This window comes from Pseudovibrio sp. Ad5 (assembly GCF_001623095.1).
In the GTDB taxonomy this organism is placed as follows: domain Bacteria; phylum Pseudomonadota; class Alphaproteobacteria; order Rhizobiales; family Stappiaceae; genus Pseudovibrio.
The window spans coordinates 1-54,340 of the sequence record NZ_LMCH01000055.1 but is presented as its reverse complement, the minus strand read 5'-3'; the positions used below and the strand labels follow the sequence as shown (position 1 = coordinate 54,340).

Sequence of the window (54,340 nt, the reverse complement as noted above, 5' to 3'; positions counted from 1 at the left end):
GGGACGTGCGTATTACCATCAAGGCCACGGCCCGCGTGCCGATAAACAGGTCGGATACATAGTAGCGACTTCAAGGTTCCAAGTAAAAACTCTCTTGCGAAATGCAGGCGGTCCATACATATGGCCCACCACGTCAGCAGTGGCTTGGATGTTGACCCAGATTTCTTCGCTGCTGCGAAGGTCGGCTTAGTCGCGCGTTGCCGAAACCACTGATACTCAGGCAAGCGCCTAGCTTGTCGGCTACGCTTACTAATGAAAGTCCAATTGAGCATCAGCACTGCGCGTACAAATTATGCATCTCACAACAAAATTAAAATTGGCATCTTGTTACAGAGCATTAGAAGAATCCAATGTCATTTCCCAGCCACATCTACTGAGTAAGCTGCTGGCGAACATGTTTTTTGTTGACGTTGTGTTGACGCGAACGCAAAAAGCCCCGAGCTTTTGGCTCGGGGCTTTTGTTATGTGTTTGATCTATTGATCGAATTTTGGTTGCGGGGGTAAGATTTGAACTTACGACCTTCAGGTTATGAGCCTCTAATGTAGTAAATTATACTATAATTTACTTTTCAAGTATTTAGCCCACAACCGCTTAATACCGCTTAGCAACTTTCACAAACCGTTAAGGAAGTGTACGACATCAAACGACGTCATGTACAGCTCAAAATGCGTACGACGGTTGACGTGGTGTTGACGCGAAACTTTGCGGCGCCTCTACATTCCCGTACGCAAGTCCTCGGGACGTTTTCCTGGGATCGCGTAAACTTTCAGCGCTATCGCGGTAACATCATTTTTGTTAGCGGATAGGATACAATCAAGTTACAACATGCTGGAGATCATTCACGCTCACCTCTTGGCTGGGTTTGGAAACTGAAAACTACCAAGCTGATGCTCTGCAAAACTTGGGTTGTTAGGTTGATCTAGCTCATTTGGAAAGGTGCGGGTGCATGAAGAAAACTGAAACAAATCGCGACGTAAGAACGTGACTTCCAGAACAGGCGGAACTGCATAGCCACCTATAATACGCAACGCAGTATTATTATTACCATGAACATGTACTGCCTGATGGGTTTTGAAGAGTTTATTCAGTCCTGCTAAAGCCGTTCGGTACCAAAATAGCTTATAAACTTTGTGCAAGTCATGGAACTCGACAAGTATCTGAGAAAATTTCTGCAACTCATTCATTTCAAGATCTGCAAAAACTCCCCATTCGTCACCTTCAATGTCCATCTTCAATAAGATGCTGTTTGTGTCTTGGTGCCCATTATTTCGAAGCTCATGCTTGAGGCAGGTCATTCGCTCATCTATTTGGTGTGAGGTCGTAATGCCCTTTTTTTTGTAGTTAAAGCCTTCATGATGATGGGGGAGACCATCAATTGTATGGTCATATTGGTAAACTTTACAGCCGTGACGGGCCACCTCTAAATCCCAAGAAACGTCGCGATTAATGCCCAAGGAATAGGCAACTTTCTCGTCAGGCCCTGGCGGAGCCATAATGTAACCTCCGTCAAACGCACGTCCTATGCGGGTAAGGTTACAGCTATCTACGTCCATTGGACTTAACCGGGAAAAAAGTGTCTCCACCATTTCCTGAGCAGCTTTTGACATTTCAGGTTTTTCGATCAGGCGGGCTTTTTTGCCTTCAATGATAGTTATTCTCTTTTCCAGATGCGTAAGGCGTTTGTTAAGACGTGCAATTTCTTGCTTGTGATTATCTGTTGCAGACGGCTCTCTAGTCAAAGCCTCTTTAAGATCAAAATTTGACATGCAATGAGCTTTCGTATGGTTGCGCAGCTATTTCAATGGATTGAAGAAGTGTGTCTGCAATGCTGATTAGAAGGCTAAAAGAGGCGAATATTCTTATGTGCTGGCAAAACACAATTGATGACGTAGTTTCGTTCTCTTTGAGGATTATGACGATATCTTCCGGTTGCCTCCAACAAGCTCAATCCTTTCCGAACAATATGCCGGGACTGATTGAAGTCAAAACCAACCAGCGAAAGTTCTGCAAGGTTCGCTTGGCGTAAAAATTCAATCCAAATAATACCTGATGTAGGTTCCGCAGAAAGTTTCATCTGTAACTTTTTCGTATAGATCCTAGGCAGGCGTTGCACCTTGTGAGCTAAAATGAACTTTGAGGACAAATGATGCAGGCTTGGATGGGGCGCAACGTTTTGAGTATTGAAAACTGGAGCAAAGAATAGTTGTCTTGCGCGGTCTGCAGTCGAACATGACCAAATGTCTGATTTAATTCCAATCGCCGGAACTGCAGTATATTCATTTAGAATTGCCACCGGTGTGTTGGGATCTAAAACAGTGTACTCCTCTGCTTGACTGGAGCGACCATCTGTAAATATCCCATAAATATACTTTTCATAGTCCGGTTGAAGCGTCATGCCTTTTTTAACGATATAAGGACATCCAAGATTCATCCTGATAACGATATCATGGCTATCAATAAAATCTGCAGCTTCGCTTTCAAGTAATTTTCCTGCATTTCCGACAAGACATACTCGCTTACCGGCTAGCAATTCCGTATTAAAGTACGGCATAAACAGACCTTTTGAGTGATTAACAGCCTCATGGTAATATTTTTTTTTGATGGACTTCTTTGCCTTCTTCAAAGATTTTTGAGACTTATCGAAAATATCAGAAAAAGAGAGGCCGGATGACTTGGACTTCTTGAACTCAACTTTTTTGGCCCGCTGGGAGGTTAGTTTCATTTCATTTTGATAGAAGTGATAGACTGGATTCTCTATTGGCTGAGCTGCGCCATCATCTACAGGGAGCTTATCAAAAGAAGTTTCATCCAGCTTGAAACTGGTACGATACAGAAACCATGAAAGGAATTGGTCGTACCGTTTGGTACGTAAATCAGAATTTTCAGAGATAGCGTGTTGATAGGAAGTCAGAATGCCTTTCTCTGAAACCAGTGAGACCGCTTGATCGTAAATAGCCCGCCCAAATGCAAGTACAGGCTTGCCCATTAACATTGCCTCGAAGCCGACACCACTATTGATGACAGCTATACATTGAGCCTCCAGCAGGACATCGTGAATATGTCCTGAGTTTGTAAATAGCAGGTGTTCATTCTGCCACGTTTTCCTGGCTTTCTCATAAAAGTCAGTTTGATCCAGAGGGTGCTTACGAAACAGTACTTTAAGGCTCTCTTTTTCAGAAAGTTTCACCATGTCTTCGATAAAGTCATCTAATGTACACTTTGCGTGTAACGTTAGTGCTTCGTCTTCTGGAACTTGTAGGACAGCAAGAACATCAAACTCAGGTAAACTCTGTTGCTTTTGATTTTTTTGAGGTGCTTTGGTTTTCTTCTGGGCTTTTAGCTCGGCTTTAAACTCCTCTAGCCGTGGATCAATCGGGAAATTTTTAAAAGCATCAGAACTTGACCAGCTTGCTGAAGGCCCCCAACCCGTTGATGAGCAGGTAAATATCTCAGACAAATATTCCTGCATATAGAATGTGGCATTATCAATTGGGAGTTGCTTATAGGTTTTGTGCGGAATAAAAAGTTGCTCAGCAAAGTCGAGCCGATCAATTAGCTCTTGTGTTACTTCCCATTGTGCAACAGGTAAAATTCTTGTAAAGACGCCAGCTGACTGTGCGGATTGCGATATCAGTCGAGCCATCACACGCCATCCAACTCTCCCAGGACGGGATAATCGAGAAATGCGAGTTTGATAGCCGTTGTCGTCTAATGGCTGCTTTGTTCCAATATCCTGCAGCGGAAATAGTACTAAATTCTTTGGAGTATTTCTCGTAAACTCAATCTTTTGCGCAAGTTCGGAAAGGCGCTTTGCATCGCCTTTCACCTGACTAAGGGGACGACGTAAAATATATGAGTTCTCGCAGAGTTTCTTATCGCGGTAGAATTCTGGGATACATCCGGTTTTGAGTTTACTGCTCTCTTTAAGGATTACCTTCTTGATTAGCTCAACTTCAGAAACAGGACCCGGAGCAGTTGTAGAATTGATGTGTTTTTTTATAAATTCTAAAAGCCGGAAGGTTTTAGGTGTGTGCTTTAGCCAAAGAGGCTGAGAATAAGCAATACGGTGTCCCCCCTCGTTGATCCGGATTGTGTGTGCACCCAAATCACAGTTTTGCAACACCGCAGGCAATAGGGTCAGATCTTCAACAACGGTAAACTCAACACTCAAAATCAGAAGGGCGTGTTTTGAATGTCCAAATAACCAACTAGCAGTGCTATACAAAGCTACTTCATTGCTGCTGGCTTGAAAATCAGAAGCAAACTCAAACTCGTAAACTGTTGTAGCATAAAGCTGTTGGCTTACGTTTTGCAAAAGCTCTTGGGCTTTTTCGTCTTTGTCCGAAATTCCGACCACAACACGAAGACCAGGTGAGCACGCTTCGCAACTACGCAAGAACTGTTCACCGTATACAAGAAAGTCTTTTCCGCTGCAAACAATCAATATCTGCCAGAAACTATGATCTGGTTTATCAAAACCAAGGCGTTGAATAGAGTGTAACACATGTAACTCCTGGGTGTGCAGCCGAGGGGGGGGGTAAACCTCATTCATTTTACTGAAAATGCTATCGAGAAAAACTTTGTTGTAGAAAATGAGGAAGTTTATACGCAAAAGCTAGTGCATCACGTTCTCTGCTTCGGCCCTTAATCTTACGATCGCCTTTCAAGTGATCAACGTATTTACCCAATGCGCTTTGAATAAAAATGTGTCCTGAACGCCATCTGCTGCCCAGCTCTTTGAAAGATGCAGTGCGGCCCCGTTCCATTTCCTGGACAATTTCCCAGAAAATGTAGCTGTCGTGATTTTCTTTGAATGTAAGAAATTCACTAGAAAGGTAAATCTGCTCAAACCTATCGGCAAAGCTCAAAATCTCGGGGTGCTTCAGATTGTAGCCCACCCAACCACATTCAGGATATCCTCGCCGGTTGAGATATGCAGCCAACTGCCCCCTCTTAGGAGCTATCTTGTCGAGAAATTTTTCTGGTATCTGCGTGTGTGTAACGGTATCAGCGTCCAGCCATATCAGTTGATCAAAGGCTCCCCTGCAGCGACGGATTGCATCCGTCACTGCGAAGACTTTGTTCGAAAATCGGTAAGCATCCCACCGAAAATTCTCTGTTTGTTTGGGGATGATTGGATTGGTGCCGTTGGCAAAAGGGTTATCACGATAGCAAGCTTTAAATTGCTGCAGTTTTGGTAGAACCACCAAAGGGTCTAACAATTGCAATCTTGCCTCAGATAAGCCGACGGACGTCATTTCTGGGTATACCATCATCGAAACTGTATCAGGCCACTTTTTTAAGAAGCTCTCAATACATCGTTTGCCATACTGCTGATATCCAGATTCGTGAAAAGTAGTAACGACACAATGTTTCATAGCTATCTTTACGCTGGAACTGGCTTGGATTTCTCAATCTGTTGTGCAGAAAGCATGCGCTTCTTGTAGTGTTCTCAATCTTGGGAGTAATCGCAATCCTTGAAATCATCGAAGTAGGGACCACCAATTGTGTAATGTACGATTGCAGCATTAAGGTCATACTCATACACACCAACCAGATGGTTCCACACTAATGGGAGTGACCCGATCTCTTCATCAGTTGCTAGCCATTTAAATTGGTGGAGCTCCAAACCGCTACGAGTGTTTACATATTCAGGTGTCAGTGATTTACAACGTGCATTATTGAACAGCATGAGGCTGGACCAGTTTTTTCTCTCGTACTTAGTCTGAGGATTTCCAAGGAACTTGGTAGTTTCCTCCGGTTGGTATTCATGCTTACAACACATAACAGCATAACGATCATCTCGGAGAGCCCAAAGTTCTGCGAGATCTCTGCGGAAAATCATGTCACAGTCCATAAACAGGCTCCATCCCTCATAATTGGAGAGATAGGGAGTGAGAAAACGACTGAAAGAAAATTCCGTTGATTGAAGAGGATGTGACGTACGGTGAAAAATTGCTTCTAGCGAAGATTTCGCGATCGGACAAAGTTGAACTGGGATCGATGTGTTATCAATGATGCTTTGACAAAGTGTATGATAAGCAACGTTCTCGCGACTGTCGTAGCCAATGAAGATACGAGGAATAGACATAACCATGAAACTCGACTCCGCTGATAAAATGTTACCTTGCGCAAACCAACGTGTACGATCTATTTTGAAACTTAAACATCAAGATTTATTAGTCGCAGTTTTTGTCTCGTTCATCATTATTACGTTTAACTGCGGAAGACCCGGTAATCCCTCAATTATGGAGAATTACTGTTAAACGAACTGGTGAATACTTCACTTCTTAAGGTGTTATATTTTGTATAATAAATTTTACAGTCACATAAAATAATATTCAGGGTGTAAATTATGATAATTATAATTATAGGAGAGTTATTTATTTATAGGCCACATGTAAACACGTAGAACATCCGCAATCACAGCGTAACAGTGATTTTTTGTGCGCCTTTTATTTTACGTTGCTATCGATTTAGTTATCAAGATTACATACAAGCCTCATGGATTGTTGATTAATCGGTAGTTTAAGGCCCGGATTCAACCCTATACCTAGTTCGCTTGGGAGTCTAAGATGGTTGACCTTAAAGTGTTGGAAGAACAGCATAAAGCCTATCCAGGACGAACTCAGCGATGCGTAAAGCTCGCTAAGAAATATGTCCGTAAGCATCTCCGCGACGGGCAGTTATTGGAAATTGGTGCTCAGCACAAACCAGTTGCAAAATACTTCCCTGAGTTCGAATATAAAAAATTGGATATTCGAGAAGTGTCAAGTAACACGATTATAGGAGACATTATCAATTGCCCGCATATACCAAACAATACATTCGACCTGGTATTTAGTGTTGACGTATTTGAGCATTTAACAAAACCTTGGAAAGCGGCCGATGAAATTTGTCGTATTCTGAAGCCGGGTGGTATCGTCTTTATCTCTACAGTATTCAGTTGGCGTTATCATCCTAGCCCTATAGATTATTGGCGGTTTAGTCCTTATGGCTTGGAATCTCTGTTTGAAGGGCTGGAGACCTTGGAAGTTGGTTGGGATTACACGGAAAGAAGACGTAAATCAAAAATTGAAGGTGCAATCGAACCGATTGATGAATTGGGCGGATGGAGAGAAAATGTCCGTGTAAACTACGTTGGCTACAATAGTATTCGTCCTTAAGGCAGTGCTGCATTAAGCAAATTTTTTCGCAACTCGCCCTCGGCTTTATTATGATAGGATTAGCTACAGTTTGATGCTGTAGTAGGGCGCATATGACCTCCTGTCTTGAGATTTACGGTGAAGCTGCAGCTACACTTTTTTGAGAATCCCATTGGCCTCAACTGCGTACCGGAGAAAATTTTCATAGTTAAGAGTGTAGCTAACTGCACCGGCTGACCAACATCATCTACTATTTTTCCTGGTGGATTCTTGGCGATCTTTCATTGATATTCTTCGGGCCAAGTTACACACCAATATCATCAAGCAGACCATCGTTTTATTAAGCGGCTAGTAAGGCCGACGGTAGGATTTAAGGCCTTCCAATCAGTCGCCGCCACACTCGATGAAATTAAAACTGCTCACGTGAGCAGAAAGTGTTAACACAGGCAGGAGAGCGTACCAACCTTCGCCTGTTCATTACCCTCGCAGAAAAATCCTGTCAAGACGATAGGCATTTTCCGTGCACCTGCCTGAGCTTATGACAAATCGGTTTAACTACACCCACTTATCCTAGCTCGAACGTGATGCACAACCGATTAAATTGTCACTTTCTGGGGATTTTGGAAGATCCCTTCCGCTGCTAGATCTAAAAAGAAACCTTAGCAGAGGACGGCATGACAAAACCAACCATTAGGTTTTTACCAAATGACTTACGCAATGAACGATCCGTTTGGTTGCAGAAGCATAGAAATAATGTTGTCACGAAATATGGTGAAGACGGAATTATCGAGAAAATCTTCGACGTTATTGGTACTAAGAACAAAACCCTTTGCGATATCGGAGCAGCAGATGGCAAGCACCACAGCAACTCCTACAACTTAATCACCAATAATGGTTGGCGGGGCATTCTCTTTGAGCCTGCTCGGGACCGTTACAAGCGACTAAATAAACTCTATCAAAGCAACCGGAAAGTGGAGATCATCCATAACTATGTTGGCTTAGACAAGGAAAGCAATCTAGACTACCATCTGAAGCAGCTGAAAGTGCCTGTCCCTAAGAATTTTGACTTTCTCTCCATCGATATTGACGGGTGCGACGTTCATGTTTGGAACGATATCCAACAACACCGCCCACGCGTTGTTTGTATTGAGTTTAACCCACTTGTTCCGTTGGATGTATATTTGCTTCAAGCAAGAAATCTCGCAGTCAATAATGGCAATTCACTACTCGCTACCTATTTGGAAGCACAAAAAAACGGATACGAGCTCGTTGCGACCACAAAGCTAAATGCCTTGTTTGTTGATCGACCTTACTTTAGTGAGTTCAACATTCCAGACAACTCCCCGTTAGCAATGCATTTTTTGGGTGATTTAGAAACAAAAATAGCCATGAGTTATGACGGTCATTTGTTCCTTGCTGGGAATTCTTCACACCCTTGGAAACGATATGAGATCAGTGAGGAGCAAATTCAAATCCTGCCTCCTGAATATCAAAAATTCAAAAATGAAGCTCAAGTTTCCTTGCCTTTGGAAAAGGAAGCAGCCCAAAAGCCTAAGAAACCAGGTAAAGCTAAACACCCAGTTAAGTTTGGCCTCAAAAGCTTTAAGAACTTTTTGCAGACAATGATATGAGGTTAGTCACGCAAGCTTGCCGCGCTGAAAGATATTACCGCAAAGGTGTGCTCCAGTTTACTGAACGGGTAAATTTAAATTTTGATTTAGGCAGCCACCGAAGCCCTACGGGGAATACCCAATGTAAAGCTGACAAGTCATGGCGACATGATCACTCGCGTCGACATATAGGAGAATATGTAGTTTACGCTTAATCACCCACCGTTTCCTACTCAAAACATATCCGACACATTTCAATTAGGATTTTTGTGAAAGTGTTCCCAAAGTTACAACATATCAATAATCCTCTTTACCCCAATCAAAATGCTTTTCCTTACTATCCGTGAAATGTAGCTTCTGACCGACAAGTTTTGGCGTTCCAGTAAATGCTCTCCTAGCTTCAATTCTTTGGCACCGTCTCATCTTCTGTGCGCTTTTTCAGTTTCCAACGCCTTTGAACGCCTATACGCCTAGAGATGACTGCCTCTAGACTCTCCTTCTGTGTGCTCGCACTTGGCACCCTAAGACTTTGATCTTGCAAGAGCTGGCACACTACGCATCACTTGGATGGTATGTGAGGGGGGAGTGTATTGTGCCTAGTCGTCAACGCCTTACAGAAAAGATAGCACGCGCTGCAAAGCCCACCGTGCGCCAGTATCAATTGTTTGACACTGAAGTCCTGGGCTTTGCCTTGGTGATCTATAAATCCGGCTCCAAGGCGTTTAATCTTTCCTACCGTGTCAATGGTCGCCAGCGCCGCTATACCATTGGTATGTGGCCCGCTTGGAGCGTGGTAGCAGCCCGAGAACGTGCCAAAACCATCCGCCGCGAGATTGAGATGGAGTGCGACCCGCTGGGCAACCGAGAAGCAGAACGTGTTGTGCCGCGCATGAGCGATTTGGTTGAGCGCTACATTGACGAGCATTTACCCAAGCTTGCCGCCCGTAACCGCTCTGACCAAATTTCTATGCTGACCAAACTGGTACTGCCGCAGTGGCGCAACCGACTGGTGCGTGAGATTTCTCCAGCCGATGTCAACAAGCTCTTGCGTGAAATGGCTGCTGAGCGTCATCGTCTTGCTAAGAAGCTTTTGCGCCGATCTGTCCCCTGCCCGACACCAATCCGTGCCAATCGGCTCGGTGAGGTCCTGCGCAAAATGTTCAATCTGTCAGTGCAGTGGAAGATGCGTTCAGACAACCCTGCTCAAGGGTTTCATAAGCGCCCTGAAAACGCCCGCGAACGCTTTCTGTCCTTTGATGAGATCAACCGTCTCTCGGAAGCGCTAGAAAACAGTGAAGACAGACGCGGAGCCGATGTAATCCGCCTGTGCTTGCTAACTGGTGCACGCCTTGGAGAAGTGCGTCATGCTCGATTTGAGCACTTTAATCTTGAACTACTCACGTGGTTTAAACCGGCAACGACCACCAAACAGAAGCGCACCCATCGCCTGCCTATTTCCGCAGAAGTGGCTGATCTAGTGAGATGGCGGTTAGAACTTGTACCAGAGGACTGTCCCTGGCTGTTTCCGGGAGATGGGACTGGCAGACCCGTTCATGAAATGCGCCGTTATTGGCAGAGCATTTTGAAGCAAGCAGAAATCTCCGATGTCCGCATTCATGACTTGCGTCACACCTTTGCTTCTCTCTTGGTTTCGGGCGGCGCTTCCCTTGAAATCATTGCTCGTCTTTTAGGTCACACTCAGATGAGCACTACACAGCGCTATGCCCATCTAATGGAATCTCCTTTGCGTGAGAGCGTCAATGCCATAGCCGAGTATGTGAAGCAAAAACCATCCCAACAGGCGCAGCAGATTGCTGCATCGCCTCCTCCCAACACGCCTACACCTTCATCTAATTCTCCTGCTCCTTCTTCAGTGCCTCCCAAATGGGGCGAATACGGCGGCGGATGGTACTCATATCAGGCGCCTCTCCGGTTGGAGACGTCTCAATAAACCAAACCTGCACTCCATTCGCCAACTCCTGCATGGTTTTGGGAACGCCTTCTGCAAAAATATGCACGCAGAGCGGTGCCCACATTCCCTCCCAATCATATTTCGGCTCACGACCACCTTTGCCTGCGCGCTGGGCAAGGCCGTACTTCTCTTCAAAGCGATAAAGATCGATGGCTGGAATCCAGAGTTCATCAGGCTGGACCCTTAAACCTTGTTCTGGCTTGGTCACATAAAGCAGCTCAGTACAGTCTTGATGAAACGGGATCACACGCTGGACCAAACAACAACGGGAGCGTTTTCCTGTCGTAGTCAGCATCTTGAACAAGTCTGCTCCAAACAGCACCACCATGCCAAAAACGCGCCGATCACCGCAGGCTATATGCGGCGTACTGGTGACAATGCGAAACCGACCAACTTCTGCCCAACCTGCAATGGTGCCTAATGGAGCTCCCCAGCGGACGCCAGCTTCAATTAAAGTGAAATACTCTTTTGATGGCAGCGGCATTGGTTTCCCTCCCCTCTCGCAACCCAGACATCATGAAGAAGAAAAGTTGAGGCGCGAGGCAAATCACCTGCGTCAAAGATCTGCTGTTTGAGTACTGCCTTGTGGCATCCAGCTTCTATTGGGCCTCATCAAAGAACACGCCGCCGCATGTAGTTCGCATTCAGCCTGCCGTTTAGGTCAGGCTATTTCCAGCAAGACTTAAGACCTTTACCGGCTAACAACAGGCCAATCTCTCAATTGTGTTGTTTCAACAAAGTTGATTTGATCAATGCGTCAACCATTTGAAATACTAGGAGGTTTGGCGGCAACCGAAACTCTAAAACTACCCATTGATATCTATAGGATATTCCAAACCCTCATGATTTAAACGAGATGAGTTTTGCGTCTCATTACAGATGTCGAGCTGCGTTACTCAGAAGTTTATTTCGCCTCAATAGGCAATGCCCAGGCGTTTGAACGCCTATGAACGCCCATCAACGCCTACGCGCCTATTGACCTTCTATGCTTAGCTCTTCTGCAAACCGTTTGAGCCCGAGCGGTTCTGCTTTGGAGGAGCACATGGAAGACAAAGTCCCTATCCCGGGACTTGAACAAACAGAACCTAAGGCCATTCTTGATGGCTGGATGACAAGGGCTGAACTTGCCAAAGAGCTTGGCGTTTGTGTTGATACGCTGGGCCGCTGGCAGACCATGCGCATTGGTCCACCATGTGTGCGCACTGGACGGCGGGTGTTTTATCGCCGAGAAGCTGTACTCGACTGGCTCAGGCAAAAGGAAATCCGCGAGAACAGGATTTCGAACCTATGAGCGTTCAAGCGATCACCTGGGCTTATGGGTGTTCTCAAGTTTCCGATCCGATCGAGAAGTTTGTGCTCATCACCATTGCCAACTTTGCAGATGAGTACAGCCTGTGCTGGCCATCGCAAGTCACGCTGCAGGAGGCGTGCTGCTGCTCGGAGCGCAAGCTGCTTAACTCATCTGGAAGCACTGCACCTCATCACCCGCTACCAGCGTCGCCGTGCCAATGGCTCTCGACGGTCCGATATTTTTGTCCTCACGGGCTTTGCAGGCCGCAAGGCCATCACAGATCCAAATGGTCACCCTGCTCTTGAAAATCTGGAGACGACCAAACCGAGAACACACAAGCGGTATGGTGTGCCGGAAGGCCCTGCCAGCAACCGGCACGTGGTGCCCCCCTTGAACCGTCATTTAGAACCATCAAAAGAACCTTTTCCCTCTTACCCCCAAAACTAGGCCTGTGAGCAACATCGGGTAGAACCTCCAGCACAGGCGGTCCTTCAATCCGAGGAGAAATCCCATGAACCCTCCAAACGCAAAAAATCCATTTCCCATGTTTGGCAGAGAGCCTGGGATGAGGCTGTTACAGCAGCTGATAGTCTCCCGGCCAGAACGACGACTAGCACCAAGAACGGCTCAAGAGATTGAGGAACTGGAGCAACTGCTCAGCACACTCACACAGGCCAACGCACCTGGTGGGTCAAAACCAGTGAGCCTGGCTGTTGGTCAGCTTCTCAACCACTATCCGCAAAAACGGCTCTCCCCAGAGGCCATCACACAACTGATTGAGGATTGGATCCAGGATCTAAGCAGCTATCCAACCGATGTGATCTTTGCCACCTGTCAGGCCTGGAGGCGCAGCAGCAAGACTATCGCGCCCACCCCCGGTCAACTGATCACTCTGGCTGAACCCATCATGGCAGCCCGCAACTTCCATATCCGTGTGCTGCACAGCGTACTGGACGCGCAAGTCACCTCAAAAGCATCTACCTAGAGGATCGTATGGCGCTCACCACCACACAGATCGTCGACCGGCTTGAGCTTGCAGCCAGCACCCTGCGGCGGCTTCCAAATCCGCCAAGATCTACACCAAGGCGGGACGGCAACACCTGGCCGCAAGTCATCCATGATGTTCATGAGGCCTATGGCTACAACAAAACCCAAATCCGGGCGGTGCCCAGCGCCAAAGACATTCAGCACATGGAAGAAGCCATTGATTGGCTACGATACATCTTTGAACCTGATGACAGGAAAATCCTTTGGATGCGGGCTGAAGGTTTCCGCTGGCGACCCATCTGCATTCAGGTCGGGCTGACCCGTTCTACCGCTCATCGCCGCGCTGTGGCGGCAGTTCTCACCATACAGCGCGCTATAAACAAGCGAAGGTGAAGTCACCGGCACTTCTACCCTCTACATTCATGACCGGCTAATGCCATGGGTTTGTGGAGGAATTCGGTTTCCTTGCATTGACACCTTGCGCCAATCATCGCATGGTCCTCTTGAGGCATCACAACCTCTTAGTAGAGCGGTCACCGCTGCCGTTATTTCGGCGGTCAATTTGTGTTTGGAGTTAGCCCTCCTTACGCAAACTCTCGCTTATGGGCGGGAGGGCGGTGAATACAATACCCCTTCGCGGGGGAATAAACCCGCCTGACTCTACCAGGTTGTGAACCTCCCGCTCACCAGTGGGTTGTCACAAGCCTTCTGCTGAGTGGTTCATTTAACACCCCAGTAGAGAGGGCTTTATGATGACTGAAACTGGTAAAAAGAGTAGTGCCCATACGTCCCTTCGCAATGAAGTGGATCAGCTTCGATTATCAACCAACCACCTCAAAAATCTAGTCTATTCCATGAGCGTGGTGATGAGCGAACGCATGGAGCATACCCAGGAATATGAAGCGTTGCTGACGCTGTTTGATACTGTGCGCAATCACATAGAAAATGCGCAAGCAAGTAGCGAGAGGATCTCCGAACTGCTTGATCCTTGCGCACTGGAAGTCTCAAAAGACTAAAAAATAAGGAATACCGAGAGGTCCTGCCTCTCATGGAATATTCTGGCTTGGGAGGCATAGTGCCTCTCAGGCCTTTTTGAGTTTGAGCTGAGTTTTAAAAGCTCATCCATAGACCGGGAAGGGGCTTCACTAGAGACCCGGAAGGGGTATTGGCCTCCATTGCCTCAGATCAGGCTTCTGGCTGAACCACCCTACCAAAAGGCAAACCCCGCACAAGGCGGGGTACAATCCATATCCTAAAATCTACCTGGCTCAAATCAGCCCGAGTTCTCGCAGTGTGGTTGCTGCATCAAGAAGCTGGTTGGTATTCACTTCCACCGTGAGCGTCATGCTGTCTGCGTTGACCCGTGCCTTGACCGCGGCTTTGTCGTCGAGGGCGCAGGCGATCGGGTCACAGGCCTCATATGGCCGATTTGCGTTAAACCCTGCCTTGGCTAAGTCGTGTGCTGCAATCCTGATTGTGCTGGTTCTCATAGAACTACCTCCACTTTAGCGGGCACCCTGCCCGCCTTCACGATCGCAACCCCGCACCGTTGGCGGGGTCAGGCTTCTTGTGGGGTGGTAGGCTTAACTTTCCAGTTCAGCTGCCAGCTTGTCTCTGGCGGCGCTGAGCATGTCCAGGTAGGCGCCGCCCTTGTGCAAGATGATCTTACCCTCCCACAGCTCTTCGGCGTTCTTGTCACCAAAGATCTCACGCATTTCCTCACTAGTGTAGCGTAGGATTTCCGTCCCCCATTGGGGGTGTTCTGTGTAGATGTAAGTCACGTGCATGGCGCATGCTCCTCTTCTCGCTTGTGCCTCCCACACATGGCTTGAGTTGGTTCTACTCGGTACCGCGCAATGCCATACCCACCCGCACAAACAAGGGCTTATAGGTGTCATACCGTTGATCTCGTGGGTGCATGAGGGCCCGCTTAGTGTGGCGAGCGAGCGCTTTCAAACAAGAGGTGCCTTGCTTGCTGATACCGTCTATTCCCGGCTGCTATCGTCTCGCGACCGCTTTGGGCTGGGTTCAACTGCGTCCTACCGCGTACCCTAACAAATGACCCTGCACTTCTGGCGCGACAGAAACAGGCTGGTTCGGGCAGATTATCGCTATGCTCAGTGGAACTGCGGTCTCCTCCTCCAATCGCAGTCAAGCCGTGCAATATCCTCGGCACAATTCCATACCACGCATCCCCTACCCCAGCTTTTGGGTCCTTCCGGGCCGCAATCGTATGCGGTGGGGCTTTGCGCACTAGATCGCTAGTTGCAGCAGAAAATATTGGGTGCGCACTTCGCAAATCCAATGTTTTGTTATTGCTTCACCACCACGACGCGAGTGTCCCCTGCGCCGACGGATCGCTAAACACGCGACTAGTAAAGTGGCAACGCAGTTGCGGGGGTCTTGTTAGCCAACCATCTGGAAGCCTTGCATGGATCATTGTTATGATCTGCATCGCGTAATTGGGAAGTGCTTTCATGTAGAACGAAAGTGGTGTCTGCGGAATCTTCAAGGAGTGCATCTCGCACTTGAAAGCCATGACCTCGCATATTTGAAGCTCAAAACATTGGAGTGAATTGCCAAGATTATGTGACGAAACGCAAACCTTAAAATGAGGTACTGCTTGTCGCCCCCTATGGAGAAGTGCAGATCTCTATATTGGCGCAGCTGTTTATGCACCACTTTCCCTTTCATTCACTCTGAAAGAGCAAGCTAATCACCCTCTCAAGAGCCTATCTGCTCGAGACCGAGACATGCTATGCCATACTTATATCCAGCATGACTTTCTTAGCTGCCTGTTTGACGCTTTCTTCTGCTTGCGTCAGGAGTTTTATCCGGTCAAAAATCTGTGCGTCCTCATTCAGAGTTTTCCGAAGCGATTGCCCAAAGGCCATGCGAACTTCGGTACCAATATTGAACTTGCAGATCTTTGTTTCTTTTGCCAGTTTCTGCCTGACTTTTGCAGGAATCCCAGAGCCTCCGTGTAGCACGAGCGGAATGTTGGTGACGTTTTCAATGGCATGGACCAGATCGAAATCGATCATTGCTGCTTTTTCTTGTTGCAAGTGCACATTACCGACAGAGATTGCGAGCGCGTCGGCATTACTTTCCTTCGCAAACTGCGCGGCTTCTTCTGGTTTCGTACCTGAGGACACAGCACCCTCAGCGTAGCCAACAAAGCCGACTTCTCCTTCCAGAGAGACACCATGTGGCTTAGCGTTTGCAGCGATGGACTGCATCAGGCGGATGTTTTCCTCAAGAGGAAGCTTGGAGCCATCAAACATGACGGAAGTAAAGCCAAGGTCTATTGCTTTCAGGCAATCCTCTACTTCGTAGCCGTGGTCAAGATGAGCAACCACTGGAACAGAGGCTGTCTCAGCTAGAACTCTAAACATTGGCGCCAGAACTTCCAATGGAGTATGGGCGCGACATCCAGGACCTGCCTGCAGAATGACCGGGCAGCCGATCTCTTCGGCAGCCTCCACAAATGCACGTGCATCTTCCCAACCTAAGACAACAAAGCCAGCAACTGCTGTCCCATTGTTCATGGCTGGGGCTAAAACGTCTTTAAGGTTTGCAATAGGCATTACTGTATCACTACTTAAACTTGGCGATCATGTCTTTGATGCCTGGGATCGTTTCGACCTGATATGCGTGCGTTGGCTGGAAATGCTGCACCAGTGAACGTTGACTGAGGCCGCCGAGAATTGTGAAGTAATACATTTCATAGCCCGGTGCGGCGACACAAGGATGGTAGCCCTTATCGATAACAAGAGTTGATCCATCTACGATGTGATAGGCTTCCCCGACTTTCCCATCTTCTTTCTGAAGCAGCTGCATTCCAAAGCCGTGTCCGGGCCGGAAGCGGAAGTTGTAAGTTTCGTCATGCCGTGTCTCATAAGGCAAGTTGTCAGTGTCATGCTTATGAGGAGGAAATCCTGACCAGCCGCCCTGCCCTACAGTAAACAGTTCGGAAACCAAGAGACGGCCAACTTTATCGTGATATTTAGTTCCAAGTATATGCTTGATTTTACGATGTGTTTTCGTGTCATCTGAGCCGTACTGAACAACATCCAGGTCAGATGATGTCACCGCAAATGGTGTCAGAACACCGTCATATCGCGCTCCAGCGATGAACACTTCGGCGGCATCACTGACGCAAACAATTGTTGTTTTCGCTCCGGTCGGGATATAGACCCCTTCAGGCTCGCCATCCCAAACATCTACGCCGCGACCGCCTATTCCATTCCAGTTCAACCCTTCGCATTCAACGTTTACCGAGCCAGTTGCAGGTACGATGCAAGTTTCATAACCGGGAACCTGATAGTGGAATGCTTCCCCTTGCTTCAGCTTTACGATGTTGAAGTAGTTTAACGGAACGCGGGCATCATCAACGTCTACGATGGGCTTATTCTGATTATTATATGGAGGGATATGCATGCTTAGTCCTTCGTCAAACTCAATGTTTCTTCTACGGAAATGCTGTGTTGTTTCAAAAACCTCACCAGCTCTTTTTCATCGGGCATTGCTGTTGCACAGCCAACCTTGGACACCACAATTGCTGCGCAGGCAGACCCGCGAAAAACGCTTTGCTGCAAGGTCTTTCCATTTGAAAGTGAGGATAGAAAACCACCTAGAAATGCATCTCCTGCACCCGTCGGCTTCACTGCAGAAACAGTGAATATGCCGGTCTGAAATGACTCATTTTCAGTGTAGGTGGTTGAGCCTTTCGAGCCCATTTTGTAAATGCAGATACAGTCAGATCTGTTTGCAAGTTCGTGGGCAAACTTCGGGCCATTAGCCATGTTCCCAGCCATGAAACCAAACTCCTCGTCATTCCCTACAATGACATCACAGAGTGAGCTCATGCGTTTATATGTCTCTGTGGCTTCCTGTGCGGATGCCCAACTGTAGGGGCGGTAATCGATATCAAAAATCGAAACCAATCCCTCAGCTTTTGCTTTCTCCAAGGCGTAAAAAGTCGCTGTGCGAGATGGCTCGGAGGCCAGCAAAGTTCCTGTGGTCACGATTGCATCAAACTGAGAGAAATCAACAGCGTCTACATCGGCTTCGCTCATCATAAAATCTGCTGCACCATTTCGGTAAATGGTCGTCTGATGATCGAGCAAACGTGCTTCCGAGAGCGCAAGGCTGTTTCTGTATTCTCCGCCAATTGGGGTGACGTACTTGTGAACTATTCCGTACCGCTCCAATTGATTGACGCAGTAACGTCCGATTGCATCGTCAGAAACACGGGTCAGCAACGAAACGTGGCATTCTTGCCGGCGCAGGGCGACTGCAATGTTTGCAGCAGATCCGCCCAGATGCACAGACATGGTTTGCGCATCTTCAATTGATGTGCCTGCAGGTTCTGGCGTGAGGTCCATGCCTGCACGCCCGACAACCAGATATCTTTTCCCCTGTAGCTGTTGCAAAAGTCTGTTCATTACACACCCACACGCTGGTTTATGCGACCAACTTCCCATTCTTCACGTGCGGTGCGTACATTCTGACTGTTAGAAACTTCGGGCAGTCCAACTTCCCACCATGCATGACCTTCCTGTGTCCATCCTTCATAAGGATCGACCTGAATAGAAATGATCGTGGTTCGGTCTGCTGCCTTTGCCCGTTTGAACGCTTCACGCAGCTCTGCAATCGTCTCTACGGTTTCTGCCAGTGCGCCTTGAGCTCTTGCGTGCGCAGTAAAATCCACTGCAACAGGGTTTGTAATTGTTGGTGAATCTTTGATCAGATTGTTGAAAGAGGTGTTGCCGGTGTTGTTCTGAAGTTTGTTGATCACGGCGAAGCCACCATTGTCGCAAACCATGACAATGAGCTTCTTTTCGGTCAGGACGGAGGAATAGATATCCGAGTTCATGAGCAGGTAGGAACCGTCACCTGTAAACACGATGGTATCCTGATCGGGCTCTTTCTCGGATTGAGCAATACGTGCCCCCCAACCGCCGGCAATCTCATAGCCCATGCATGAGAAGCCGAATTCGACATCAACCGAGCCGATGGCTTTGGTTTGCCAGTTAGCGGTAACTTCGGCAGGCAGGCCGCCTGCAGCTGCAACAACCCTGTCATTGTTGTCACACAGGTCGTTTACGGCACCGATAACCTGCGCATAGCTGTTAGGTCCATTTGCGGGGTCAACATTGTGCTTCACATAGGAGAGCCACTCTGCCTTTTCCTGTTGCGCAAATGCGGTCCACGTCTCTGGAGCCTTGTATAGCTTTAAGGATGCAATAAACGCAGACAAACCTAATTTTGCATCACCCACGACAGGGAGCGATCGATGCTTGCTTGCATCATGACGAGCAGCATTAAGGGAAACAAACCGAGCATCTTTTCTGAAAGCGGTCCATGACCCGGTGGTAAAGTCCTGCAAACGTGTTCCAACAGCAATAACCACGTCAGCATCAGCAGCAATTGCATTTGCTGAGTTTGAGCCTGTTACGCCGACTGGTCCGCAATTCAGCTCGTGATCTGACAGCAGGTTTGCACGGCCCGCTATTGTTTCTATAACCGGAATTTGTGTCTGTTCAGCAAACGCAAGCAATTCTTGCGCGGCACCAGAATATTGCACGCCACCGCCTGCTATGATCACAGGCTTTTTTGCGGCTTGAATGAGTGCAATCGCGTCATCAAGCTCCAACTCATCAGGTGTCTGCCGACGGATGCGGTGAACTTTTTTCTCGAAGAAAGCAACAGGGTAGTCATAGGCCCAACCTTGGACATCCTGTGGCAGTCCCAGGAACGCTGGACCGCAATCAGCCGGGTCAAGCATGGTCGCTATCGCAGCAGGCAACGACTGAATGATCTGTGCTGGATGTGTAATACGGTCCCAGTAACGGGAGACTGCGCGGAAAGCATCATTCACTGATGCAGTCGGATTACCATAATGCTCCACCTGTTGCAGCACCGGGTCCGGCAATCTTGAGATGAACGCATCACCACATAACAGTAGCATTGGAAGCCTGTTCGTGTGTGCTAACGCAGCTGATGTGGCAAGGTTTGTTGTGCCTGGTCCTGCTGAAGCCGTGCAGAACATGAATCTCTTACGTAAATGATATTTGGCATAGGCTGCAGCGGCAAAGCCCATGCCTTGTTCATTCTGACCTCGATAAAGCGGAAGTGTATCGCGATGCTCATATAGTGCCTCGCCCAAGCATGACACATTGCCGTGACCAAAAATTCCGAACCCACCTCCGCAGAGCAGCACTTCGTCACCGTCAATACTTATGTACTGGTTTGCAAGATACCGGATGATCGCCTGCGCCATAGTCAAACGGATTGTGCCAGTGGTGATTTCACTTTTTGTGGTCATGGTGTCCCTATTTCCTTCCGCCTGCAATTGTCGCCTTGTTCCGCCACAATTCGCGGTCCCATCAACTCGTCTATTGACGCCGTGGTAATTTTGAAGGATACCTATTTTGCAACCGGTTGCAACAAATCTTTTCTGGGAGATGTATTTTGACCCAACTGGAACTGCACTGATGAGAGGTAACTACAGGTGAGAGATCTATGAGATTGCGCTGAACTATCCGCATCTTTCTCGCGATCAGATCTTAGGATTGCTCGGAGGGGTTACACCTACCTGTTCGCAGTAAGAGGGGCAAAAATAGCGTTTATATCGAGTGTAGAATGATTTTTTTGCCCGTTCATATGTAAACACGTCGTTTGCGTGACTTCATGTTCTCCAGAGGTTCGGGCTTAAAGAAAGGCTGCAGGTTTTCAGATGAGAGGGCCTTACGTTCGATATAGTTTCAGTCTGGTCAATGCTGTGGCAAATCATATTGAAACCGCTTTCAATTTTCCATACCCCTCCTCCGGCCTGAACATAAGTCCGCCACAGCAGCATGATGGCACCAGTAGATTAGCAACATCGCTCTAAGTACAACAAAGGGATGAAACGTGGGAATTAGAATTGGTAATGCGCCCTGCTCATGGGGGGTAGAGTTCGCAGATGATGCACGTAACCCGAGCTGGGAAAGCGTTCTCGATCAATGTGCCGCCGCGGGCTACAAGGGCATCGAACTTGGGCCGATTGGTTATATGCCAGAGGACCCGGCAGTGCTGAAGGATGCGCTTGTGAAGCGGGATCTGGAACTGGTTGGGGGTGTCGTTTTCCGGCCGTTTCATGATCCGAAAGCATGGGAGGATGTTTGGGATGGCGCGAAGCGGACCTGCGAAGCCCTGAAGGCTCATGATGCCGAGCATTTGGTGCTGATTGACTCAATTTCACCACGGAGGGCACCAACTGCCGGACGTGCGAGTGAAGCCGAGCAAATGGATCTGCAGGAGTGGACTGCATTCAAAGAGCGTATCATGACAGTTGCGCGTATGGGGGCCGAAGAATACGGCCTTACAGTCGGCATCCACGCGCATGCCGCAGGCTTTATGGACTTCGAGAGTGAGTTAGAACGCCTCCTGGCTGAAACCGATCCCGAGTTACTAAAAATCTGTTTAGATACTGGCCACTCTACATATGCTGGCTTTGATCCGGTTGCATTCATGGACCGCCATATGGACCGCATTTCTTACATGCACTTCAAAGATACATCGGCATCGGTAAAGGCAGAGGTTATAACCAACAGGATTGGTTTTTACGACGCATGCGCTCAAGGGATTTTCTGTAACCTTGGTGAGGGAGAAGTGAATTTCCCAGCAGTGCTTGAAAAACTGCGCCAGGCAGGCTTTGAAGGCTGGTGTACGGTTGAGCAAGACTGCGACCCACAAGGTGACACATCTCCGATTGATGATGCTAAACACAATCGTAACTACTTGGAATCCATTGGCTTTCACTGAGGAAACATCATGACTAAATTAAACTGGGGTCTGATTGGAGGCGGCGAAGGAAGCCAGATTGGTCCTGCTCACCGTCTAGGGGCATCCGTTGACGGTTTGTTTCAGCTGGCGGCGGGCGCTCTGGATGCAGATGCAGCAAAAGGGCGCATGTTTGCTCAGTCGCTGGGTATTGCAGAAGACCGGGCTTATGGTGATTGGCAGGAAATGCTGGCCGTTGAAAAAACGCGCAGTGACAAAGTTGATCTTGTGACTATTGCAACACCAAACGCAACGCACTTTGAGATCACCAAAGCCTTCCTCGAAGGTGGCTTTCATGTGCTGTGTGAAAAGCCGATGACCATGACTGTCGAAGAAGGCGAAGAGATCGTAAAGATCAGTCGCCGGACTGGCAAAAAGTGCGCAGTAAACTTTGGCTATTCAGGATTCTCTCTGGTTCGCCAGATGAGAGAAATGATTGCTGCTGGTGATCTGGGTGACGTCCGTCTTGTGAAAGCAGAGTTCGCACACGGTTTCCATGCAGATGCTGCCGATGCTGACAATCCTCGCGTTCGCTGGCGCTACGATCCTGCTGCTGCTGGCGTTTCTGCCGTATTAGCTGATGCAGGTATCCACGCGCTGCATATGGCCTGCTTTGTAACCGGGCAGGAAGTATCGACTGTCTCAGCTGACTTTGCATCGACTATTGCCAGCCGCGAACTGGAAGATGACGCAATGATCAACTTCCGAATGGATGGTGGTGCAGTCGGGCGGCTCTGGACATCAGCAGTTGCCGTGGGGCGTATGCATGGCCTGAGCTTGCAAGTGTTTGGTGAAAAAGGTGGTTTGGCCTGGCAACAGGAACACCCCAACCAGTTGTACTACACACCATTGAATGGTCGCACCCAGATCATCGAGCGCGGTGCTGGCGACTTGTATAATGCAGCCCAAAACGCATCGCGCGTAACAATTGGCCACTCCGAAGGCATGCCCCTGGCCTTTGCAAATATCTATTGCGACCTTGCAGAGATGATCCACGCGGACAAAGCCAGCGGATCTTCTGAGAGATCAGCTTTCCTATTCCCAAGCTGTGAAGATGGTTTGCGGTCTATGGCAAGTGTTTATGCGGCAGTAAAGTCAGCGCATGCAGCTGGTGCATGGCAAGACGCAGTCCCAGCCCTGCTGAAGTAACACTTTTGAAAAGGGGCCGTATACTTACTGGCCCCTTTTTTGTAGGCGCCCCTAGTATTTGCCAGCAACTAAGCGGCCTTTAGTAAAAGTGTTCCACGTTCAACCACACGGCATGGAAACATACGTGTTTCAGGAATCCGATCTGGATCTTCCAGGCAGTCAACAAGCAGCTCAACAGAGGATGAAATGATTTGCTGAACAGGTTGATGGATGGTTGTCAGATTGATATTTGCCCAACCTGCCATTTCCATGTTGTTGAAGCCAATAAAGCCTATTTCTTCCGGTACTTTTAGACCAGCGGTCTGCGCGGCACTCAATGCTCCGATAGTAAGCACGTCATCACCACAAAAATAAGCGTTAGCGCGGTCTTTCAGCAAGATGCTCTGCATCGCTTTCCTACCTGCATCATAAGAGTAATCCTCCGCAAAATCGACGGATAATTTTACACTAGGATGCTCAGCGAGAACTCGTTGAAAACCGAAGAGGCGATCCTGCGTAGATGACGCATTTTCCGGCCCACCCAAAAATCCGATGTGCTCATACCCTTTAGAGAGCAAGAGCTCCGCAGCCAACTCACCGGCGTAACGGTTATCAATGCCTACGGTGTGCACAGTCGGCGTCGCGCTGCATCTCCCAAAGGAATGCACAACCGGTATTTTTGCATGCCGGAATGATTCAGCAAAATCAGGAGGCAGAGTGGAAGACGCTACAATTACTCCATCAACGCTGTATTGCAGAAGCATATCGAGTGATTTAGCCGGATCAACCTCACCTGAAAGGTTTACGAGAAGAGGCCTGAGCCCTTTTGCCTGCAATGACTGCGTAAACAGATCAAAGACCTGCAGAAAAACTGGGTTATGGAAATTGTTGGAAACCAGACCAATGAGCTTTGTCCGCCGCGTTGTTAAGCTGGAAGCTAAGACATTGGGTCGGTAGCCCAACTCTTGTGCTGCTTTCTCGACTTTTCGGCGGGTTTTTGCAGAAACGCTTGCACCTTCCGTAAAGGAGCGCGACACCGCTGAAGCAGAGACCCCGGCACGCAATGCAACATCTTTTAGCGTAACAGCCATCCTCTGCCTTTTCGTTTTCACGCATCTGGAAGATACAAATTAATCCGTTCATCAATGATGGCCCAAGTAAAAAAACACAATTAAATTTTGGTGTTATTACTTGGTTATCCCTTCGAAACTGAGAGCAGACCTCCCAGCTTCGAAGTTTTACCTATCATCAGGCTGCAACTCGCTTTTGGCGATAAGTATCTGCCACTACGGCCGCAACAATCAGAACACCTTTCACGATATTGATGTAATAAACATCGATACCTAAGAAGGTAAATCCTGACGTCAATGTACCCAAAATAAGCACACCAATGATGGTGCCCATAATGCGACCACGACCTCCGAAGAGAGAGGTTCCACCAATCACAACTGCCGAGATTGCATCCAGCTCCAACATCAGGCCAGTGCCAGATTGAGCGGTCATTGCGCGCGAGGTTTGAACGATGGAGGCGATGCCGTAGAGTGCGCCAGCCATGGTGTACACAAGGATTTTGTGTCTTTTGACGGCAATGCCTGCAACACGGGCTGCATCTTCATTTGAGCCAATTGCATAGGTACGGCGCCCATAAACCGTGTACTTCAAAAGCACATGGAAGACGCCAGCAACAATCAAGAATGTTATGACTGGCCAGGCTCCGGAACCGAAGATAGCAAAATCCTCAGTCAGGAAGCTCACCTGCTTGCCACTTGTATACCAACGCGCCAAGCCACGCGCTGCGACAAGCATCCCAAGGGTCGCGATAAACGGCGGAATTGCGGTAATGGCAATTACGCTCCCGTTGACAAAACCAAGCAGCGCTCCGACCGCAATGCCTGCGAGTACCGGAAAGATGATCGGCAGATCTGTAAGTGCTGGATAGACAGCTCGGGCATACTCTGAGCTTTGTGCCAGAGAGGCCGCTACGATGCCGGCGAAACCAAGAATGGAACCACCGGAAAGATCGATGCCTGCCATGATGATAATCTGACCAACGCCAATAGCAAGAATGCCAATGATTGCCATCTGCAGGATCATGATGAACAGACGTTGACCGTTGAAGATGAAAGTCTGCTCAACGACAAACCAGCCCAAAACTTCAAAAATTGCGGCGATTCCGACGAGTACCAGAAGAATACCCGTGTCCTTTGGAAGACGCTGAAGGAGAGACTTTTGCGTTTCGGCTGAGCCTAATGTTGATGATGAATTAATCAAGATGGCCTCCGAACTATGCCTTACGAGCCTGCCGACGCTGGTCAGCGATAACGGCAGCAACGATGATCATGCCCTTGGCGATTTCCTGATAATAAAAATCGATCCGCAGGAAGGTGAAACCTGATGTGATAACGCCGAGAATGAAGACGCCGATAACGGTCCCCGAAATCTTCCCTTTGCCGCCGAACAATGACGTTCCGCCAATGACGGCTGCGGAGATTGCATCCAGCTCGTACATGAAGCCCATGCCAGGCTGGCCCATTGTCGCTCGCGCACTCATAACGATACCGGCAAGACCGGCAAGGCCACCCGCAATCGAATATACAAGAACCTTATGGCGGTTTACTTTGATGCCGACTATTCGGGCCGCCTCTTCGTTGGATCCGATCGCATAAGTCCGGCGCCCATAAACCGTATGCTTCAAAAGAATATGAAAGAGCACAGCAACACCGAGGAAAATCAGGACCGGATTAATGCCTTGCCCAATCGCCGTATATTGCTCGGTCAAACCAAAGATTGGCTGGCCTTCTGCATACAGCACAGCAAGCCCACGAGCTGCAACAAGCATTCCCAGTGTAGGAATGAACGGGGGAACTCCGGTATAGGCAGTGATGGCTCCATTGATACTTCCTGCAAGCAACCCAACCCCGATGCCAGCCAGCAGAGGAACAATAACGGGTAGATCTACAATGCCTGGATAGAAGATGGAAAAGCCGCCAGACGCCTGCGCAAAGCTCGCTGCCACCATGGCAGAGAGTGCTGCTACGGACCCGCCCGACAAGTCGATACCAGAGGTAATGATGACTTGCGTTACACCAACAGCAATGATGCCGATGATAGATACCTGAAGAACAATGATAACGAGCCGCTTAGAGTTAGCCAGAAAGCTTTGCCCAACGAAAATCCAGCCCAGGATCTCAAAAAGCGCGGCAATTCCGATCAAAACCATCAGAATGCTCGCCTCCTGAGGAAGCTTTCGGATTGCAGTAGTGTTCATCTATGTGCTCCCAATTATATGTAGCTGGCGTTTTCATGCACGCCAGTTTTCACACCTGTAATAAGGGAGACAATTTCGTTGCCATCCGTCTTGTCCGCATCCACGACGCCAACGATTTCACCACGCCGGAACACGAAGATCCGGTCTACCAGGTTAAACACCTGACGTAAGTTGTGGCTGATCAGGATCAGCGGAACGCCTTGTTTTTTCAGGCGGCGAATGATGTTTTCGACCTGCGTGGTTTCCTGAACCCCAAGTGCTGCGGTTGGCTCATCCATGATAATGAGTTTTGAGGCAAAGGCTGCAGAGCGTGAGATTGCAACGCACTGGCGCTGACCACCGGACATTTTACCAATTGCGTTGCGCAAGTTGGGAATCTTAACAGCGGTCTTCTCAAGGCCTTCTTTGGCTTTCGCCAGCATTTTCTTCTCATTCAGAAAACTGAAGGGCCCGAGATTGAAATAGACTTCTTCACGTCCAAGGAAGATGTTGGCTGGAACATCCAGGTCATTGGCGAGTGCCAGATTCTGAAATACAGCCTCAATACCTGCTTCCCGAGCATCGAGAGGACTTTTGAAGCTGACCTCTTTTCCGTCGAAGAACATCTGACCAGAAGAGGGTTGCTCGACGCCAGTGATCTGGCGAACAAAGGTGGACTTCCCTGCCCCGTTATCGCCAACGATTGCGATGTGTTCGCCTTCACGGAGCTCAAAGTCTGCACCTTTCAGAGCTTGCACTCCACCATAGTTTTTGCAAAGACCTTGCGTTCGCAGGACGATCTTTCTCGCATCATTCATTGTTCTTTTCCTCATCAGGGCTGAGATAAAATCGGCCAAACCGACATCACGGCCAATAGAATATGAGTTGCAAAGCGAGCAGCGCTCCGCGCAGATACACGGAGCGCCCTTACTGAAAGCCTGTTATTGGCTCATGTAGGATTTGAGATTGTCCTGAGTGACCAGCTCGAACGGAATATTGATCCAGTTTGGCAGAGCTTCGCCGTTCATGGCTTTCACAGCAGCATCAACAGAGCCAGTTGCCTGCCCCTTCGCATTCTGGAAAACGGTGACATCCAGCTCGTTCTTGCCCAAAGAAGCAAGAGCGTCATCTGTTGCATCAACACCAGCAACCAGCACATCATCCATATTCACGCCAGCAGCTTTGAGAGCCTGCACCGCGCCAAGAGCCATCTCGTCGTTGTTGGCAAATACGATATCGAATTCGAGACCAGAGCTGAGCCAGTTCGAAACAACATTGTTTGCTTCTGTGCGCTGCCATTTGGCTTCTTGTTCCGCAACAAGCTCGATGCCGTTACACATGGAAAGCTTCAGGACTTCGCGTACGTCTTCAGAGCGGGTAACGGCAGCTTCATTTGAAAGAATCCCCATCAACATGACCGCCTTACCAGTGCCAGCTGCCTGCTTGCACACTTCAAAAGCTTCCAACGTGCCGGACCAGGTTTCATCAGACCCCACAAAGGCAGCCTTTTCACCCAGCGCATCCAGATCTGCAGGGCGACGATTCACGTAGATCAGCGGAATGTCTGCTGCTTCTGCCATTTTGGTGATTTGAGGGGTCGCTGCCGCACTTACCGGCGCTACGATGATTGCAGCAACGTCAGAGGCAATAAAGTTCTGAATTTGGCTCAACTGCATGCCTACATCTTCTCGGGCATCTTCGATCTGAATTGAATGCCCGAGTTCTTCCGCACGACTTTTAGCAGCTTCTCGAAGAGCTGTCTGGAAATTATCATCAAAATTTGGACTTGAAAAACCGATAGTGTCGGCGTTTACGGCTGTTGCCATCATCGTGAACGCAGCGACTGCTGCCAGTAAACCAGTTTGTTTCATAGTTTCCTCCCATTTGCGTTAGCAACCGATTGCAAGATTTAATGAAGCGAATTTGGGAGCTATTTCAACACTAAAACCCAAACAAACACTAATATCACTAAATCTTTTCTGTCGATCACTACGGGATTAAACTAACCCAACAATTACCAATATTGCAACCGCTTGCATTAAATTTACTGTTTTGATGATATGAGGTAGCCGTTCGCGGCTTCAAATAAAGAGATCAACATCAGCTCGGAAGACAGCAAAACAGCCACGATGCGTACATCAAGCAGGCAACACCGTAATTGAATGGCAAGAAAGGACGCTCACACCGATTGGTTGAACGTGCACGTGCGAGAAGACGGCCTGTTTGTTTTTGACCGCCCCAGTTACACTGCATTTGAACCCTCACCATGACATAAGTTTGTGGTGAGGGGTGTTCTGATGATCGCAATCTCAAAGGGTGCCTTGTCGACGCCCAGTTAATCATTGGACAGCCAGATGGGGAGCGAGGCAGTCGGCAATGCGACTAAAACCACCATTCGCCCCCCCCCCTAAAAAAAGCCCTGCCGAACCTTAGATAGCGCTGACTATTATGAAATTGACCTTTAAGGCAGACGGCGAGCACTTTGCTTTTGCAGCTCCTTCGTGAAAACGTCCACGGTCATCCCTTCATTCAACGCGCGTTTCAATAGCATTTGCTGAGTTTCAGGAGCTAACCCGCCGACTGGTGGGTCCAAATCCAGATTGGTTGGGAACGAGTACCCTTCTCCGCAGGATGCTATTGCCGCGTCAAGATGATTGCCTGATAGCACCCCTTGCTCAGTCAGATGCTTCAAGGCCGGAAAAACCTTAGAACACATAGCACTACGATCAACACTTTCCATTGCGCGGCCAAACGCAGATGAGACCTGAAGCAAGTTCACCATACGGTGAATATCTGTCGTCGTGTTCGCACCAGCTGCATGGAATAATGCAGGATTGAAGAAAACCGCATCTCCCTTTTCGAGGGGCAGCTGCACATAGTTAGCCTCGAAATACTCCCGGAAATCGTCTCGCCTCCACGCCACATAACCTGGCAAGTATTTTTGTGAAAACGGCAGCAACTTTGTTGGTCCGCTTTCAAGGGGCATATCACAGTGAGCAATCGCGCCCTGCAAGGTCATGTAGGGTGACAGGTGATGGACATGAGCCGGATAATCCTCACAAACCTCAGCTGTTTGAAAGCCCAGATGATAATCTCTGTGTGCTTGCTGTGCTGCCCCTCCCGGATGGACCAGATTGACCTGTGTCGTCATCTGATAATTCGGCCCCAACCAGCTCTCACAGACCGCGTCAATGAGCGGATTGGCAAAGTAACGAGCAAATACAGATGGATCTGCCAAGCATAGCTTCTGCAGGCTGTTCCAGATACGATCGTTCGCACCAGCTGCTGCAAAATGATCACCGCCACTACCGGAAGATCTCTCAGCAGAAATAATGCTCTCAAATATCTGCGTAGCTTCGTCTATCGCTGCGATATTTTCTGCTGCTCCCTTAATCACCAGAACACCAGCTGTATTTTGCAAAACACTAGCCCACTCTGACAACAAGCTTCTGCGCTTGGATGTGTCTTCAAGCATATTTCGCAGGTTCGCTGCGCTGTAAATAGGGATATTGCTTTGCACATGGGTGGCGTTGGGAACTGTCTCAGCGGACAGCTCCTGTTCCACGAGTGCCTTGAACTCGTTTAAGTCACAGGCCGATTGCCTGTAAAATCCATCAATTTGTTTGCTACTGACCATCTTAGTCCCTCTCCTTGATGTATCAGGCCTTAAATAAGCAAAATGTTGAATTGCCAGCCATATGCATTTCCATCAAGAATCCATCAATGACACATCGTTTCCCTGTTAAAGAAATCGCTCTTCAAGCTGGATTAAGTACAGCAACGGTTGACCGCGTACTTCACAGCCGCACAAACGTAAGTCTGCAGTCTGTCCGCAGAGTACAAAACGCGATTGCAGATTTGCACTTGCAGGAAAAGCAATTGTCTGCACGCGGCAAGAAGCTCTTTATCGACTTTGTTGTCGAAGCTCCGGACCGCTTCTCCTCTGAAATACGGCGCGCTGTTGAAAGTGAAATTGGCAGATCAAACCCTGTCGTCATCCGGCCGCGTTTCATCATGCAAGAGCATATGCAAGAGGCTGAGGCCGTCAGTTACCTCAAACGCATTATGACTCACGGTAGTAATGGGGTTTGCCTGAAGCTGCGTGACACGCCAAAGCTCAGAGACATGATCAAAGCGCTCTCAGAAAGGAATATTCCTGTCCTCACGATGTTCACCGATATTCCGATCTCAGAACGACTGACATACATTGGAATTGACAATGCAAAGGCGGGAAAGACTGCAGCTTACCTGATCTCAAAGATGCTGCATTCTGCTGGCGGAACTATATTGATGAGCCGCAGTCACGAGCATTTTAAAGGTGAAGAAACACGCGCACTCAGTTTTCGATCATGGCTCACACGTAATCGTCCAGACCTGAAATTTGTTGAAACCACAGGAGGTTCTGGAGTTGATCATAAAATTGAAAAAGACCTGGCCTCTATTCTTGAGAAAGAGCCGAACATATGTGCTGTGTACTCCATGGGCGGAGGAAACAGGGCAATTATTCAAATGCTTGAGCAATATAAGATGTATCCAGACAGCTACATTGCACATGACCTTAATCAGGAAAACAAAGCATTGCTCAACGCGGGCAGAATTTCATTTGTACTCCATGACGAGATCACTCAGGATATCTCGGCTGCCTTTTTTCACATTAGCCGTGCCAACAACATAACCCTAGCGGAGCCTCCAACTCCCAATGGTTCTGATGTTCACATAATTGCACCTGAGCTTAAATGAACCGCCCCCTCACCCACGCATTTATCCAGAAGGCTTCGATGGGAACAATTACGAAGGCCTCGCTCTCTTCAAACATTCCTCTACTTGTTCTCCAAAGTAGCTTTGTCATTCAAATCGATAATCGTGCTTACGATAGCAGTCATGAGCTATCAGCAACACTCCATGATCTGTTGTCAGGTTTTGTATCATGCTCACGATCTGAGTAGTATTCGCCTCATCCAGCGCAGAGGTCGCTTCATCGAAGATTAGAATATCAGGACTGCTCAAATGAGCCTGTTCAAGAAGCCGCTTTCGCTTTTGCAAAGGCTGGACTGCTAGATCAGGGAAATTGCTTCTTTAGAGCATTTTGCGGAGCCCCAAAGAGCAGCATTCGAGAGTTTGCTTATGATCTGTTCTCGTGACATCAAGCCCATTTCGACAATGACATCGACAAATCGTTTTCCGTTTACATCAGCTTCCTTCACAATCTTGGAGACCTCAGCATATCCAAGTATGGGTACGAATACGGTAGCAAGAGCAGATGAGTTGAGGAGATTTTGAAGCGCCTTATCTTCCAATGCTTCTATTCCATTCACGCATTTTTTCGCAAACAGATCCGCACCATGCGTAAGCAAATCTATGCTGTCAAACAATCGAGACGCGATAATCGGTTCGAAGTGGTTGATCTCGAGTTGTCCATTGAGAGCGGCAAGTGAAATCGCCGTGTCATTACCAATCACAGCAAATGCCAGTTGTTGAACCATCATGGGCATCACTGGATTCACTTTACCTGGCATGATCGATGATCCTGGCTGAACCGCAGGCAACTTGATTTCACCGATGCCGGACTGTTTATCGGAAGACATCATAATCAAATCGAGGCAGATCTTGCCCAAAATCTCAGCAGTAACTCGCAGTTCAGCAGAAAGTCGTGAAAACCCATCTGAGTTCTGCATCGCATCAAACAGATTGTCAGATTGCTGAACAGGATGTGGCACCTCCTGAGCTAAGTACCGATAAACAGCCTCTTGATAACCTGCACGGGCACCGAGCTCCGTTCCGATTGCGGTTGCTCCTAATGGCAGAACCTGCAGGGCTTCAGCAGTATCCATGACTTTGTCACGGGCTCGAAGAATAGCAGCTGAATATCCGCTGAACTCCTGCCCCATGGTCATTGGTTGCGCACCTTGCATACATGTACGGCCAATTTTGAGCACTTTAGCAAACTCATCTGCTTTTAGCTGAAATGCCTCTCCCAGCCTTGTCAGAGCCTTAGTGAGCGCTGGAACTTTCTCCAGCACAGCCAGTTTGACAGCAGTAGGAACCACGTCATTGGTTGATTGTCCCATGTTTACATGGTCATTAGGCTTCAGGTGTTCGTAGGTTCCAGCCTCATATCCCATAGTTTGCAAGGCGCGATTTGCGATGACTTCGTTGGCATTCATGTTGATAGACGTGCCACCAGAACCTTCCAACATGTTGATGATGAACTGGTCATGATGCTTGCCACCCATAATCTCATCACACGCCGCGGAGATCGCATCGGTCTGCTTGACGGTTAGACCTCCCAGTACACCATTAGCTTGGGCAGCTGACTTCTTGATGATTGCGAGAGCTCGGATCAGAGCTTGGTAGTCGCCAATCTTTGCAGAAGAGATCATAAAATTTTCTGCACCGCGAAGCGTATTGATGCCGAACAGTGCATCATCAGGTAGCTCGCGAGATCCGATACTATCAGTTTCGATTCTGGGCATCCATCAAGCCTCCGTAAATGTCAGGTTGGAATGATCTTTTCGTGCTCCGGGCAACGTCAGAACGCGGTTATGGAAGGTGATATAGACACCGGGCTGTAAGAGACGCGCGCACACCAATGCCTCAATCATGTTCTGAGAAGCATCAGACCCTTCAATGACATAGGGAACCATCGCACCTGTAAAAATCACCGGCACACGAGGTACCTTAATCGCACCACAGAATGCCTCACCACTCATCGCCATGCTGTCTGTGCCATGCGTGACAATCACCGCATCATGAGTTGCAGCAGCACCTTCAACTGAACGGGCAATTTGAGCACGTTCCTCATCACCAATTTCAAGTGAGTCCAGATGCATCAAATCAATGAACGTGAACTCCAGATCTGGTAAGCTTAAGGAGGTAATGATCTCTTTGACTTTAAGTTCAAAATTATAAAGTCGGGCTGAGTTAGGATCATAGCTTTTCGCTATCGTCCCCCCCGTCATGACAACAGCAACCTTCAGCAGCCCACTCTTATAATTCATCGTTGAGTTGGAGGCATCAGTCATGAACAGCTCTCTTGTTCTTAGGACGTACCACCAGCACAGAGCAATTTGCATGACGAACAATCTTTGCTGCATTTGGGCCCAGCAAATAATCTCCGAAATCAGGAATGTGAGACATCAGGATAATGAGATCTGCTGATAACTCATCAGCGGTTTGCAGGACCTCCGAATAGATGTTGCCAGATCGAGCAAACCGATTGATGATTCCGAACTCCTCTGTTTCGGTTATCTCGCCAAGCCGGGACTGCGCGACCTCGAGGGCTTTTTCCTTCAGCTCGCCTGGCACAAACGATGCAAAAGGTGCAGCCTGAGCGGCCTGCGCAATCACTGTGCCCAGATCAGGAACAACTGTCATGCAGGTCAACTCAACTGAGTTGCCTTTTGCATGAAGCCTTAGCTCTGGCAAAATCTCGGTCCATGAGCGTTTTTCTTCCACATCAATGGGAATGAGAATTCGAAGTGTCATTTACCTGCCTCCTACCTGATGCCTGTTACGGCCATCGGCAGCCACATGGATAGTATTGGGACAAAGGTGGTGAGCAGAACCACTGGCATATATGCGAGGAAAACAAACACCAGAGTAGGTTTTAGAACCTTCGCAAGCGACGTCTGCCCTATCAAAGTACCAAAATAGAGGATTGGCGCTGTGGGCGGCGTAATAAGACCCATGCCCAGATTGGTTCCAATAATCGCAGCAAAGTGCACCGGATGTACGCCAGCCTCGGTCACCACAGGCAGCAACAGCGGAGCTGCAAGCAAGATGCCAGAAACATCCTCCATAAACATCCCAATAAGCAACAGGAAGCCGTTTACAAGCAGCAGAAGTACGATCGGATCATCAGAAATGGAGAGCATCGTCTCCAGTATCTGTTGAGGCACTTCTTCAAGCGTCAACACGCGCGCTAGCATGTTTGCTGTAAAGATCACAAGCATCAGTACCGAAGTCACTTGAGCTGCTTTCCAAACCACATCGTAAAACGATTTGAATGTCAGCTCCCGATAAACGAGAAACGCGACTGGCAATGCGTAGACCACAGCCACAGCAGCAGCTTCAGTAGGTGTGGTGATACCTCCATAGATAAACCCCAGGATGATCAAAGGCATTGCCAACCCGAAGCCAGCTTCTCGTGTGCGTTGGAAAACTGTTTTGATCTGCACATTCAACGGCTGGGCTTCAGGAACAGTAATCTCCATCTTGCGTGTCAGGACCATGTTCCAGAAGGAAAACAGACCAACAAGCAACAGTGCAGGAACCAAAGGTGCAAGGAAGCTTGCTGCAATAGAGGTACCTGTCACCCAGCCATAAAGGATCATGGTCGCGCTGGGAGGGATGAGCAGCGCCAGAACTGCTGAGCAGCTGACCAGAGCTGTCGCATAGCCACGGTCATATCCTCGTTCCACCATTCTTGGAATGGCAATAGAACCGATAGCAGCAACAGCAGAAGATGCCATCCCGGAGATTGCGCCAAAAACGGCAGTTGTGATGACGGTTACAACACCAAGACCCGAGCGGTATCGACCAAAGAAGCTGTCTGCAACTTCAAGCAAACGTTTGGCAATTCCACCTTGTGTCATGATACCACCAGCTAGAATGTACAGTGGGATCGCAAGTAATACGACTGAAGAAAGCTTAGAAAAGCCTGCAGTTATCAAGAAGGTTGTCGAGTTGTATTCACCAAAGATGATCAGGAATGCGGCTGCGGCTACAAATGTCAAAGCAACAGGTACACCAAGGATCATCAACGTCACGAGAAGCGCAACGTCCATCAAAATTAGGGAGCTCATGATTTAGGATTCCGTATTTGGTGCGTGCCAGATTGTTGCGCGGAAGCTTTCAATAAACTCGAGCAGGAAATAGAAAGCCGTCAGAGCCAGTCCCACGAACATCGTCCCATAGATCCAGATCATTGGGAGACGTAGCTCCGTTGATACGGTGTTCATACGCTCTGTGAAGACGAGCAGCCCCCAGAGTGAGTTGAGGATATAAACCACCAAAATTGCAGACAAGAGGCGTGTGAAGGCATGGACGCCTGCAGTGATGCGTCCTTCTCCGAATATTGTGTCCACTAGACTGGCCGAGATGTGGCTGCGTTCATGCGTTCCATACGCTGCCCCAACGAAGTACATAATGACACCAGCAAAACTGGCGAACTCTTCAACACCAAAAAGCGAATAGTTAAACAGATATCGCATCACGACCTGAAGAAAGACTGCTGTGGTGAATGCGATACTTGTGATGAACATAATGAACCGCAACAGCTTCAGCTTGAGTTGCCAGATTGGGTTCTTAATGTGTATTTGGCGCTCTTGAAGCATACCGCCCTCTTTTATTTTGTCCGAGGACCGGAGGAGATCTCCGGTCTTCGAAACTCATTAGTTTGAGTAGCGGCTTTCAAGCAGCTCATAGAGCTCGTCGCCGATCTGATCTTTCATCTTCGGCCATGCATCAACGCGCACGGCTTTTGCCATGTTTTCGATCTCATCACGTGAATAGGTAACAACAGTCACACCATTCTTGCTAAGCTCTTCAAGGTAGCGGTTGTCAGCTTCTTCTACGGCGTTAAAGCGCTCCGTAGCCATCTGGGCAGCTATCTCGTTCAACACGGCAGCATCTTCTTCTGGTAACTGAGCCATGGAGAAGGCTGATGAAAGCAACCAGTTGATTTCAAAATGATCGTTGATCTGCAACCATGTATCGACAACACCATTCCAATCACGAACCGCATTTTCAGGAACGCCACCAACCATTCCGTCGATTACGCCGGTCTGCACTCCAGTGTAGAGTTCCGCCCAAGGCATTGTGGTTGTTGAATACCCCAGACGCTCCAGCAGCGGCTTGTGCGTACCCACGCCCGATGGCCAGACGCGAATCTTGAGCTCACTATGGTCCGCATTCGGATCTTTCGGATCATCGACAGGTTTGCCAACAGCCAAACCGCCCAAGCCGTTTGCATAAGGTGCTAAAACCTGAATTTGCTGCGGCTTTACGAGGTCATTCACGATATTGAAGAGAAAGCCACCATTGTTCCAGGCATCTTTTGCGCTGTCATAGTCAACTGCGGTGTAAGGAAACCATGTAAGAGAAAGTCGCGAGTCAAATTTCGTTGAGATTGACTGAATTGCCAGATCAACAGAACCTTGGCTCAGCTGCTCATAAACTTCCTCCCAATCACCTAGTTGGCTTGCAGGAAAAATGCGAAGATTTACGCGGCCATCAGAAGCTTCCGAAACGCGACTTGCAAAGTCCTTAGCCCAGTTATCCATGTCACTGCCTGGAGGTGATAAGTGAGATAGTCTAAGCGTTGTCTTTGCTTCAACCGCAAACGTTGAAAGCCCAATTGTCATTGCCGTCGCCAACACAACCGCAGCTGTTTTCCGCAATTTAAAAACCAAGTTCAATCCTCCCAAGTTAAATTCCCTCATTAGTTCGATTGTGAGATCACCCTGAGAATAAGAGACTGATAGCACCCTATAAAAGAACATTTAAGTCATTTTGGAGAACGTAGCAGACAGGATTAAGGGGAATTACATTCAGTAACTTCCCCCATCCGAAACTTTACGTTTGAGTTGTTCACCCGTTAGTCTAGCGCACCTGGAATAACATGGTCGATGCCAGTTCCCCAGGTGTCTGCCATGGTGTAACCCAACTGGTAAGGATCTGTTGGATCAGCTCCCAACTGCATGGTTGCATAGATCCAGGCCCTCCCAGAGATACGAGGAATAACTGCGGGTTGCCCAGCCACTTTCGTCTCAGAAAGAATAGAAGCCTCAAAACGAGAGTTGATCGTGGATCGCATTTCGAGCTGCTGATTGGGTTCAATCAATCCCTTGGCATGCATGGCAGCCAGACGAGCAGCGGTACCGGTTCCACATGGTGAGCGATCAACACGTCCTGGTGGCATAATCGTAGCATTGCGGTATGAGCTCTGCTTTCCATCAATCATATCAGTAAACATCAAAAATTCGACACTGTTGAAGTTCTCAATCTCTGGATGCTGAACTGTGAGCTGCTCCTGGGCTGCCCTTTTGATCTTGTTTCCGAGCACAACCATATCTTGCGCGACATCAGGCCCAATACGAAACCCAAGCTGTTTTACATCTGGCAGTACGTAGTAAACACCACCAAACGCAACATCCACCGTGAGCGTTCCCAGTCCTTCTACCTCAAGCTGAGCATTCAGATACTCAGCAAATGCTGGGAAGAAATCCAAGGACACTCGCTCGACACGTCCCTCTTTGCAGTGCGCAACTGCTTTTACCAGTCCAGCCGCAGTGTCCAAAACAACTGTCGTTTCAGGTTCATGCATTGACAAGATGCCAGTCTCCAGCAACACCGTTGTCACACACATTGCATTGGATCCAGACATGGCATGCGTCCCATCTGCCTGCATGGGTATAAACGCAGCATGTGCCTCCGAATGTGATGGAGGTAGCAAGAGGTTCGTTGTCATCTGAGCACAACCGCGAGGTTCACGATTTACAAACTGACGAAGCTCATCATTGGCCTTCAGGTACTCCATCTTCTCAAGTATATCAGCTCCGGGAACATTCAGTACTCCACCCGTCAAAACACGCCCAACTTCCCCTTCAGCGTGTGCACCAATTACCGTCACAGATTTATTCCAGCGCATATGCCCTCCTTGTTAGCTAAGGAGAAATGCAGTACGTAACAGGCTAATAATAGAACAAAAAAGACATTTACTTGCAGATTCGGGAGTATCAGCTTGCTAAGCCCTCACATCACAGATGAACAGATTGAACCAGACGTTCGCTTTGCCTTTATTCTCGCTCCGGCGTTTACAATCCTGCCGCTAGCAGGATTTATCGATGCTGTGCGTCACTCCTCAGATGAAGCTGATAGAAGTAGACAAGTATTCTGCCATTGGGATGTTTTAAGTCATGATTTGGAACCCGTAGCATCAAGTTCTGGTCTTGCAGTTATGCCATGGAAGACGTTTGAGGAAGCAGGGATTTATGATTATGTCGTCATCGTCGGCGGCCAACTTGAACAAATGGAACAGATTCCAGAAGAAACCTATGCATTCTTGCGAGACGTTCACGCCAAAGGGACAGAACTTATCGGACTTTGCACTGGTAGCTTTATCATAGCCAAGGCAGGCCTCCTTAACGGTAGAAAGGCCGCAATTCACGCGCACCATCGCCCGCTTTTTTCGCAACAATTTCCAAAGGTAGAGCCCGTAGAAAATGAGCTATATGTCCGCGATGGAAGTATCCTGACCTGCCCTGGTGGAACTGCTGCGATTGACCTTGCAGTAGAAATTTTGATTAAGCACTGTGGACGCTCTCGTGGAATGAAAGGCCTGACGGCCCTCGTTGTAGACGAGCATCGATCAGCACATGAGATTGGGCGGCTTCCCTATCAAGATTTAGAGGAATGCGGAAACTGGCGTGTGGAACAGGCCATTAAAATCATGCGTCAGAAGCTGAGAGACCCAGACACAACAGAAAAGCTTGCCGAAATGCTGGGTTCCACCGTCAGGCAACTGAACAGAGCTTTTACTGAACATGCAAAAGCCACACCACAAGAAGTCTGGCGTGACATGCGCCTCCAGCATGCTCGCTGGCGCCTCATGAACTCAAAACGAACCGTCACCCAAATCGCCCATGAATGCGGTTTCTCCGACAGCAGCCACTTCTCCCGCTGGTTCAAAGCTAAATTCAACCAAACCCCGAAACACTATAGAGCGCAACGTTTGGTGAAGCAGAGATGAACCAACGATTATGTATCGTCGACGCTGAAAGGAAAATTTAATATTACGGCAAGAGTAAAATATAGAATCTCCGTTGCGTCAGTTAATTTAAATATATCATATCAATAATCAGGTACTAGCCCAGATTCAACAGTTTGTTACTTATGCTCAAATCGCGGACATTCGCACTGGCGTTGACCTTTGATTATTGAGGCGCTCTTACTATTCCTGGTTGCTATCCCACTTAAAAGTGCGGAAAGACAAGAAAGTGCACTCGCCTTCCACTAGGGCAAAACAGGTTTGCGAACGAGAGTAAACATTTGCGTGGCCAATTACACGCGGCGATAATTGGCAAAATTGTGCTGTAGGACGGATCTAAGCTCTATATGCTGCAGCCTCGCATTTTTCAGATGGTTTCAATGCACGGTTAGGAATGGCTATTCTGCTTGGCTCCTTCTAGAAAAAGCAGAAGGAGCCAAGGATTATCAACTTAGGAAAAATAACAAAGTATGAGATAAACTATTCCGTACTCACCTAAATTCGTTCAACGACGCTCTGACGATTATTCGCAGTGTTGTCATGATCGATTACACCAGCGTTAATCGCCTCACCAATCTTGAAGCCTTCATGGATGTATGCATCAATGATTTTCTGGCCTTCCTCTTTCTTCAAGAGCCTTACTATGTGGCCCATGAAAACCTCTCCCAATATCGAAAGTCGGTAATCATGAAGTCCCTCGATGACAAGCGCTTCATTGATCAAATCTTGTAGAGTAGAGAGCTGTGCTTCATCCACATCTCCGGCATCAATCATTGCTTGAAGGCGATCTTTTCTCAGCCCTTCATAAAACAATGGGAACGTCCACAAAGACATGTCCTTCTGGTGATGAAGTGCTGACTTTCTGAGGTTGAAACCAAATTCACCATTACGCACAGCTTCTTTCCAATGATTGATATCTACAGTGTTTTCAAACCGGACACCTGGTGCTGAACCGATAGCCTGTGCACCAGCGGCAATCAGAAACGTATCGTAATGTGCTGCCCCAATACATTCGTTGCCCGGCAAATGATCAATGATTTCCTTACTAACGGAAGCTTTGTCGACATAAGTGTTTGTTCCACAACGAACCCAACCTGACTGCTGCAGAGTACTGTAGGAATGCAATCGCATGATTGCTTGTTCTTTGTGCGTTGGCACATGAGGCACCTTTTCGCTTTTCACATCCGCAACCAAAGATGGCGCTGCACCTGGTGTCAGTAGGTATGTACTGACAGCATTGATGATGGGGTGCTTCAAAGCATAATCCAAATCCGCTTCAACATCAGCAAGTGTTTGACCAGGCAAACCGGTGATAAAGTCGGTATTTACGATTGGAATCTTGCCACCAACGTATTCACATAACTCTTCTACCTTACGCATTGATCGCGGCAGACGGATATTAGCCCTGATATCTGGATTGATGCTTTGCACGCCGAAGCTGAGCTTTGTCACATCATGAATAATCAGTTCGTCCAGAAAATCAGGTTTGGTTGTTGCTGGAGCACATTCAACTGCGATCTCCGTGTTTTCATCCATACCCTCTAGCGAACGTACATAACTTAAAAGTCTTCCGATATGGCTACGCACCAGATCTGGGCTCCCGCCTCCAATGTGTATGGAACGAATACGTTTTTGACCATAAGTGGGCGTAATTTGCAGTATCTTGCGGAGTTGCTGAATCAACAGGTCAATATATTCACCCGCATTAGCGAAATCCAGAGTATTGCCTCCGGAGAATGCACAGAATGAACATTTCTGGGCGCAAAACGGGATGTGAAGGTACAGCTGGAATGTTGTTTCATCAGTTACTGGAGCTGCGGAAATACACTGAACTATTTCCGTCTCACTTAATTTCTTACTATCTGGGACCATCCAGTAATCAATTGTGTTTCGTGCCATGTATTTAAAGCGTGTATTTAAAAGATTTTCATCACCTATGCGAAGATCAACCATGTATAACCTCAAAGTATAATTTATTAATATTGCACTTATGTTAACAAAATTAACTCATATCAATCAATTACTAGAAGTATATTATATAATGAGAAATATTTATTCATACAAAATTCGATATTATTAACAATATACGTGCATTAGATTAATTAAAATAAGTAACATTAAATATATTATTATATAAAGAGGATTTTTATACATATATTACATTGAGGTAGTTCTCTAAATAGCTTGGCCTTGTTCATTGAAAAATAACAAAGCCGTCGCTCCATGAATTAAGAATAATGGCAATGAACGCTATGAGACAGGATCAGGCCACCAGATACTAAATTTCATGCTATTTTAAAGTAATCCATGAACTCTGTATGGACTTCATCTGATAAATAAGTAATTTAACTCATCAAAGCAGGCATTTTCTAGTTTTTGCACACAGTAATCAACTCATAGGGAGGCGATCAGAAAGCCTTTAGCTCGTGGGTTGAGGCTATTTGCTGCTAATATTTTGGGTTGCATTTTTTTAATCTACACGCTTATATGTTTTTGCTTTCAATATAAGATTGTCTTTTTGGTTATTTATTTTAATCTTATTGAGAGTTACTTTAGAGCGATTCATCTAGCTTAACTTAAGCTGACTTCTATGTACGCATACCAAGTACACGATTAGAAATACAATTGACTACGAGCCATTGCGCTAATTTGTCAAGAAAAACAAAAGACAAGTGCGTTTGATGCCTATATTCAGGAGAGTTCTAATTGGAGTGCGATCCAGATTGGCGACAGGCTGTAGGGCAGATTGGTCTCCCAGTATTGGTGAGATTGGTAAACTAATAAATTTTGTAACTTAATATAGATTTCAAATAGGATTCTTTAAATTATGAAAAAGATCGTAATATTTTTTCGTGGTGAAGTTGCCATGCACTTTAAATATCTCGACAATTTCGTGAGAGTTATAAAGGATCTGAAATATTCTTTGCATGTTATGTTCCATTCTGGAAGCACGCCACCGAAAAGCATGCTCAATAAGCTCATGGCATATGAGTTTATTGACTTGAGTTCAGTGCCCGACGTGCGTGCACGAGTGGCTGAGATTTGCTCTAAGGAAGCGATCGAACGTATTTTTGTTTTCCACGATGAAGATGTTTACACTGCTTGTCTGTGCAGGGAAGACAATAATATTGTCGGATTACGACCAGCAGCCGGCATCCATTTTAGAGATAAAAACGTGATGCAACAGCGTGCTAAAGAACTCGGCCTTAAAACACCTCATTGCTGCGTTCCCCATACAAGGGCCACCTTAGATGAGTTCGCAGGACAACACGGTTATCCGATAATTATCAAACCATATGACGGTTATGGCTGCGGTAATACCTTTAAGGTTGAAACGCCGGAGCAACTTGAGGAAATTTGGAAGAAAATTCGTAATGAACGCCATGATTACCGTGTCGAGGCATATATTCATGGAGTTCAATATTTTATCGATAGCTTAGTGCAGAATGGTGAGACCGTTTTCGACAATCTTTCGCAGTATACTTACAATATTATTGACTATAAAGAGTCAGGACAACACCAAGGCGTTATCACCCTCGGCCAGGGTGAAAATATAGAGCAGAGAGACATTCTTGCGCAATGTCGACACCTCTTAAATCATTTTGGCATGCACACAGGTGTTGCTCATACTGAGTTCTATCTTACTGACGATGGAGAAATTTACTTCGGCGAGTCTGCTGCTCGCTGTGGTGGGGGCCCCATAATTTCCCTTATCAACCATGCCTACGGATTTGATCTGGTAGAACAATGGGTCAGGCTTGATCTTAATGAAGAAGCCCATATCACCCAAGACTACACGACAAGTTTTGGTGCCGAATACCTTTCCACTCTGGTTACAGGTTCTATAACACAGATCAGTGACAGTGACGCCATACGCGCGTTACCTTCAGTCCTTGAAGCCGAAGTGTGGGCGCAGAAGGGAGATGTTCTGAAAGAGGCTGAACATTGCTATGAAGTGCTGGGCTATTACATTTGTCATGGCGATGATTTTGCAGGGGTCGCCCAGAAATTTCGAAACATTCGCGAAGCCTTCCAGATCCAAGTAGGTAACTGATATGTTTACTATAGCCAAAGACTTCCAACAGTTACCCCGGCAACTATATTTCATTTTCCTCTGCTCGCTGGTGAATAGATTGGGTATGTTTGTCTATCCCTTCCTCACCCTATATCTCGTAAATGGGCGCGGTTTATCTGTCGCTGCTGCAGGCACTATGCTGTCAGTTGGTAGCTTGGGAATGATCCTGGGTAATCTGCTGAGCGGCAGTCTAGTCGACCGTTGGCAAGCAAAAGGAGTTATTCTCTTATCATTTTCTATCAATATCATCGGTTATTGGGGCCTGATGACCCAGAATGCATCTCCTTATGCTTATACTTTTTTTCTCTTTGTCGGACTACTTGGCATGGGGATGTACGGGCCAGCTGGTAGTCTATTGATCGCCAAATTGTCTTCTACAGAGCAACGGCAGTTTGCCTATGCTAATGACTATGTTTTCAAAAACTTAGGCATGGCTTTTGGGCCATTACTCGGTGGTGTGCTTGCAGTGCGCTCATTTGAGCTTGTATTTTATGGCGACATTCTATCCAAGACGATTTGCTTGTTACTCATATATTTTGGACTAAAAGCAACAATCGGTGGTAGTCAGCAAAAAGCCCAGCAAACGCAGAATAACCAAAGCTTAATACAACTTCTCATTGCGTCCCCAGCGCTTACGGTATTCTGCTTGTCCGGTATCCTGCTAATAGGTGTATTATTCGGCATGGAGTATCTGGTGCCGTTATTGCTAAAAAACGTATTTCATACCAGTGAGATAATGGTTGGTGCTGTCTACACATTGAATGCAGCAATCGTCCTTGGCGCATCGTTCATTGTCGAGCGTTTGATACGAGACCGTAGTGAGCCGCTTATGATGGTTATATCTGCTTGCTTCTGGGTTGTTGGCATGCTGACGATCGTTATCGGGTTCAACACGACGGCATTGCTACTAGGGATTACATTCTGGTCTCTTGGAGAAATCATCTACTCCATTATTCTACCGGCTTACGTCTCGAAGAATGCACCGGAGCATTGTAAGGGTCGTTTCCTAGCATTGGTTGACCTTACAGTGAGTGGCGCACGTATAGTCTTCCCCGCGTTACTGGGATACATCTGGTTTAACTATGATGTGCAATCTGCTCTCTGGCTTTTGACTGTTATGCCAACTCTCGGGCTACTGGTCTATGCCAGTATTTTCCTAATGCATAGCCGTCGATCACCAGCATTGGAAACCGCTAGAGATTGACCGAGCCTTATTAGTACGAACGTTCCTTTCTGAAGGCATCTATATTTGTTCAGATCACAGCAAACGCTGCTTACACTCTGAAAAGTGAGCGTGGAACCTGAGGGAAAGCTAGACGCTATCGATATCGACTGCTTTGATGATCGCAAAGTTTAGAAAGGTAAACAGGCTCAGGGTTGTCTATTTTTTTTGGGGGGGGGTAATAGACTGATCATTTGATTTGAATAATGGAGTGTTGTGACCATATTTGCGAAGATAACAGTGAGAGATGAGCCAAAAACCAATAGTAGACAGCAATTTATGGGCAAAATCTAAAACCCTAGGGGAATAGCTCGAATGTCCAGAGTTGGCCCGTTGCACCTTGAAACAGCCACATGCATTTTCAATTTTCCGCATCGCAGCAAACGCCAGCATTATACGCATTGACTAAGCCATTGCCGCTCAGTTAAGCGCCTGGCTTGTTGGCTACGCCTACGAATGATAGTTCAATCGAGCATTAGTAGCGTACGTGGAATATATTAACTCCGCAAGCCAATTAGAAACTACATCTCATCCCAATCCGTTAGAAGAACATATGCCACTTGGCCCCCAGCATTGTCTCATCAGGCTTTTACAACTGTGCCTTTAATGTTGACGTGGTGTTGACTCAAGAACTTACGTTTCCTTCATCCCAACACTGGGACAGGACCTCAAGGTGATCAGGATACTCTTGAGACATTAACTCAGGTGCACCGAGTACCGTCTTAATCGTAAGCCTTTGCCAACTTTAATGCCCGCTTTTGACTATCACTGAGTTTTTCATCGTTCACTGCGCTCGACCAAGCGACTTTGAAGGCTTGATCGTTAGAACTTTGGCACCAGGACAATGCTACCGCGCCGAGCGCCGTCCAGCCGATGCCATCACACATCTGAGCCCATCTTTTCGCAGGGAAGGATCCTAGTTTCTTCAGAAGGCTTAGATCTGTCTCGTCAATACGGGTCTGATTTTCTTTGCCGCCCTCAACGCCCGCAGACGCAATCCAGAGAGGTTCGCTGGCATGAAGGCCTTGCCATATATCTACCGGTGTGAGGCCTTCTCCTAAGTCAAATACTCCAGGCTTTGATGTGTCTTGATCAGCCACCAATTTCAACATCCCCCGATCCAGCGGAAGCAGAGCCACCACACCCAACAGCATCGCCCACTCGACACACTGCACGGCCATTGACGAACACGGATCCAGATCCTGCGGACATGGAACGAGGATGAGGTGGACAATTGCCGCAACCATGCGGAATAACGCCGTCACCGACACGCACCACAGCAATAGCATTTACAAACACATCAGGGCTTCCGGCAGAGGAAGGCGTAGGCGGAAAACACCCATGACCCGCGGCAATATCGCCTTTTCTATAGGCAGCTGGCATCTAAACCTCAAAACAGCAAACTTAGACCTACCTGGTAGGGCTCAATAAAATGATTTCCCCTTCCATGAAGGCAACATTACCACCACCAACCCACAGTTTATAGAAAGGTGTATGGTCTACAGGGAAGCCCACGAGTTCTTGCATCAAATATCTTGTAATTTCGGGAGACATGGTAAGATGTAAAATCGCCTCTTCTACTCCGTAGAATCTTTCATCTTGATCTAGGTAGTCTCCAAAATAATTTGACATCTCATCATTGATACCTAGCCATGGCAAACTTCGATCACCACGCAAATTATGATAAGTTTCATATTCTTCAACATACTTAATATTACTTATATTTACTTGAGATGCCAATTCAGATTCATTCTTTGCAAGTAAGAAATTTGCTATATTATCCCTATAACTTAACGCTAGATCATGTATCTCTTGCCTATCGAGTTTCTTCTCCTCATTTTGCACGAAGTACAATCCCGTAAAACTGCAATCAAGCCTCAATTTATTTGTTTTTTCTATTAGTCTAAGACTGTCTTTAAGCGCCTTAAATGCCTCTTCTGGCGACACAATGTCTGCAGTGTCTGTTAATAGTGCAGCAAAATCATCTGCATCAAAATGGCTAGAACCATTCAGATATTCTTTCCAATCTTCTAGCATTCCCATTTAATTATACCTTTTATCCGCCACCTGCTGTTGTTATCGCCTCTTTGAGTTTATCGGGAAAGCTATCAACTCCATTATCCAGCCAAGAATTTGCCCAATAACCTAATCGTCGCAGAAGTTCTTGCCTACTTTCTGCAGTCTCAATTATTTCATCAAGGGACTCATGCATTTTCTTGGAACCAACTCCAGAGCCACGCCCTCCTCCCTCTTTACTGTGACGCCAACGCTCGCCGGGTTGGCGAGTTGGATCTGGCCCCTCAGTGAGTTTAGTTGGAGAAGTCCAATCCATAACTTCCGCAGCACTAAAACCAAGCCGTTTTAGTTTTGGCAACTGAGAGCGCTTTAACCATTCATGCTTCTCCCCCCCGTTTAGCATTTGCCGTTTAATCGCTCTGTGATGCTTGGGAATAGCCCATAACTTATCTAACTCATCTGGACTTAATTCATCAAACCACTTTTCGAATCCTTTTGTAAGTGTCGGTACCTTACCATCTGGCAGAAGCTCCTCTATTGAGCGCGACTTTTTGTTTTTCTTGTCTTCTGCATCATTATCGTTTGATTGCTGTTCCCCACCACCCTTCGCTTCGGCAGCACCTTTGTCCCGGTCCGGCGCGGTCGTGCCCTGATTATCTGACCCTAAGAGTTTTTTCTCTGCATCTGAAAGGTCAGTGGACGTGTCGATGTCACCAACACTTTTCTCAACAACCGCTGGTTTCGAAGGATCAAAACTGTCTTGCTTCAGAAAGTTCCGTTCACTGCGAACAAAGACCTTAACAAGGTTTGATCCAGGTTTTGCGACGCGCCCGACGAATTTGAGCGTCAAAGCCGCAACTCCCAGCCCTAACCCCACAAGGGCCAGCGCAATGCCTTCTTCAGTGACGGCATATCCAGCATCGACAGCTGCCTTGCATAGAGCAACCTTCCAGGTGCCGTTATCAATGGCAGTAATCGCATCTTGATAAATCGTCTTGAACGATGTCCAAAGGTTTTCAAAAAAAGCGTTGAAGCTTCCATGCATGACAGCTGTACGGTGGTCATAGGCTTGCCGGTAAGTGGCATAAGCCTTCTCTTCAGCCAGCTTTGCTGCACGCGCACGCGCTGTGTCACCCAATGCTGTTGCAAGCCCGTGTTCTGCGCGGGCTCGCTCATAGGCTCTGCGAGTATCTACTTCCGCATCTCGCGCTGAGCTTAAATTTGTCGGTAGTCCAAATTCTTCAATGGCCTGTCTGACAAGCGCACGCGCCTCTTCCTGCTCTTCAGGTGTGCCAGTAAGACAAGCAAGTAGGCCGATAAAGTGAATTGTGGCTGCGTATTCTTTGGCACGATCCGCCGCGTGACCGATACAGGATTGACCGTCAACATGCATGCCACCTGGCTGCGTGTCTGGAAGGTGGAAATCAGAGTCAGTCATTACTCTTCCCTCCAAAGAGGTTTAGAAAATGACTTGTGCCAATAGCTGGTGTAATTGTTGCATCCAGGACGGGGCGTGCGACCTTGCTTGCACCAACAACAGGGACGCTCAGTAATGAACTCACCATATCGGACTTCATCGCGACAAGAGCACTTTTATCACCTTCCTGGAGATCCATGGCCTTATCAATGAGGCCCAACACGATCCCATGTTGGGCTTTAGGATCAGGGTCGTAATCGAAGGGATCTTTCAGAGGTTTCCCACCAGCGTCTGCAAAAAACTTGCTCCGATACTGATCTCGCAACTTGCGACGTATCGGTTCTTTGGCAACAAATTCACCATCATCATATCTGCGCATCTGACGCCCCTTAGTTCAGCTTGATTTTGCCGCCCTTCTGGACGATCTGCGAAGAACCATTGATGCTGATGTTAACGCCTTCGATTTTTATGTTGCCCGCTTCCTCCATGACGATTTTGGATTTGCCGCAGACAATCTCGAAGGTTTTGCCGACAACAATCGTCTTGTTCTGACCAACCTCTTCGTAGGCTCCCATGAGTACTGATTTGTTCTCAATGCCCCCAACGGACAACTGATAACCACCACCAACTGCCGTGGTTTTCGCTCCGCCGATGACTTCAGACGAAGAAACCATCACAGTCTCAGCTTTGTTTTTACCAACTGCGATAACCAGATTGCCTTCGCCCATGTTGAGGCCGAACTTGCCAAGGGTTCCGGCAATGCCGCCGATTTTCTTGCCGAGGGCTTTTTCTACGGATTTGAACTTCTCGGTAACAAACTGCTGTAGCTTGTTGGGGCCAACCATCAACGTCATATTGCCACCAATGACTTCGTGGTGGCTGTTGCCCACTTCGATGGATTTGTTGTGGCCGATGCTTTCTGACTGGTTCACATCGACACGCTTGGCACGGTTATTCTCGACATGAATGTCCTGGTCTTTCTGGGCATGAACATAGATCTGTTCCTGACCAGATTGGTCCTCAAACGAGATCTCATTAAATCCCTCGCCTTTATGGCTGTCGGATCTGATGACCATTTTGGTCTTGTGGTCTGGCAGCTGGTAAGGAGACTTGTTGTTGTTGTGATACGTCCGCCCAGTGATGATGGGTTGGTCGGGGTCACCTTCGAGGAAGTCTACGATGACTTCGTGGCCGATGCGGGGGATGGCGATGTGCCCCCAGCTGGTGCCGGCCCAGTTGGAGGAAACGCGGATCCAGCAGGAGGAGGTGTCGTTCTTCTTGCCGTGGCGGTCCCAGGGGAACCAGACTTTGACCCGGCCATGTTCATCGCAGTAGATCTCTTCGCCCTCAGGGCCGGTCACATGGGCAATCTGCGGGCCGTCCACCAATGGTTTTTGGTGCAGTTTGGGCCGGTATGGCAGACGCGCGGGCATGACTTCAAACCCGGCGCTGTAAGTGGTGGTGCCGCTGCCCGCTTCCTCCGCCACCGCTTGCGGCTGACTGCCCTGATGCGAGACGGACAGCAAATGATACTTGATGTTGTAATCGCTGTTCGGGTGGTCTGTGAGCGCAAACTGATGGCCCACCATCAGGTGAATGGCATTGGTGGCGCCATGACCTGTGGTGGCTTCTACGCGAGCAGCTTCCAGCCGGTGTTTTGTGAACGGCTTGCCGACGCCATCTGCCTTGTAACGTCCCGGATATTCATAGAGCGCATAGTCTCCAGCTGAACCGTTGTCCTCACCGCGCTGATGGGTGTGCTGCTGGTTGTAAGGTGGGTTCTTGAACGAATAATCACGCTGCATGAAGCTGGTGGCGCGTAGCTGCTCACGCAGGACAAAGCTGTTGCAATAAACGCCTTTGACCGCCCCGCCCGCCATGGCGTTGTATTCCAGGCTCGCTTGGTCTGACAGCTGCGAGACAATCTGCGGGTTATCAATGAAGTGCAGGGTATGTTGGCCGTTGGCACCATAGGTAAAGTAGTACCAAATGCCTTCCTCTGCGGTGATACGATCTAGAAAGCTTAAGTGACTTTCCCGGTACTGCACGCAATATTCACGGGCCTCATGAGGCTCGGTCAGATCCCACTTCACATCCTCTACGCCGTGCTCCTTAAGCAGGATCTTGACGATCTCGGGTACGCTCTTCTTCTGAAAGATCCGGCAGTCAGAGCCATGGGCCAGCCGGTGCAGGCTGGGCAGCAGCGTGAGTGAGTAACTGGTGCGATGATGGCCTTCATTACCGCGAGCAATCTCCGCAATCACTCCGGAGAGATGGCGCAGGCCCTCGTATTTGTGATGAATGGTCAGCGTGGCAGGCGTATCCAGCAGGCCATGCAAGTCCAGCGCGTTGTCAGGACTGGCTAGCTCAATCTGGATCTGCGTGAGCCCGTTAAGGCGCTCTGTTGCCGAGAACCCGGTGACCAGCAACTCCGCGTTGGGCTGCGCAGGAGCTGCAAAGGTGAAGGCCAGATCTTGTTGTTGAAAGAGCTGCGGGATTTGGACAATAGCATTCATAACAAACTCACTGGCAAAAGAAAAAACAAAGGAACTATAAGAATTGAGAATGGTCTGGGAGGCTCGTTAGGGCCTCACCGCTGGCGGTGGATAGGGTTTGCCAGCAACAGAGGTTGGCGGACACAACACACCGGGAGCCACCAGCGTTTCGTCCTTGCGTTGAAAGTCATTCAAAAAAGTTTGGTCACAGGAGCGGTATCCAGCTGCGATAGCCTGAGTACGGGCATAGTCGGTGATCACAACCCCAAGAAAGGCCCCGCCAACAGCAATGATTAAGAATGCTGCTGAGAAGCTTTTGGCTGAGCGTTTGATCCATCTTTGGCCCCAAGGAGTAAGAGCGAAATGGAGAACAGGAAGACAAAGCCCTGCAAGAACCCATTGAGTCTTTCCGCGCGGGACAATCAGAAGGTCCTGAGCATGCCCGAATAAAAGAAAGATATCAGAGAGGATGATCCAGCACAGGAAAACAACCAGACAATCCAAAACCAGCATTGCAACATGTGTCCGTTTGAGATCAGCAGCCAGCCAATTTGCGGATTTCTCAATGCGGTCAAAACACCAGTCAAACATCGCTACCTCCGGTAGATCTGGTTATACAGATCCGAACCGCCAAAGTGCCAGATGATCTCACGCTCTAGCCGATACAAGAAACTATTGCTGCGGCGTTCAAACTCTTCCACCTTCTGGCGCATGGAAATTTGTGCTTCACGAATGATCCGCCCTGTCTCCTGAATTCCATGGGCAATTGCCTTACCCGTCCAGTACAGAGCTTGGCCAAGTTTTTCCCGGATACCAAACGCCTTGTCGAGTTCGGTTAAAGCAATACCAGCGATCATTCCAACAACGATCGCTCCTCCAGCAACAGCAAGGGCGGGAAGCGCAATCACAGTTAGTCCAGCCAGCCAACCAGCTGCCAGCGTCCCTGCAGCCAAAGCCACGGTGCCAATGGCAACATCTGTAATGATGTTGGCAAACAGCTCATGATAGAGCTTCTCATCACTCATGATGAACTGCATCACATCGAGCGCCACATAACAGGTGATCATGATGACTGCGTTTGACCTACCTGCTGATTTTAGTGCCTCCGGGCCAATGCCAAAGGCGACGACTTTGGGGGAAGTGGACAGATACCGTGTGCCCTTTAAGGTCTCACGCAGGGCAGAGTATCCCTTAAACACCACGTATGTCTTGCCATTCACTACCTTTGTGTAATAGCGCCCCTGCAAACCAATTTCCTTCAAGAGTGTCTGACCACCCTTCATGTCGCGTAGCAGCACTGGCAGGCTCGCCAGATCCAGCGCACCACCTGTTGTTGCTCCTAGGCTTTGATGGGCGTCTACCACGGCTTGTGCGAACAGCTCCATGTCCATCACCACTGCTTCATCCTGGCGTGGATTGATCAGCTCTGCTGCCATGCGTTGTTCCGCCAGCGGGTAGACCATCAGAATATCTCCTTGTGGGGCTGATCCCCTGGCTTGACCATCAAGCGGTGACCTGGAAACTGATCCAGAAAGCCCCGGATCTCCAGCTCTTCAGACAGATCTTCGTGCAGAGCATCTGATGAGCGCTCAGGCCGGTCACGGCCTTGCAAGACCACATGCGCCGTGCCTGCCGGATCGCACTCTTTGGGAGCTGCTTCTGCAATCGCCTCCACCTTGCGCCGCCGCCACAACAAGCTGCGAAAGAAGCTGCGCAGGTAGCCGCGCTTCGCTGAGGCTTTGCCAGAGACAAACTTCATATTCCAACTCCGCAGATCAGGCTCAAATCAAAGACTGCCCATGGCCTAACTCCACCATAGACAGTGTCCGGGCCAAAGCTGGCCCGGATCTGACTTCCATTCCCATCAGGAAGGAAGGCTTAAGCAGCAGGTGCACGCCAGTCGTCAGCACCAGATGTGCCGGAGACTGTGTGTTCCCACATGATCTTGCGGTATGACAGCTCAATGGTGATCAGCTGAGTGAAGTCAGCATTCTTCGGATCCTGACAATGCGGCAGGCCACACTCGATGTTGGTGATCAGTGCATCTTCAAAGGAGGTGGAGAAGAAATGCTCCTGCTTGCCGGAAGAATTGGTGCGGTACCATTTGACTTCACATTTAGGCAGCATCTCACCGGAGACCAGCGCATTATACAGCAGCGGGATGGACTTGTTCATGGAGCAGGTGAACTTGAACGGCGTATGCACGCGCTGACCAGCTGGCTGACCGGACTGGATATCACGCGGAATGATGACGGTATGATCAATGGCCTGTACCATGATCTCGTCTTCATGACCTTCCTGCCACACGTTACCGACGGAATCCTCAGTGAACGCGCCTTGAGTGATTGGTCCCTGAGTTGACCCTTCAATGGTGATATAAGCGGGTGTTGGCATAGTATGCTCCTGGTGAGCGCCCTCCGTTTGCGGATAGACGCAGCAAAACAAATAAATGAACCCCATTTGACAACAATGGGCCACAGCCCCAGACACCAGTCTGCAGCTGCGTACCAACACAATTGCAACTTGCATGCCAAGTCGGATTAAGTCTCCTCAACGCAATGCAGGAACGAACACATACTATTGAAACAACTAGGGAAAATGGATCTGCCAGGCACACTACTCTGACATAAATCCTGAGTGGAGAGGGAAGCGATCTCGGGCCAGAAATGGCCCGGAGCCCCACAACAGATCCACGAACTTAGCGCAACACATTGAAAACATTATAAAAAGAAGCTGGCCATTTTTGGCCCAACCTAAGCCAAAAAATGGCCCGACCTTGATATATAAGGGAAAATCGGAACAGCCCCTCAAAGGCAAGGCGCTCTTTGAGCCGTATCAGAGGCCCTTCGCACCCTAAATGCCCTTCAAAACAGCTCCTTCCAGAAGAACGGCTGGCGACCCCAGCCAGCGAAAATCAACCTTTCAGATGAAGATCGCTCAGGATTGAGCTTGATATGCAACCTAGATGAAGCTGGCGGCCCTGGTTTGTCACTGTCATCTTCCAGTTCTTTCGCAGGTGTGATTTTTCTTCTGGTCTGGCGTCTTATGCGCACCCCTTCTACTTTTCATTGCCTTTGAGCGCCTATACGCCCAAGACCGGCTTCTATTAGGCTTTCCTGCAAGTGTGAGTGCGCCATACTAGGAGACTTGGATCTTGCAAGAGTTGGCACACTACGCATTACTTGGATGTTATGTGAGGGGGAATGGATTGTGCCAAGTCGTCAGCGCCTTACAGAAAAGATTGCTCGCACTGCAAAGCCCACAGTTCGGCAATACCAGCTGTTTGACAGCGTGGTCGCCGGCTTTGCACTGGTGATCTACAAGTCCGGTACCAAGGCGTTTAACGTGTCCTATCGCGTCAATGGCCGCCAGCGTCGCTACACCATCGGCCAATGGCCGGCCTGGAGTGTAGTCGCAGCACGAGAGCGAGCCAAAACCATCCGCCGGGAGATTGAGCTTGATTACGACCCGTTGGGCAACCGGGAAGCAGAACGTGTTGTGCCGCGCGTAAGCGATCTTATTGAGCGTTATATCGATGAGCACCTACCCAAACTTGCCGCCCGCAATCAGGCAGACCAGATTTCCATGCTGAGTAAGCTGGTGCTGCCACAGTGGAAGAACCTTCTGGTGCGCGAGATTTCACCTGCGGATGTCAACAAGCTGCTCAGCAACGTGGCCGCTGGGCGACATCGTCCCGCAAAGAAACTCAAACGCCGAAGCAAACCAAAATCCAAACCTATTCGAGCCAATCGTCTCGGCGAGATCCTACGCAAAATGTTTAATCTATCGGTGCAGTGGAAGATGCGTCCTGATAACCCAGCGCAAGGGTTCCACAAAAGGCTAGAGAATGCCCGCGAGCGGTTCTTGTCACTTGCTGAGATCAACCGTCTGTCTGATGCGCTCGAGAACAGCAAAGACAAACGCGGGGCTGATGTGATCCGCCTATGCCTTCTTACAGGCTCACGTCTGGGCGAAGTCAGATTTGCACGCTTTGAGCAGTTCAACCTCGTGTCCGTCGTCAAAGATAGTTGGACAAAATTGGCTTTCGATTAGTGGAGTGTCTGGCCCAATTGCGTGTTGATGTTAAGCGGCTTGTGCGTGGTAGCGCAAGCGTCGGTTTTGAATAGTTCTGCGTT

50 protein-coding genes and 1 pseudogene are annotated in these 54,340 nt (G+C 48.3%); 15 read left to right on the top strand and 36 right to left on the bottom strand.

The window, feature by feature from the left end:
• Window positions 1-846: 846 nt before the first annotated feature.
• From PsAD5_RS14655 to PsAD5_RS14640, 4 genes are all read right to left on the bottom strand, one after another.
• Complete coding sequence (locus tag PsAD5_RS14655) at window positions 847-1,767, bottom strand: FkbM family methyltransferase (protein ID WP_063292656.1); 921 nt, start codon at window positions 1,765-1,767, stop codon at window positions 847-849.
• Between the two features lie 74 nt (window positions 1,768-1,841).
• The gene (locus tag PsAD5_RS14650) at window positions 1,842-4,505 is read right to left on the bottom strand and encodes a glycosyltransferase family 29 protein (RefSeq protein WP_193776986.1); all 2,664 of its coding nucleotides are present in this window, start codon (window positions 4,503-4,505) and stop codon (window positions 1,842-1,844) included.
• Between the two features lie 61 nt (window positions 4,506-4,566).
• Entirely contained in the window at window positions 4,567-5,379 is an 813-nt protein-coding gene (locus PsAD5_RS14645) for a hypothetical protein (RefSeq protein WP_063292654.1), read from the bottom strand.
• Window positions 5,380-5,453: 74 nt separating this feature from the next.
• On the bottom strand, window positions 5,454-6,098 hold the full coding sequence (locus PsAD5_RS14640) for a hypothetical protein (RefSeq protein ID WP_063292653.1): 645 nt from the start codon (window positions 6,096-6,098) through the stop codon (window positions 5,454-5,456).
• A gap of 478 nt (window positions 6,099-6,576) precedes the next feature.
• On the opposite strand from PsAD5_RS14640, the gene PsAD5_RS14635 reads away from it, so the two are divergent.
• The 3 genes from PsAD5_RS14635 to PsAD5_RS14625 all read left to right on the top strand — a co-directional run bounded on the left by PsAD5_RS14635 (window position 6,577) and on the right by PsAD5_RS14625 (window position 10,707).
• Window positions 6,577-7,167, top strand: a complete 591-nt coding sequence (locus PsAD5_RS14635; RefSeq protein WP_063292652.1) for a class I SAM-dependent methyltransferase — start codon at window positions 6,577-6,579, stop codon at window positions 7,165-7,167.
• Window positions 7,168-7,820: 653 nt separating this feature from the next.
• Window positions 7,821-8,777 (top strand): FkbM family methyltransferase, encoded by a 957-nt coding sequence (locus PsAD5_RS14630; protein ID WP_063292651.1) that lies wholly within the window; start codon window positions 7,821-7,823, stop codon window positions 8,775-8,777.
• A 571-nt stretch (window positions 8,778-9,348) separates the two neighbouring features.
• A complete protein-coding gene (locus PsAD5_RS14625) occupies window positions 9,349-10,707 on the top strand; it encodes a tyrosine-type recombinase/integrase (RefSeq protein WP_084405984.1) in 1,359 nt (452 codons plus the stop codon).
• Here the strand turns inward: PsAD5_RS14625 and PsAD5_RS14620 are convergent.
• The gene (locus tag PsAD5_RS14620) at window positions 10,607-11,212 is read right to left on the bottom strand and encodes a hypothetical protein (protein ID WP_063292650.1); all 606 of its coding nucleotides are present in this window, start codon (window positions 11,210-11,212) and stop codon (window positions 10,607-10,609) included. The genes PsAD5_RS14625 and PsAD5_RS14620 overlap by 101 nt on opposite strands.
• 558 nt (window positions 11,213-11,770) lie before the next feature.
• Between PsAD5_RS14620 and PsAD5_RS14615 the strand changes: the two genes are divergently transcribed.
• Complete coding sequence (locus PsAD5_RS14615; RefSeq protein ID WP_063292649.1) at window positions 11,771-12,019, top strand: helix-turn-helix transcriptional regulator; 249 nt, start codon at window positions 11,771-11,773, stop codon at window positions 12,017-12,019.
• Window positions 11,920-12,165 (top strand): annotated as a pseudogene (locus tag PsAD5_RS28855) (hypothetical protein); the annotation flags it as partial. The gene PsAD5_RS14615 and the pseudogene PsAD5_RS28855, both read left to right, overlap by 100 nt.
• Before the next feature lie 16 nt (window positions 12,166-12,181).
• Here the strand turns inward: PsAD5_RS28855 and PsAD5_RS28535 are convergent.
• Window positions 12,182-12,421, bottom strand: coding sequence for a hypothetical protein (locus PsAD5_RS28535; protein WP_063307875.1), 240 nt, complete (start codon window positions 12,419-12,421; stop codon window positions 12,182-12,184).
• A 163-nt stretch (window positions 12,422-12,584) separates the two neighbouring features.
• Between PsAD5_RS28535 and PsAD5_RS14605 the strand changes: the two genes are divergently transcribed.
• The 3 genes from PsAD5_RS14605 (at window position 12,585) to PsAD5_RS14595 (ending at window position 14,022) form a co-directional block, all read left to right on the top strand.
• Complete coding sequence (locus PsAD5_RS14605; RefSeq protein WP_153040808.1) at window positions 12,585-13,004, top strand: hypothetical protein; 420 nt, start codon at window positions 12,585-12,587, stop codon at window positions 13,002-13,004.
• Between the two features lie 8 nt (window positions 13,005-13,012).
• Window positions 13,013-13,399: a DUF6362 family protein gene (locus tag PsAD5_RS14600; protein ID WP_063292646.1), complete on the top strand. Its 387-nt coding sequence runs from the start codon at window positions 13,013-13,015 to the stop codon at window positions 13,397-13,399.
• A gap of 356 nt (window positions 13,400-13,755) precedes the next feature.
• Window positions 13,756-14,022: a hypothetical protein gene (locus PsAD5_RS14595; RefSeq protein ID WP_208981971.1), complete on the top strand. Its 267-nt coding sequence runs from the start codon at window positions 13,756-13,758 to the stop codon at window positions 14,020-14,022.
• Between the two features lie 252 nt (window positions 14,023-14,274).
• On the opposite strand, the gene PsAD5_RS14590 is transcribed toward PsAD5_RS14595, so the two are convergent.
• From PsAD5_RS14590 to iolD, 6 genes are all read right to left on the bottom strand, one after another.
• Window positions 14,275-14,496, bottom strand: coding sequence for a hypothetical protein (locus PsAD5_RS14590; protein WP_063292645.1), 222 nt, complete (start codon window positions 14,494-14,496; stop codon window positions 14,275-14,277).
• Window positions 14,497-14,589: 93 nt separating this feature from the next.
• On the bottom strand, window positions 14,590-14,793 hold the full coding sequence (locus PsAD5_RS27870; protein WP_153040809.1) for a hypothetical protein: 204 nt from the start codon (window positions 14,791-14,793) through the stop codon (window positions 14,590-14,592).
• 969 nt (window positions 14,794-15,762) lie between these two features.
• Window positions 15,763-16,593: a class II fructose-bisphosphate aldolase gene (locus PsAD5_RS14585; protein WP_057465088.1), complete on the bottom strand. Its 831-nt coding sequence runs from the start codon at window positions 16,591-16,593 to the stop codon at window positions 15,763-15,765.
• A gap of 10 nt (window positions 16,594-16,603) precedes the next feature.
• Complete coding sequence (locus tag PsAD5_RS14580; RefSeq protein ID WP_057465087.1) at window positions 16,604-17,446, bottom strand: 5-deoxy-glucuronate isomerase; 843 nt, start codon at window positions 17,444-17,446, stop codon at window positions 16,604-16,606.
• A gap of 2 nt (window positions 17,447-17,448) precedes the next feature.
• The gene (gene iolC, locus PsAD5_RS14575) at window positions 17,449-18,453 is read right to left on the bottom strand and encodes a 5-dehydro-2-deoxygluconokinase (RefSeq protein ID WP_057465086.1); all 1,005 of its coding nucleotides are present in this window, start codon (window positions 18,451-18,453) and stop codon (window positions 17,449-17,451) included.
• The gene (gene iolD / locus PsAD5_RS14570; RefSeq protein WP_193776988.1) at window positions 18,453-20,336 is read right to left on the bottom strand and encodes a 3D-(3,5/4)-trihydroxycyclohexane-1,2-dione acylhydrolase (decyclizing); all 1,884 of its coding nucleotides are present in this window, start codon (window positions 20,334-20,336) and stop codon (window positions 18,453-18,455) included. The genes iolC and iolD overlap by 1 nt, the downstream gene beginning before the upstream one ends.
• 587 nt (window positions 20,337-20,923) lie before the next feature.
• On the opposite strand from iolD, the gene PsAD5_RS14565 reads away from it, so the two are divergent.
• Both PsAD5_RS14565 and PsAD5_RS14560 read left to right on the top strand, forming a co-directional pair.
• Entirely contained in the window at window positions 20,924-21,817 is an 894-nt protein-coding gene (locus PsAD5_RS14565) for a sugar phosphate isomerase/epimerase family protein (protein ID WP_057465085.1), read from the top strand.
• A gap of 9 nt (window positions 21,818-21,826) precedes the next feature.
• A complete protein-coding gene (locus PsAD5_RS14560; protein WP_057465084.1) occupies window positions 21,827-22,984 on the top strand; it encodes a Gfo/Idh/MocA family protein in 1,158 nt (385 codons plus the stop codon).
• A 68-nt stretch (window positions 22,985-23,052) separates the two neighbouring features.
• Here the strand turns inward: PsAD5_RS14560 and PsAD5_RS14555 are convergent, their stop codons facing one another.
• The 6 genes from PsAD5_RS14555 to PsAD5_RS14530 form a co-directional block, all read right to left on the bottom strand.
• Window positions 23,053-24,054: a LacI family DNA-binding transcriptional regulator gene (locus PsAD5_RS14555; RefSeq protein WP_057465083.1), complete on the bottom strand. Its 1,002-nt coding sequence runs from the start codon at window positions 24,052-24,054 to the stop codon at window positions 23,053-23,055.
• 157 nt (window positions 24,055-24,211) lie between these two features.
• Window positions 24,212-25,234: an ABC transporter permease gene (locus PsAD5_RS14550; protein ID WP_446737486.1), complete on the bottom strand. Its 1,023-nt coding sequence runs from the start codon at window positions 25,232-25,234 to the stop codon at window positions 24,212-24,214.
• A 13-nt stretch (window positions 25,235-25,247) separates the two neighbouring features.
• On the bottom strand, window positions 25,248-26,231 hold the full coding sequence (locus tag PsAD5_RS14545) for an ABC transporter permease (RefSeq protein ID WP_057465082.1): 984 nt from the start codon (window positions 26,229-26,231) through the stop codon (window positions 25,248-25,250).
• Window positions 26,232-26,245: 14 nt separating this feature from the next.
• On the bottom strand, window positions 26,246-27,028 hold the full coding sequence (locus tag PsAD5_RS14540; protein WP_057465081.1) for an ATP-binding cassette domain-containing protein: 783 nt from the start codon (window positions 27,026-27,028) through the stop codon (window positions 26,246-26,248).
• 123 nt (window positions 27,029-27,151) lie between these two features.
• Window positions 27,152-28,081, bottom strand: a complete 930-nt coding sequence (locus PsAD5_RS14535) for a substrate-binding domain-containing protein (protein WP_063292644.1) — start codon at window positions 28,079-28,081, stop codon at window positions 27,152-27,154.
• 590 nt (window positions 28,082-28,671) lie between these two features.
• Window positions 28,672-29,847 carry a phytanoyl-CoA dioxygenase family protein gene (locus PsAD5_RS14530; RefSeq protein WP_063292643.1) on the bottom strand — a complete coding sequence of 392 codons (1,176 nt, stop codon included), beginning with the start codon at window positions 29,845-29,847 and terminating at the stop codon, window positions 28,672-28,674.
• A gap of 86 nt (window positions 29,848-29,933) precedes the next feature.
• Here PsAD5_RS14530 and PsAD5_RS14525 point away from each other — a divergent pair, with 86 nt between their 5' ends.
• Window positions 29,934-30,950 (top strand): LacI family DNA-binding transcriptional regulator, encoded by a 1,017-nt coding sequence (locus PsAD5_RS14525; protein WP_063292642.1) that lies wholly within the window; start codon window positions 29,934-29,936, stop codon window positions 30,948-30,950.
• A gap of 314 nt (window positions 30,951-31,264) precedes the next feature.
• Here PsAD5_RS14525 and PsAD5_RS14520 read toward each other — a convergent pair whose 3' ends face one another.
• The 7 genes from PsAD5_RS14520 to PsAD5_RS14490 all read right to left on the bottom strand — a co-directional run bounded on the left by PsAD5_RS14520 (window position 31,265) and on the right by PsAD5_RS14490 (window position 37,860).
• Window positions 31,265-32,683: an aspartate ammonia-lyase gene (locus tag PsAD5_RS14520; RefSeq protein ID WP_084405982.1), complete on the bottom strand. Its 1,419-nt coding sequence runs from the start codon at window positions 32,681-32,683 to the stop codon at window positions 31,265-31,267.
• 3 nt (window positions 32,684-32,686) lie between these two features.
• On the bottom strand, window positions 32,687-33,232 hold the full coding sequence (locus tag PsAD5_RS14515) for an asparaginase domain-containing protein (RefSeq protein WP_193778153.1): 546 nt from the start codon (window positions 33,230-33,232) through the stop codon (window positions 32,687-32,689).
• Window positions 33,225-33,695, bottom strand: coding sequence for a universal stress protein (locus PsAD5_RS14510; RefSeq protein ID WP_063292641.1), 471 nt, complete (start codon window positions 33,693-33,695; stop codon window positions 33,225-33,227). Before PsAD5_RS14510 ends, PsAD5_RS14515 begins: the two co-directional genes overlap by 8 nt.
• Window positions 33,696-33,706: 11 nt before the next feature.
• Complete coding sequence (locus tag PsAD5_RS14505; protein WP_063288954.1) at window positions 33,707-35,014, bottom strand: TRAP transporter large permease; 1,308 nt, start codon at window positions 35,012-35,014, stop codon at window positions 33,707-33,709.
• A 3-nt stretch (window positions 35,015-35,017) separates the two neighbouring features.
• Window positions 35,018-35,545, bottom strand: coding sequence for a TRAP transporter small permease (locus PsAD5_RS14500; RefSeq protein ID WP_063288955.1), 528 nt, complete (start codon window positions 35,543-35,545; stop codon window positions 35,018-35,020).
• A gap of 57 nt (window positions 35,546-35,602) precedes the next feature.
• A complete protein-coding gene (dctP, locus tag PsAD5_RS14495) occupies window positions 35,603-36,622 on the bottom strand; it encodes a TRAP transporter substrate-binding protein DctP (protein WP_063292640.1) in 1,020 nt (339 codons plus the stop codon).
• Window positions 36,623-36,807: 185 nt separating this feature from the next.
• Complete coding sequence (locus PsAD5_RS14490; protein ID WP_057465072.1) at window positions 36,808-37,860, bottom strand: proline racemase family protein; 1,053 nt, start codon at window positions 37,858-37,860, stop codon at window positions 36,808-36,810.
• Between the two features lie 93 nt (window positions 37,861-37,953).
• Between PsAD5_RS14490 and PsAD5_RS14485 the strand changes: the two genes are divergently transcribed.
• Window positions 37,954-38,961 carry a GlxA family transcriptional regulator gene (locus tag PsAD5_RS14485; protein ID WP_063288958.1) on the top strand — a complete coding sequence of 336 codons (1,008 nt, stop codon included), beginning with the start codon at window positions 37,954-37,956 and terminating at the stop codon, window positions 38,959-38,961.
• 513 nt (window positions 38,962-39,474) lie between these two features.
• Here PsAD5_RS14485 and PsAD5_RS14480 read toward each other — a convergent pair.
• A complete protein-coding gene (locus PsAD5_RS14480; protein WP_063292639.1) occupies window positions 39,475-40,932 on the bottom strand; it encodes a radical SAM protein in 1,458 nt (485 codons plus the stop codon).
• A gap of 874 nt (window positions 40,933-41,806) precedes the next feature.
• Between PsAD5_RS14480 and PsAD5_RS14475 the strand changes: the two genes are divergently transcribed.
• The gene (locus PsAD5_RS14475; RefSeq protein ID WP_063288960.1) at window positions 41,807-43,033 is read left to right on the top strand and encodes an ATP-grasp domain-containing protein; all 1,227 of its coding nucleotides are present in this window, start codon (window positions 41,807-41,809) and stop codon (window positions 43,031-43,033) included.
• Window position 43,034: 1 nt separating this feature from the next.
• Complete coding sequence (locus PsAD5_RS14470) at window positions 43,035-44,258, top strand: MFS transporter (RefSeq protein WP_063288961.1); 1,224 nt, start codon at window positions 43,035-43,037, stop codon at window positions 44,256-44,258.
• Window positions 44,259-44,998: 740 nt separating this feature from the next.
• On the opposite strand, the gene PsAD5_RS14465 is transcribed toward PsAD5_RS14470, so the two are convergent.
• The 10 genes from PsAD5_RS14465 to PsAD5_RS14425 form a co-directional block, all read right to left on the bottom strand.
• Entirely contained in the window at window positions 44,999-45,376 is a 378-nt protein-coding gene (locus PsAD5_RS14465) for a hypothetical protein (protein WP_084405979.1), read from the bottom strand.
• Window positions 45,369-45,659 (bottom strand): PAAR domain-containing protein, encoded by a 291-nt coding sequence (locus tag PsAD5_RS27675; protein ID WP_063288927.1) that lies wholly within the window; start codon window positions 45,657-45,659, stop codon window positions 45,369-45,371. The genes PsAD5_RS14465 and PsAD5_RS27675 overlap by 8 nt, the downstream gene beginning before the upstream one ends.
• A 27-nt stretch (window positions 45,660-45,686) precedes the next feature.
• Window positions 45,687-46,319, bottom strand: a complete 633-nt coding sequence (locus tag PsAD5_RS14460; protein WP_063292637.1) for a hypothetical protein — start codon at window positions 46,317-46,319, stop codon at window positions 45,687-45,689.
• A 13-nt stretch (window positions 46,320-46,332) separates the two neighbouring features.
• On the bottom strand, window positions 46,333-47,730 hold the full coding sequence (locus PsAD5_RS14455; RefSeq protein ID WP_063292636.1) for a hypothetical protein: 1,398 nt from the start codon (window positions 47,728-47,730) through the stop codon (window positions 46,333-46,335).
• The gene (locus tag PsAD5_RS14450) at window positions 47,723-48,088 is read right to left on the bottom strand and encodes a hypothetical protein (RefSeq protein ID WP_063292635.1); all 366 of its coding nucleotides are present in this window, start codon (window positions 48,086-48,088) and stop codon (window positions 47,723-47,725) included. The genes PsAD5_RS14455 and PsAD5_RS14450 overlap by 8 nt, the downstream gene beginning before the upstream one ends.
• A 10-nt stretch (window positions 48,089-48,098) precedes the next feature.
• Window positions 48,099-50,225, bottom strand: coding sequence for a type VI secretion system Vgr family protein (locus PsAD5_RS14445; protein WP_063292634.1), 2,127 nt, complete (start codon window positions 50,223-50,225; stop codon window positions 48,099-48,101).
• Between the two features lie 66 nt (window positions 50,226-50,291).
• On the bottom strand, window positions 50,292-50,795 hold the full coding sequence (locus PsAD5_RS14440; RefSeq protein ID WP_063292633.1) for a hypothetical protein: 504 nt from the start codon (window positions 50,793-50,795) through the stop codon (window positions 50,292-50,294).
• Between the two features lie 2 nt (window positions 50,796-50,797).
• A complete protein-coding gene (locus PsAD5_RS14435) occupies window positions 50,798-51,667 on the bottom strand; it encodes a hypothetical protein (RefSeq protein ID WP_063292632.1) in 870 nt (289 codons plus the stop codon).
• Complete coding sequence (locus PsAD5_RS14430; protein ID WP_063292631.1) at window positions 51,667-51,963, bottom strand: hypothetical protein; 297 nt, start codon at window positions 51,961-51,963, stop codon at window positions 51,667-51,669. Before PsAD5_RS14430 ends, PsAD5_RS14435 begins: the two co-directional genes overlap by 1 nt.
• Window positions 51,964-52,082: 119 nt before the next feature.
• On the bottom strand, window positions 52,083-52,598 hold the full coding sequence (locus PsAD5_RS14425) for an Hcp family type VI secretion system effector (protein WP_063292630.1): 516 nt from the start codon (window positions 52,596-52,598) through the stop codon (window positions 52,083-52,085).
• 816 nt (window positions 52,599-53,414) lie between these two features.
• On the opposite strand from PsAD5_RS14425, the gene PsAD5_RS14415 reads away from it, so the two are divergent.
• A complete protein-coding gene (locus PsAD5_RS14415) occupies window positions 53,415-54,257 on the top strand; it encodes a tyrosine-type recombinase/integrase (protein WP_063292628.1) in 843 nt (280 codons plus the stop codon).
• The last annotated feature ends 83 nt before the right edge of the window (window positions 54,258-54,340 follow it).

Excerpts from the sequence above, each read along its gene's own strand:
- PsAD5_RS14655 (WP_063292656.1), bottom strand. The coding sequence starts at position 1,767 with ATGTCAAATTTTGATCTTAAAGAGGCTTTGACTAGAGAGCCGTCTGCA.
- PsAD5_RS14645 (WP_063292654.1), bottom strand. The coding sequence starts at position 5,379 with ATGAAACATTGTGTCGTTACTACTTTTCACGAATCTGGATATCAGCAG.
- PsAD5_RS14640 (WP_063292653.1), bottom strand. The coding sequence starts at position 6,098 with ATGGTTATGTCTATTCCTCGTATCTTCATTGGCTACGACAGTCGCGAG.
- PsAD5_RS14635 (WP_063292652.1), top strand. The coding sequence starts at position 6,577 with ATGGTTGACCTTAAAGTGTTGGAAGAACAGCATAAAGCCTATCCAGGA.
- PsAD5_RS14630 (WP_063292651.1), top strand. The coding sequence starts at position 7,821 with ATGACAAAACCAACCATTAGGTTTTTACCAAATGACTTACGCAATGAA.
- PsAD5_RS14620 (WP_063292650.1), bottom strand. The coding sequence starts at position 11,212 with ATGCCGCTGCCATCAAAAGAGTATTTCACTTTAATTGAAGCTGGCGTC.
- PsAD5_RS14615 (WP_063292649.1), top strand. The coding sequence starts at position 11,771 with ATGGAAGACAAAGTCCCTATCCCGGGACTTGAACAAACAGAACCTAAG.
- PsAD5_RS28535 (WP_063307875.1), bottom strand. The coding sequence starts at position 12,421 with ATGACGGTTCAAGGGGGGCACCACGTGCCGGTTGCTGGCAGGGCCTTC.
- PsAD5_RS14605 (WP_153040808.1), top strand. The coding sequence starts at position 12,585 with ATGAGGCTGTTACAGCAGCTGATAGTCTCCCGGCCAGAACGACGACTA.
- PsAD5_RS14600 (WP_063292646.1), top strand. The coding sequence starts at position 13,013 with ATGGCGCTCACCACCACACAGATCGTCGACCGGCTTGAGCTTGCAGCC.
- PsAD5_RS14595 (WP_208981971.1), top strand. The coding sequence starts at position 13,756 with ATGATGACTGAAACTGGTAAAAAGAGTAGTGCCCATACGTCCCTTCGC.
- PsAD5_RS14590 (WP_063292645.1), bottom strand. The coding sequence starts at position 14,496 with ATGAGAACCAGCACAATCAGGATTGCAGCACACGACTTAGCCAAGGCA.
- PsAD5_RS27870 (WP_153040809.1), bottom strand. The coding sequence starts at position 14,793 with ATGCACGTGACTTACATCTACACAGAACACCCCCAATGGGGGACGGAA.
- PsAD5_RS14585 (WP_057465088.1), bottom strand. The coding sequence starts at position 16,593 with ATGCCTATTGCAAACCTTAAAGACGTTTTAGCCCCAGCCATGAACAAT.
- PsAD5_RS14580 (WP_057465087.1), bottom strand. The coding sequence starts at position 17,446 with ATGCATATCCCTCCATATAATAATCAGAATAAGCCCATCGTAGACGTT.
- iolC (WP_057465086.1), bottom strand. The coding sequence starts at position 18,453 with ATGAACAGACTTTTGCAACAGCTACAGGGGAAAAGATATCTGGTTGTC.
- iolD (WP_193776988.1), bottom strand. The coding sequence starts at position 20,336 with ATGACCACAAAAAGTGAAATCACCACTGGCACAATCCGTTTGACTATG.
- PsAD5_RS14560 (WP_057465084.1), top strand. The coding sequence starts at position 21,827 with ATGACTAAATTAAACTGGGGTCTGATTGGAGGCGGCGAAGGAAGCCAG.
- PsAD5_RS14555 (WP_057465083.1), bottom strand. The coding sequence starts at position 24,054 with ATGGCTGTTACGCTAAAAGATGTTGCATTGCGTGCCGGGGTCTCTGCT.
- PsAD5_RS14545 (WP_057465082.1), bottom strand. The coding sequence starts at position 26,231 with ATGAACACTACTGCAATCCGAAAGCTTCCTCAGGAGGCGAGCATTCTG.
- PsAD5_RS14540 (WP_057465081.1), bottom strand. The coding sequence starts at position 27,028 with ATGAATGATGCGAGAAAGATCGTCCTGCGAACGCAAGGTCTTTGCAAA.
- PsAD5_RS14535 (WP_063292644.1), bottom strand. The coding sequence starts at position 28,081 with ATGAAACAAACTGGTTTACTGGCAGCAGTCGCTGCGTTCACGATGATG.
- PsAD5_RS14530 (WP_063292643.1), bottom strand. The coding sequence starts at position 29,847 with ATGGTCAGTAGCAAACAAATTGATGGATTTTACAGGCAATCGGCCTGT.
- PsAD5_RS14525 (WP_063292642.1), top strand. The coding sequence starts at position 29,934 with ATGACACATCGTTTCCCTGTTAAAGAAATCGCTCTTCAAGCTGGATTA.
- PsAD5_RS14520 (WP_084405982.1), bottom strand. The coding sequence starts at position 32,683 with ATGCCCAGAATCGAAACTGATAGTATCGGATCTCGCGAGCTACCTGAT.
- PsAD5_RS14515 (WP_193778153.1), bottom strand. The coding sequence starts at position 33,232 with ATGACTGATGCCTCCAACTCAACGATGAATTATAAGAGTGGGCTGCTG.
- PsAD5_RS14510 (WP_063292641.1), bottom strand. The coding sequence starts at position 33,695 with ATGACACTTCGAATTCTCATTCCCATTGATGTGGAAGAAAAACGCTCA.
- PsAD5_RS14505 (WP_063288954.1), bottom strand. The coding sequence starts at position 35,014 with ATGAGCTCCCTAATTTTGATGGACGTTGCGCTTCTCGTGACGTTGATG.
- PsAD5_RS14500 (WP_063288955.1), bottom strand. The coding sequence starts at position 35,545 with ATGCTTCAAGAGCGCCAAATACACATTAAGAACCCAATCTGGCAACTC.
- PsAD5_RS14490 (WP_057465072.1), bottom strand. The coding sequence starts at position 37,860 with ATGCGCTGGAATAAATCTGTGACGGTAATTGGTGCACACGCTGAAGGG.
- PsAD5_RS14480 (WP_063292639.1), bottom strand. The coding sequence starts at position 40,932 with ATGGTTGATCTTCGCATAGGTGATGAAAATCTTTTAAATACACGCTTT.
- PsAD5_RS14475 (WP_063288960.1), top strand. The coding sequence starts at position 41,807 with ATGAAAAAGATCGTAATATTTTTTCGTGGTGAAGTTGCCATGCACTTT.
- PsAD5_RS14470 (WP_063288961.1), top strand. The coding sequence starts at position 43,035 with ATGTTTACTATAGCCAAAGACTTCCAACAGTTACCCCGGCAACTATAT.
- PsAD5_RS27675 (WP_063288927.1), bottom strand. The coding sequence starts at position 45,659 with ATGCCAGCTGCCTATAGAAAAGGCGATATTGCCGCGGGTCATGGGTGT.
- PsAD5_RS14460 (WP_063292637.1), bottom strand. The coding sequence starts at position 46,319 with ATGGGAATGCTAGAAGATTGGAAAGAATATCTGAATGGTTCTAGCCAT.
- PsAD5_RS14455 (WP_063292636.1), bottom strand. The coding sequence starts at position 47,730 with ATGACTGACTCTGATTTCCACCTTCCAGACACGCAGCCAGGTGGCATG.
- PsAD5_RS14450 (WP_063292635.1), bottom strand. The coding sequence starts at position 48,088 with ATGCGCAGATATGATGATGGTGAATTTGTTGCCAAAGAACCGATACGT.
- PsAD5_RS14445 (WP_063292634.1), bottom strand. The coding sequence starts at position 50,225 with ATGAATGCTATTGTCCAAATCCCGCAGCTCTTTCAACAACAAGATCTG.
- PsAD5_RS14440 (WP_063292633.1), bottom strand. The coding sequence starts at position 50,795 with ATGTTTGACTGGTGTTTTGACCGCATTGAGAAATCCGCAAATTGGCTG.
- PsAD5_RS14435 (WP_063292632.1), bottom strand. The coding sequence starts at position 51,667 with ATGGTCTACCCGCTGGCGGAACAACGCATGGCAGCAGAGCTGATCAAT.
- PsAD5_RS14430 (WP_063292631.1), bottom strand. The coding sequence starts at position 51,963 with ATGAAGTTTGTCTCTGGCAAAGCCTCAGCGAAGCGCGGCTACCTGCGC.
- PsAD5_RS14425 (WP_063292630.1), bottom strand. The coding sequence starts at position 52,598 with ATGCCAACACCCGCTTATATCACCATTGAAGGGTCAACTCAGGGACCA.